The organism is Pseudoalteromonas sp. OANN1, from assembly GCF_024124685.1.
In the GTDB taxonomy this organism is placed as follows: Bacteria; Pseudomonadota; Gammaproteobacteria; order Enterobacterales; family Alteromonadaceae; genus Pseudoalteromonas; species Pseudoalteromonas piscicida.
On record NZ_JAMXSE010000016.1, the window covers coordinates 57672 to 115342 of the forward strand.

54 protein-coding genes and 2 pseudogenes (1 of these 56 only partly in view) are annotated in these 57671 nt (G+C 43.6%); 14 read left to right on the forward strand and 42 right to left on the reverse strand.

What is annotated here, in order from left to right; all coding sequences use genetic code 11:
* Nucleotides 1-11 precede the first annotated feature (11 nt).
* Nucleotides 12-821, reverse strand: a complete 810-nt coding sequence (locus NH462_RS14060; RefSeq protein ID WP_017217716.1) for a sulfite exporter TauE/SafE family protein — start codon at nt 819-821, stop codon at nt 12-14.
* A 465-nt stretch (nt 822-1286) separates the two neighbouring features.
* On the opposite strand from NH462_RS14060, the gene NH462_RS14065 reads away from it, so the two are divergent.
* From NH462_RS14065 to NH462_RS14075, 3 genes are all read left to right on the forward strand, one after another.
* On the forward strand, nt 1287-2264 hold the full coding sequence (locus tag NH462_RS14065) for a DUF1852 domain-containing protein (RefSeq protein WP_253106160.1): 978 nt from the start codon (nt 1287-1289) through the stop codon (nt 2262-2264).
* A gap of 28 nt (nt 2265-2292) precedes the next feature.
* Entirely contained in the window at nt 2293-3333 is a 1041-nt protein-coding gene (locus NH462_RS14070) for a methionine synthase (RefSeq protein WP_099029912.1), read from the forward strand.
* Between the two features lie 323 nt (nt 3334-3656).
* Nucleotides 3657-5690 carry a S9 family peptidase gene (locus NH462_RS14075; RefSeq protein ID WP_253106162.1) on the forward strand — a complete coding sequence of 678 codons (2034 nt, stop codon included), beginning with the start codon at nt 3657-3659 and terminating at the stop codon, nt 5688-5690.
* A gap of 145 nt (nt 5691-5835) precedes the next feature.
* On the opposite strand, the gene NH462_RS14080 is transcribed toward NH462_RS14075, so the two are convergent.
* Both NH462_RS14080 and NH462_RS14085 read right to left on the reverse strand, forming a co-directional pair.
* Nucleotides 5836-7872 carry a serine hydrolase domain-containing protein gene (locus NH462_RS14080; RefSeq protein ID WP_253106164.1) on the reverse strand — a complete coding sequence of 679 codons (2037 nt, stop codon included), beginning with the start codon at nt 7870-7872 and terminating at the stop codon, nt 5836-5838.
* Between the two features lie 112 nt (nt 7873-7984).
* Complete coding sequence (locus tag NH462_RS14085) at nt 7985-8530, reverse strand: DUF4410 domain-containing protein (protein ID WP_017217720.1); 546 nt, start codon at nt 8528-8530, stop codon at nt 7985-7987.
* A 310-nt stretch (nt 8531-8840) separates the two neighbouring features.
* On the opposite strand from NH462_RS14085, the gene NH462_RS14090 reads away from it, so the two are divergent.
* Together NH462_RS14090 and NH462_RS14095 are read left to right on the forward strand one after the other, a co-directional pair.
* Complete coding sequence (locus NH462_RS14090; protein ID WP_010370126.1) at nt 8841-9668, forward strand: AraC family transcriptional regulator; 828 nt, start codon at nt 8841-8843, stop codon at nt 9666-9668.
* Between the two features lie 37 nt (nt 9669-9705).
* Nucleotides 9706-10314: a LysE family transporter gene (locus NH462_RS14095; protein ID WP_010370128.1), complete on the forward strand. Its 609-nt coding sequence runs from the start codon at nt 9706-9708 to the stop codon at nt 10312-10314.
* A gap of 112 nt (nt 10315-10426) precedes the next feature.
* Here the strand turns inward: NH462_RS14095 and NH462_RS14100 are convergent, their stop codons facing one another.
* The 15 genes from NH462_RS14100 to NH462_RS14170 all read right to left on the reverse strand — a co-directional run bounded on the left by NH462_RS14100 (nt 10427) and on the right by NH462_RS14170 (nt 23973).
* On the reverse strand, nt 10427-11941 hold the full coding sequence (locus tag NH462_RS14100; RefSeq protein ID WP_253106166.1) for an MSCRAMM family adhesin SdrC: 1515 nt from the start codon (nt 11939-11941) through the stop codon (nt 10427-10429).
* A 155-nt stretch (nt 11942-12096) separates the two neighbouring features.
* Nucleotides 12097-13371 carry a HAMP domain-containing sensor histidine kinase gene (locus tag NH462_RS14105; RefSeq protein WP_253106169.1) on the reverse strand — a complete coding sequence of 425 codons (1275 nt, stop codon included), beginning with the start codon at nt 13369-13371 and terminating at the stop codon, nt 12097-12099.
* 13 nt (nt 13372-13384) lie between these two features.
* Nucleotides 13385-14767 carry a sigma-54 dependent transcriptional regulator gene (locus NH462_RS14110; protein ID WP_253106171.1) on the reverse strand — a complete coding sequence of 461 codons (1383 nt, stop codon included), beginning with the start codon at nt 14765-14767 and terminating at the stop codon, nt 13385-13387.
* Between the two features lie 4 nt (nt 14768-14771).
* Nucleotides 14772-17168 (reverse strand): ABC transporter permease, encoded by a 2397-nt coding sequence (locus NH462_RS14115; RefSeq protein ID WP_253106174.1) that lies wholly within the window; start codon nt 17166-17168, stop codon nt 14772-14774.
* Between the two features lies 1 nt (nt 17169).
* Entirely contained in the window at nt 17170-17886 is a 717-nt protein-coding gene (locus tag NH462_RS14120; RefSeq protein ID WP_010370144.1) for an ABC transporter ATP-binding protein, read from the reverse strand.
* Nucleotides 17887-17898: 12 nt separating this feature from the next.
* Nucleotides 17899-19149, reverse strand: coding sequence for an HlyD family efflux transporter periplasmic adaptor subunit (locus tag NH462_RS14125; RefSeq protein ID WP_253106176.1), 1251 nt, complete (start codon nt 19147-19149; stop codon nt 17899-17901).
* Nucleotides 19150-19278: 129 nt separating this feature from the next.
* Nucleotides 19279-19740: a hypothetical protein gene (locus NH462_RS14130; protein WP_253106178.1), complete on the reverse strand. Its 462-nt coding sequence runs from the start codon at nt 19738-19740 to the stop codon at nt 19279-19281.
* Between the two features lie 25 nt (nt 19741-19765).
* On the reverse strand, nt 19766-20350 hold the full coding sequence (locus NH462_RS14135) for a glutathione S-transferase N-terminal domain-containing protein (RefSeq protein WP_010370154.1): 585 nt from the start codon (nt 20348-20350) through the stop codon (nt 19766-19768).
* Nucleotides 20351-20554 carry a DUF1289 domain-containing protein gene (locus tag NH462_RS14140; protein WP_088532884.1) on the reverse strand — a complete coding sequence of 68 codons (204 nt, stop codon included), beginning with the start codon at nt 20552-20554 and terminating at the stop codon, nt 20351-20353.
* Nucleotides 20555-20574: 20 nt separating this feature from the next.
* The gene (locus tag NH462_RS14145) at nt 20575-20859 is read right to left on the reverse strand and encodes a hypothetical protein (protein WP_010370157.1); all 285 of its coding nucleotides are present in this window, start codon (nt 20857-20859) and stop codon (nt 20575-20577) included.
* Between the two features lie 71 nt (nt 20860-20930).
* Nucleotides 20931-21098, reverse strand: a complete 168-nt coding sequence (locus NH462_RS14150) for an I78 family peptidase inhibitor (protein ID WP_010370159.1) — start codon at nt 21096-21098, stop codon at nt 20931-20933.
* Nucleotides 21099-21122: 24 nt separating this feature from the next.
* Complete coding sequence (locus NH462_RS14155) at nt 21123-21569, reverse strand: isoprenylcysteine carboxylmethyltransferase family protein (RefSeq protein WP_253106180.1); 447 nt, start codon at nt 21567-21569, stop codon at nt 21123-21125.
* Nucleotides 21570-21639: 70 nt separating this feature from the next.
* The gene (locus NH462_RS14160; protein WP_253106182.1) at nt 21640-22239 is read right to left on the reverse strand and encodes a Crp/Fnr family transcriptional regulator; all 600 of its coding nucleotides are present in this window, start codon (nt 22237-22239) and stop codon (nt 21640-21642) included.
* Nucleotides 22239-22682, reverse strand: a complete 444-nt coding sequence (locus NH462_RS14165; RefSeq protein WP_253106184.1) for a GNAT family N-acetyltransferase — start codon at nt 22680-22682, stop codon at nt 22239-22241. The genes NH462_RS14160 and NH462_RS14165 overlap by 1 nt, the downstream gene beginning before the upstream one ends.
* Nucleotide 22683: 1 nt before the next feature.
* Nucleotides 22684-23973, reverse strand: a complete 1290-nt coding sequence (locus NH462_RS14170; protein WP_253106186.1) for a phytanoyl-CoA dioxygenase — start codon at nt 23971-23973, stop codon at nt 22684-22686.
* 359 nt (nt 23974-24332) lie between these two features.
* Between NH462_RS14170 and NH462_RS14175 the strand changes: the two genes are divergently transcribed.
* The 3 genes from NH462_RS14175 (at nt 24333) to NH462_RS14185 (ending at nt 30977) form a co-directional block, all read left to right on the forward strand.
* On the forward strand, nt 24333-27839 hold the full coding sequence (locus NH462_RS14175) for a S8 family serine peptidase (protein WP_253106188.1): 3507 nt from the start codon (nt 24333-24335) through the stop codon (nt 27837-27839).
* Nucleotides 27840-28184: 345 nt separating this feature from the next.
* Nucleotides 28185-29198, forward strand: coding sequence for an alcohol dehydrogenase AdhP (gene adhP / locus NH462_RS14180; protein WP_069020955.1), 1014 nt, complete (start codon nt 28185-28187; stop codon nt 29196-29198).
* A 177-nt stretch (nt 29199-29375) separates the two neighbouring features.
* The gene (locus NH462_RS14185; protein WP_253106190.1) at nt 29376-30977 is read left to right on the forward strand and encodes a HAMP domain-containing sensor histidine kinase; all 1602 of its coding nucleotides are present in this window, start codon (nt 29376-29378) and stop codon (nt 30975-30977) included.
* 261 nt (nt 30978-31238) lie between these two features.
* On the opposite strand, the pseudogene NH462_RS14190 reads toward NH462_RS14185, so the two are convergent.
* The 9 genes and pseudogenes from NH462_RS14190 to NH462_RS14230 all read right to left on the reverse strand — a co-directional run.
* Nucleotides 31239-31418 (reverse strand): annotated as a pseudogene (locus NH462_RS14190) (hypothetical protein); the annotation flags it as partial.
* 194 nt (nt 31419-31612) lie between these two features.
* A pseudogene (locus NH462_RS14195) lies at nt 31613-31723 on the reverse strand (2OG-Fe(II) oxygenase); the annotation flags it as partial.
* A 24-nt stretch (nt 31724-31747) separates the two neighbouring features.
* The gene (locus NH462_RS14200; protein ID WP_253106192.1) at nt 31748-32353 is read right to left on the reverse strand and encodes a GNAT family protein; all 606 of its coding nucleotides are present in this window, start codon (nt 32351-32353) and stop codon (nt 31748-31750) included.
* Between the two features lie 84 nt (nt 32354-32437).
* Nucleotides 32438-33037, reverse strand: a complete 600-nt coding sequence (locus tag NH462_RS14205; protein WP_253106193.1) for a LysE family translocator — start codon at nt 33035-33037, stop codon at nt 32438-32440.
* 148 nt (nt 33038-33185) lie between these two features.
* Nucleotides 33186-34361: a 2-methylaconitate cis-trans isomerase PrpF gene (gene prpF / locus NH462_RS14210; RefSeq protein ID WP_253106194.1), complete on the reverse strand. Its 1176-nt coding sequence runs from the start codon at nt 34359-34361 to the stop codon at nt 33186-33188.
* A 2-nt stretch (nt 34362-34363) separates the two neighbouring features.
* Complete coding sequence (gene acnD / locus NH462_RS14215) at nt 34364-36958, reverse strand: Fe/S-dependent 2-methylisocitrate dehydratase AcnD (protein ID WP_069020951.1); 2595 nt, start codon at nt 36956-36958, stop codon at nt 34364-34366.
* A 74-nt stretch (nt 36959-37032) separates the two neighbouring features.
* On the reverse strand, nt 37033-38154 hold the full coding sequence (gene prpC, locus NH462_RS14220; RefSeq protein WP_253106195.1) for a 2-methylcitrate synthase: 1122 nt from the start codon (nt 38152-38154) through the stop codon (nt 37033-37035).
* Nucleotides 38155-38232: 78 nt separating this feature from the next.
* The gene (gene prpB, locus NH462_RS14225) at nt 38233-39111 is read right to left on the reverse strand and encodes a methylisocitrate lyase (RefSeq protein WP_253106196.1); all 879 of its coding nucleotides are present in this window, start codon (nt 39109-39111) and stop codon (nt 38233-38235) included.
* Between the two features lie 14 nt (nt 39112-39125).
* Nucleotides 39126-39800, reverse strand: coding sequence for a GntR family transcriptional regulator (locus tag NH462_RS14230; RefSeq protein WP_175401278.1), 675 nt, complete (start codon nt 39798-39800; stop codon nt 39126-39128).
* A 246-nt stretch (nt 39801-40046) separates the two neighbouring features.
* On the opposite strand from NH462_RS14230, the gene NH462_RS14235 reads away from it, so the two are divergent.
* The 3 genes from NH462_RS14235 (at nt 40047) to NH462_RS14245 (ending at nt 42057) form a co-directional block, all read left to right on the forward strand.
* The gene (locus NH462_RS14235; protein ID WP_253106197.1) at nt 40047-40787 is read left to right on the forward strand and encodes a transporter substrate-binding domain-containing protein; all 741 of its coding nucleotides are present in this window, start codon (nt 40047-40049) and stop codon (nt 40785-40787) included.
* 19 nt (nt 40788-40806) lie between these two features.
* Nucleotides 40807-41532 carry a transporter substrate-binding domain-containing protein gene (locus tag NH462_RS14240; RefSeq protein WP_253106198.1) on the forward strand — a complete coding sequence of 242 codons (726 nt, stop codon included), beginning with the start codon at nt 40807-40809 and terminating at the stop codon, nt 41530-41532.
* Nucleotides 41533-41709: 177 nt separating this feature from the next.
* A complete protein-coding gene (locus NH462_RS14245; RefSeq protein ID WP_099029885.1) occupies nt 41710-42057 on the forward strand; it encodes a RidA family protein in 348 nt (115 codons plus the stop codon).
* Nucleotides 42058-42422: 365 nt separating this feature from the next.
* On the opposite strand, the gene NH462_RS14250 is transcribed toward NH462_RS14245, so the two are convergent.
* Nucleotides 42423-42764, reverse strand: coding sequence for a zinc ribbon domain-containing protein YjdM (locus NH462_RS14250; RefSeq protein ID WP_010370215.1), 342 nt, complete (start codon nt 42762-42764; stop codon nt 42423-42425).
* Between the two features lie 166 nt (nt 42765-42930).
* Here NH462_RS14250 and NH462_RS14255 point away from each other — a divergent pair, with 166 nt between their 5' ends.
* Nucleotides 42931-43377, forward strand: coding sequence for a hypothetical protein (locus tag NH462_RS14255; protein WP_119232558.1), 447 nt, complete (start codon nt 42931-42933; stop codon nt 43375-43377).
* Between the two features lie 63 nt (nt 43378-43440).
* Here the strand turns inward: NH462_RS14255 and NH462_RS14260 are convergent, their stop codons facing one another.
* The 14 genes from NH462_RS14260 to NH462_RS14325 form a co-directional block, all read right to left on the reverse strand.
* The gene (locus NH462_RS14260) at nt 43441-44010 is read right to left on the reverse strand and encodes a DUF4879 domain-containing protein (protein ID WP_253106199.1); all 570 of its coding nucleotides are present in this window, start codon (nt 44008-44010) and stop codon (nt 43441-43443) included.
* Between the two features lie 482 nt (nt 44011-44492).
* Nucleotides 44493-44702, reverse strand: a complete 210-nt coding sequence (locus NH462_RS14265; protein WP_010370225.1) for a cold shock domain-containing protein — start codon at nt 44700-44702, stop codon at nt 44493-44495.
* Between the two features lie 351 nt (nt 44703-45053).
* Entirely contained in the window at nt 45054-45884 is an 831-nt protein-coding gene (locus NH462_RS14270; protein WP_253106201.1) for an alpha/beta hydrolase, read from the reverse strand.
* A 112-nt stretch (nt 45885-45996) separates the two neighbouring features.
* A complete protein-coding gene (locus NH462_RS14275) occupies nt 45997-46704 on the reverse strand; it encodes a hypothetical protein (RefSeq protein WP_010370231.1) in 708 nt (235 codons plus the stop codon).
* Nucleotides 46694-47425, reverse strand: a complete 732-nt coding sequence (locus tag NH462_RS14280; RefSeq protein ID WP_010370233.1) for a hypothetical protein — start codon at nt 47423-47425, stop codon at nt 46694-46696. The genes NH462_RS14275 and NH462_RS14280 overlap by 11 nt, the downstream gene beginning before the upstream one ends.
* Nucleotides 47415-47774, reverse strand: a complete 360-nt coding sequence (locus NH462_RS14285) for a cupredoxin domain-containing protein (protein ID WP_253106203.1) — start codon at nt 47772-47774, stop codon at nt 47415-47417. The genes NH462_RS14280 and NH462_RS14285 overlap by 11 nt, the downstream gene beginning before the upstream one ends.
* Complete coding sequence (locus tag NH462_RS14290; RefSeq protein WP_253106205.1) at nt 47761-49047, reverse strand: ATP-binding protein; 1287 nt, start codon at nt 49045-49047, stop codon at nt 47761-47763. Before NH462_RS14290 ends, NH462_RS14285 begins: the two co-directional genes overlap by 14 nt.
* A gap of 44 nt (nt 49048-49091) precedes the next feature.
* On the reverse strand, nt 49092-49754 hold the full coding sequence (locus NH462_RS14295) for a response regulator (protein WP_253106207.1): 663 nt from the start codon (nt 49752-49754) through the stop codon (nt 49092-49094).
* A complete protein-coding gene (locus NH462_RS14300) occupies nt 49751-50407 on the reverse strand; it encodes a hypothetical protein (protein WP_253106209.1) in 657 nt (218 codons plus the stop codon). Before NH462_RS14300 ends, NH462_RS14295 begins: the two co-directional genes overlap by 4 nt.
* On the reverse strand, nt 50404-51195 hold the full coding sequence (locus NH462_RS14305; RefSeq protein WP_253106212.1) for an SDR family oxidoreductase: 792 nt from the start codon (nt 51193-51195) through the stop codon (nt 50404-50406). Before NH462_RS14305 ends, NH462_RS14300 begins: the two co-directional genes overlap by 4 nt.
* On the reverse strand, nt 51195-51878 hold the full coding sequence (locus NH462_RS14310; protein WP_102058320.1) for an iron-containing redox enzyme family protein: 684 nt from the start codon (nt 51876-51878) through the stop codon (nt 51195-51197). Before NH462_RS14310 ends, NH462_RS14305 begins: the two co-directional genes overlap by 1 nt.
* A 13-nt stretch (nt 51879-51891) precedes the next feature.
* Nucleotides 51892-53367 carry an AMP-binding protein gene (locus NH462_RS14315; protein ID WP_253106216.1) on the reverse strand — a complete coding sequence of 492 codons (1476 nt, stop codon included), beginning with the start codon at nt 53365-53367 and terminating at the stop codon, nt 51892-51894.
* Entirely contained in the window at nt 53360-53998 is a 639-nt protein-coding gene (locus tag NH462_RS14320; RefSeq protein WP_253106220.1) for a thermostable hemolysin, read from the reverse strand. Before NH462_RS14320 ends, NH462_RS14315 begins: the two co-directional genes overlap by 8 nt.
* A 110-nt stretch (nt 53999-54108) precedes the next feature.
* Entirely contained in the window at nt 54109-55527 is a 1419-nt protein-coding gene (locus NH462_RS14325) for an MFS transporter (RefSeq protein ID WP_253106223.1), read from the reverse strand.
* Nucleotides 55528-56633: 1106 nt separating this feature from the next.
* On the opposite strand from NH462_RS14325, the gene NH462_RS14330 reads away from it, so the two are divergent.
* Both NH462_RS14330 and NH462_RS14335 read left to right on the forward strand, forming a co-directional pair.
* On the forward strand, nt 56634-57506 hold the full coding sequence (locus NH462_RS14330; protein ID WP_253106226.1) for a trypsin-like serine protease: 873 nt from the start codon (nt 56634-56636) through the stop codon (nt 57504-57506).
* 120 nt (nt 57507-57626) lie between these two features.
* Nucleotides 57627-57671 carry the 5' portion of a response regulator transcription factor gene (locus NH462_RS14335; protein WP_253106229.1) on the forward strand. Its footprint extends 768 nt past the window's final position, so the window shows 45 of its 813 coding nt (coding positions 1-45); it begins with the start codon at nt 57627-57629; its stop codon lies beyond the right edge, outside the window.

Genomic DNA, 57671 nt, shown 5'->3' on the forward strand with positions numbered 1-57671 from the left:
GCGCCAGCTTTTTAATTCACCGCCATATTCACAGCCATCACTAACAGCAGCACCGCAAATACCTTTTTAATCGTGGCAACAGGCAAGTGATGCGTGGCTTTCGCCCCCATTGGAGCCGTAAACCAAGACGTGCACACAATCCCTAACAGGGCTGGTAAATAAACAAATCCGGCGAAACCATCCGAGAGTGCAAAGTGCGCACTGCCCGAGCTAATGTAGCCAACAGAGCCAAAAAGCGCGATAACAATGCCACATGCAGAAGCGCATCCTATGGCCTTTTTCATATCAACAGAGAAAAACGTCAACAGAGGTACCAGAAGCGCTCCACCGCCAATACCTATCATTGCGGATAAACCACCGGTGATCGTCGTTAATACCGTAAGTATGCCTTTATTTGGCAGCTGCCTTTGGGTTGTACTCTCATTTTTGCTGCTATAAAACATTTTTATTGCTATCAATACCACGCTTACTGCAAATACAATGCGCACTGCGTTTTCGGGTAATAGCGCTGCAAAAAAACCACTAATAAGCGCGCCTAGTGCAACGCCCGTCATTATCCACGGCGCTAAATCCCAAGGTACATTGCCATTCTTGTGATGCGCGATTGCCGATGAGGTAGAAGTAAATAAAATGGATGCCAGCGATGTCGCTACAGCGGCTATGACCACTTGCTCCGGTGGTAACACGTTAAAGTACAGTAAAATACTGCTAAGCACCGGAACAATAACCAGCCCACCGCCAATACCTAACAACCCGGCTAAAAAGCCGACAACACTACCGAGTAGTGCACAATACACAAACAACAATATCAACTCACTCATTCCACTTATCTCTTCTTTTCATTGAGGCGCAATCACTTAAGTGAGCAATATGGGCGTTGCTTTTAGCCTTTCTGCCACCTAAGCGCTGGCGAGTATAACAACATAACGCTTTGCCATTGGTGCTTTTGGCTTAGATAAGCCTTGAATATTCCTCACGTTTTACTTGAAACAAATGCAACTTAGACATTTAGCAGTCTAGACTTTCAGATTTCCAGTGAATTTTACTCTACAATTGCTCATATTTTCTGCATATGCGACTCAATAAGCGGCATCTATTTTTGTAACTCATGAATCAGACTCATGTTTTATGTGAAATAAAACCGTTTTTCTTCATCTTATGATCCACGTATAAATCTCACATCACTTAATGTTCGGCACTGTCACTGCGTCCCCGTGGATACCTGTTTACCGCAGTGAAACGTAATTACCGAGCGCGTTAGCATTAGAATTGGATACCTGAAGAACATGAATAACGAGTTTACTTTCACTATTAAGAGCATTCGTCTTGACGAAAATTACCATCCGTCAAACAGCACGCGGATCACCACTAACTTTGCTAACTTAGCAAGAGGCGAAAGCCGCCAGCAAAACTTACGCAATGCCCTAAAGATGATTGATAATCGCTTTAACGCGTTAGCTAACTGGGATAACCCAAAAGGCGATCGTTATTCTGTTGAGCTTGAGATAGTCTCAGTTGATATGGATATTGCAGGTAGTGGACAAACTTTCCCGTCAATTGAGGTGTTAAAAACCAATATCGTTGACCACAAAACCAATGAACGCATTGAGGGAATTGTTGGTAACAACTTCTCATCTTACGTACGTGACTACGACTTTAGTGTGCTATTGCTTGAGCATAATAAAGATCAACCTAAATTCAGCATCCCAGCTAACTTTGGCGACTTACACGGTAAGCTATTTAAATACTTTGTCGATTCAGAAGCTTACAAGAGTCACTTTAGTAAGCCACCGGTGATTTGCCTAAGTGTATCGGATAACAAAACCTATCACCGCACTGAAAATCAGCACCCGGTACTTGGCTTTGAATATCAGCCAAATGAGTCATCATTAACTGAGCAATATTTTAAAAAGATGGGCTTACAGGTGCGCTACTTTATGCCACCAAATAGCGTTGCACCTTTGGCTTTTTACTTCTTTGGTGACTTACTGAATGACTACACCAATCTGGAGTTGATCAGCACCATCAGCACCATGGAAACATTCCAAAAGATCTACCGCCCTGAGATTTACAACGCCAATGCGGTTGCAGGCAAGTGCTATCAGCCAAACTTGAAAAACCTAGATCACTCATTAACACAGATTGTTTATGACCGCGAAGAGCGCAGCCAGTTGGCGATTGCACAAGGTCGATTTGCCGAAGAGCATTTTATCAAGCCTTACCAAAACGTGCTTGAACAGTGGTCTGCAAATTACGCTTTATAATCAACGGGAATATGGAACAGCATTTATTATGAAAACACTATTACCAACGTCTACTGCTGGCAGTTTACCTAAGCCCGCTTGGCTTGCTCAACCAGAAACCCTGTGGTCACCTTGGAAACTAGAGGGCGATGAGCTTATTGATGGCAAAAACGATGCGCTACGTATTGCTTTGCAAGAACAACAACTTGCAGGGATTGATATCGTGAGTGACGGCGAGCAAACCCGTCAACACTTTGTAACCACTTTTATTGAACACCTAAGCGGTGTGGACTTTGAGAAGCGTCAAACGGTAAAAATTCGCGACCGCTATGATGCCAGTGTTCCAACCGTGGTTGGCCCAGTATCTCGCCAAAAGCCGGTTTTTGTTGAAGATGCCAAGTTTCTACGCAGCCAAACAGGCAAACCTATCAAATGGGCATTGCCAGGTCCTATGACGATGATAGATACGCTGTATGATGACCACTACAAAAGCCGTGAAAAGCTAGCGTGGGAATTTGCTAAGATCCTTAATCAAGAAGCCAAAGAGCTGGAAGCCGCTGGAGTCGATATCATTCAGTTCGACGAACCTGCTTTTAATGTATTTTTTGACGAGGTCAACGACTGGGGCATTGCGGCGCTTGAACGTGCCATTGAAGGACTCAAATGCGAAACCGCAGTGCATATCTGTTACGGCTACGGCATTAAAGCCAACACCGATTGGAAAAAGACCTTAGGATCAGAATGGCGTCAATATGAAGAAGCGTTTCCTAAGCTACAAAAATCCAATATCGATATCATCTCTTTAGAGTGCCATAACTCTCACGTGCCAATCGACTTGTTAGCGTTGATCCGTGGTAAAAAAGTGATGGTTGGTGCGATTGATGTTGCAACCAACACCATCGAAACGCCAGAAGAAGTTGCCAACACACTACGCAAAGCGCTTGAGTTTGTTGACGCCGACAAACTCTACCCGTGTACTAACTGCGGTATGGCGCCACTTTCTCGTGAGGTGGCAAGAGGTAAGCTCGCTGCATTGAGCGCAGGGGCTGAACTCGTGCGCCAAGAGCTATTAGCCAAAAAATCAGCTTAATCAAGCTAGATTAATAATAACGCTAGCAGCTAAATAAAACTTAAATTATGTGCCGCCTTCAAGGAATGATAGCGGCGCAGCTTGAGCGACTTTCCATCATTGGTGAACACTCATTTTTTCAGATAACTTGCGCGCAGATAACTTACGGACACTCACTTCAAACATCCGCAACTTTCACCTGATTTCACACAACAAACAGCCAGTCACTCCCATTTTATTTGACACATCGAGTTTTTATTTCGTTCCATCGCGTATTAGGTGACATTGAATTGCACCTGAATAACTATGTAGCCCTAAATAAAAATTATATAGAGGGTGGCATTATGCCTTTTGGATTGAAACGGACGCTCATTTGCACTTTACTGGCTTGCGCTGCATTGCCAACAGTCGCACAGACTGAGGTGGGATTACAGGCTAAAGACATTTTTGAGCTGGAATATGCAAACGACCCGCAAATATCACCAGATGGTACTCAAGTGGTATATGTGCGTAACAGCAATGATGTAATGAAGGATGCTAAGCGACAAAACCTGTGGCTGGTCGATACTAAGTCAGGCGCACAATCGCCACTCTTTTCTGATGAAAACAATTACAGTCAGCCTCGTTGGTCGCCAGATGGTAGCAAAATCGCCTTTGTGAGCAATGTATCTGGTAGCACACAAATTCATGTACATTATCTTGCTCAAAACCGTACGGCACTACTTACACAGTTACAATCTGGGATCAGTGGCTTAACTTGGTCACCAGATGGCAAATGGCTGGCTTTTAGCCAAAAGGTTGCTGAAAAGCCTGCGGTCATTGCCAAAATGCCAGAAAAACCAAAAGGCGCGAAGTGGTCCGATTCTGCCATTGTTATCGACAAAGCCTACTACCAAGCAGATGGCCGAGGCCTTATCAAACCTGGCTATCGCCAGATCTTCGTGTTACCGAGTGAAGGCGGCACGCCACGCCAATTAACCTCTGGTAATTATCACCATAGTGGGAAGCTCGCTTGGCGAACAGATGCAAAGGCGATTGTGTTTTCAGCAAACCGTATTGCAGACTGGGAATACAAGCGCCTAGAGGGCGACTTATTCGAAGTTGATTTTAACCGTAATATCACCCAGCTTACGTCGGCTCCTGGTCGTGAGTACGCGCCTAGTTTTTCCGAAAATGGGAAAAAGCTGGCTTATCTTAGTGCATCGAACGCGCTTAACCCTTACCGTAATAGCAAACTGAATATTATGGATTGGCAGGACAAAACCTCCCACATGATTGCCAAAGACTTCGACCGCTCAATCCAAGACCCAACTTGGATTGGTAGTGATAGACTGGCGATGACTTACGATGACCACGGAAAGCGAAAGCTCGCGAGCATCACCACAAAAGGCAAAATTACCGACATCACAGATACGCTCTCAGGCACAACCCTTGGTCGCCCTTATCTAAGCGGTGAATTTAGTGCTAATTTTGATGGGGAAATTGCCTTTACTCAAGGTTCGAGTGAGCGCCCTGCTGACATCGCTATCACAACAAGAAAAGGCAAAGTAACGCAATTAACCCACCTTAACGAAGACCTACTTGCACATAAAACCCTTGGTAAAGTGCATGAGATCACGTATAGCTCGTCGTTCGACGGGGAGAAAATTCAGGGCTGGTATATTACGCCACCGAACTTTGACCCGAACAAACAATACCCATTACTACTAGAAATTCACGGTGGCCCACACTTAGCCTACGGCCCCCATTTCTCAGCAGAATTACAGCGTTATGCCGCTGAAGGTTACGTTGTATTTTACGACAATCACAGAGGCAGCAGCTCTTACGGCGAGCGCTTTGCGATGTTACTCAAGTACAAATACAGCTCGAAAGAAGACTTTGCCGATCATAACTCAGGGGTAGACGCTATGCTTGAGAAAGGCTTTATCGACAAAGATAATCTGTTTATTGCTGGCGGCTCTGCAGGCGGTATCGCAACAGCCTACGCGATTGGCTTAACTAACCGCTTTAACGCTGCTGTTGTCGTAAAGCCTGTGATCAACTGGCTGAGTAAAGTGCTTACCGCTGACAGTGGCCTTGGTCAAATTCCAACGCAATTCCCAGGTATGCCATGGGAGCATATGGAACACTATTGGCAGCGCTCACCGCTTTCGCTCGTTGGCAACGTAACCACACCAACCATGCTAATGACGGGTGAAGAAGACTTGCGCACGCCAATGGCCGAAACTGAACAGTTCTACCAAGCGCTTAAGCTACGTAAAATTGACTCTGTACTGGTCAAAATTCCAGGTGCGCCACATGGAATTGCAGGCCGTCCTTCTCGGATGATCAGCAAAATCGAGCACACGCTCGCTTGGTTTGAAAAGTACAAGAAGTAAGGAAAAAAGCCGCGTAAAGCGGCTTTTTTCATAAATCGACTCATTTTCAATCTGAAGCTGAAGTTTAGCTTAAAAAGCTAACTCAATGTTTTTAAAATTAGCGAGAGCGGGTCCGTAATTTCGACTAACTGATAACTTTATAAATCTAGTCAAAATAGTTAAATCCAACCGCATTCCAAATCCAAAATGCATAAATAAAACTTAAGCAACTCAGTGTAAAAATCACATAGTGTATTTTATAAAACCAATACAAATCACTCATGCGCAACATGATTGGAAGACTTAGCACTTTCAAAAAGGTCGTGAGAACGATTGCTATCACCAAAGACAGTAGCAGCTTTACCTCTACGGTGGGAAAGCTTGCGTGAAATTGATATTCATCAAACACAATACCGGCATTCATTAAAATAAAGCCCAGCACCGCTGCAAGTATCATACTTGAGCTAAAACATGCCAACTTTTCAAGTTGGTCAAGCCTTTTGCTTTTGCGAGCTCGAACAAAACTGAACAGCAAAGTGGATAGCGATAACAACGAAGATATCGCCAACGCCAAGTTGAAGAAAAGTGGGCTTTGTAAGAAGCTTACTCGTTCATAATCGCCAGACCACATACTCGCCGAAAAACGATTTACCGTCCCTGTCCCATCGCGATAAAAGTAAAAAATAGGCGCGTCTCGAGCTCCGGCTTGAAAGACGTCCGCTTCAAGGTGCTTCAGTTTTATTTTATTCCCTGCAACCATCATAACTAACCTATTTTGGTCATCAATGGCTATCTCAGCCGCCGCATCTAATGCGGCCAGTTTTTCCAGTTGAGTATACGAACGACGAGTACTCAGAAATGTTCCCGTATAATCTTCAAGGTTTGGTTGGCTAACTTGCTGTTTTAAAACCTGCGTGTAGATGTTTGCTTGGGAAGATGTGCTGAGCTGCGACGGCTTTACAAGATTTATCGGCTTGTTTCGATAAAATTTATTCAATATCGCAGTCGGTAAAGCCTCAACAAAGTGTGCCCCGATTCCCATAACGTTAGTTGAAACAAAAATACCTAATTGAACTTCAGGAAAGATCACCATGTTGGCGGCAAACGTCTGTGTGGCACCAGAGTGATAACGCTGCTCATAACCCTTAAGCTTGCCATCAAACATGCCATGAGCAATCCCTGTCGCCAGCGGTCTATCGTCGTATAGTCGATGTATCATTGTTTTTTGGGTGGTTGGCTGCACGAACAGGTTGTTGTCACCCATCAGAGCTGACATATAAAGCGCCATATCATGTGCAGTTGCAGAAATGGCCCCCGCACCACCTACATGCCCAATAAATTCAAAAGGTTTGGCGATATTATTGCCTTGTCTATCCCTAAAATACCCCGTTGCAAGCTGTTGTTGTAGCTCAGGTTTCATCGCAGTTAAGGCTGCACTGGTTTTTACTGGCTCTCGTAATGTCGTGTTTTGCATACCCAGTACAGAAAAAATATGTTGCTCCATATAAGTCGCTAAATCCATACCCGACTGCAACTCGACCAGATAACCAAGCAAAGCAAAACCATAGTTGGAATAGGATACATTAACACCCGGTGGCCAAATTCTCTTGGGCATATGTGTTGCGAGATATCGCTCTGTACTGAGCATTTCTGAGGCACTTTCAACGAACAAGTTACCGGCATCCGCTTCTTCAAAACCCGCTCGATGACTTAATAGGGCACGGATTGTAATAGGCGCTTTAAAGGTGTCAGGTATTTTAAATCCGCTCAGATACTCATTGATATCAGTATCTATAGATAGTTTACCCTGCTCCACCAGCTGCATCACTGCAAGTGCAGTCATTGTTTTGGTGATAGAACCGATGCGAAATAATGTTTTATTCGGTTTAACCATAGCTTGGCTGTATACATCAGCAAATCCATAGCCTTTGAGTAATACAACCTCACCGTCTTTGACTATAGTAACCGCGACTCCTGGCAGGTTATATTGCACCATGGCTTTTTTGACCCAGTCATCAACGTAAGTCCGTAGCCCTTTTAAATCTGGATTTTCCAAGGGCGCTTGTACATCGCTAACTGCGCTATCACGCAACAGCTGTGGGCTGTAATTACCCCACGCTTTCGCGTTAAAAAATACGCCAATCGCGACAGTTAACATCAAGGCTCTTAAAACAAGTGCAATATCAACAAACTTCGTTTTCATATTGGCTTCACGTCCCTTTGTTTGTAATGCGCATCAGTGGGCTCAAATGGGTATACAGGAGCTCCATCGTCAAAAACTAGGTTTCTTTGACTATTTGGAACTTCAATATCAACTAAGAGTTAGCGGTATTATCAGTTTTACCTTCGCGCTCCACCGTGCCAATCATATTCACCACTTTCTTAGATACTGCTTCAAGCTGCCTAGAAGTAGTTGCACCAAAAATGCCTTCGATAAACTCAGATCGAGTATCTAGTATCGACTCACCAACCACCTCGTTAGTGTCAGTGTTTATTAGCTTTACATTGAGCTTCAGCTCGGCATCACCCGCCATTACACCTACCATAAAGCGGCCAAGCCCCGACACATAACGAAAGTGCTCGATGGTGATCTCGACTGATAAAGGTGCTTGAGCTGCACTTCCAGACTCAACAATACTGCCATTAAAGTCTTTGGCTATTAACGCTTTTAGCTCATTAATGCTGTTAGAAAGCGACTTACTTTTAGAAACTGAGTGCGATGAAGTAATATCCAAAAATACACTTTGTGGCGTGTTCCCTACAGCTCTATTCGCTGTTTTACTTGTCTCTTGAATGTGGGCGGCGCAGCCACTGAAAATAAGCACTGAGATTATTACGGCAAATATTTTAAAATGTTTCATCAGGGGTAAATTTCCGACCTTCAATATATATTCGGTTAACGACATGCTAACCTTCGTTGGCAGCTATGGTATCAAATATTTTCCCGCAATGGGTAAGCAGTTGAGTCACCTATGTTCTTTGGCTTTGCATCGATTATGATTTATTTGATAGGTTTAATGACAAAAGCTCGGGTTAACTAAGTTTCCTTGTGAAGAGTGTTAAGCAAACTCTGTAATAGATATATCAGCAATTTCGTTCAAGTTTTTTATTGATCGCTTGAATATATTGACTTAGTAGTTTTGCAAAAGTGCTCAAACAGAAGGAGGGAGTGTGAGTAAAAATAATCACTTTATATATACCCATAGTGCTCAGCAGGATGATGTATCCATGCTGTGCGCAACCATGAGTGATTTCTCCTACAACAAACATGCTCATGAAGAATACTCAATAGGTCTCACTTTAAAAGGCAGACAAGACTTTTTCTGTCGCCGTGCTTTTTATAAAAGTCAGCCTGGCTGCATAATGCTTTTCAATCCCGAAGATATTCATGACGGCCACTCTGGGGGCGAACACAGCTTAGAGTATGTGATGCTTTACGTACACCCAAGAGAATTGCAACCACTGTTTCGCTCTCTTGGTTATAAACAAGAAACAGTGCTAAGACTTAACGACACCTTGTTCAATGATCCACTGTTGCGCTATCAAGTTCTTACCATATCTCAGCAACTTTTGGGACGGTCCTACTCCAAAATTGAGCACGAAGCCGCTTTGTTTCAGTTGGCTCAATCATTGGTTCGTTTGCATGGCTGTTTAGAGTTACCACTTCGTAAAACAAGGGCTGAAACCTTAGTACTCAGGGCTAAAGACTATATATTGGCTAATCTTGCCAACGATATTTCGGTTGATGACATCGCTGATGTCGCCAATATGTCTAAATATCACTTTATTCGAGCTTTTCGAGAACACTTTTGCATTACTCCACACCAGTATGTTTTGAATTGTCGAATCAACTATGCTCGCAAACAGCTACTTGTAGGCTCTAGCGCCACCACCGCAGCGATAGAGTCCGGCTTTGCTGATGCCAGTCACTTAAATCGTAACTTTAAACGCGTATTTGGCATGACACCAAAACAATTTCAGTTGCAGTTGGGCCGTTAAGTTAGCTCATTAACTGCTTATATCGGAGTAGTAAATCATGTCAGAAATTTTCGCCTATGCTATCGGGGTAATGTATACCCCTGGGCCTATCAACTTGCTAGGTCTACATAGTGGTCTAAACAAACAGACGCGTGTTCATCTCGGTTTTTTCGCCGGCGTTGGAATGGCAATGTTCATCTTATTCGTTATCTTAGGGATTGTCGGGCTCAAGTTTATTAATCCACAGCTACTGCCTTTTATCAGCTTGGCTGGGTGCCTTTATATTCTATATATTGCTTGGAAAGTGGCGCATGCTAATGTCAAGCTATCTGATAAGCAAAGTGCGGCCAAATCGTTGAGCTTTCGAGACGGACTTTTCATGCAGCTACTCAACCCCAAAGCGCTAATCGCTACGTTGCCGGTTTCTACCATTCAGTTTCCAAGCGTTGGCATTACCGGCAGCGCCGTTGTCATATGGTCAATACTCCTTGCTGTACTTGCATTCGGAGCTCCCACTAGCTATTCGATAGTGGGTTCAATGATGGGTAAACAGATTTCCGATCCCAAGTATTTTAAAGCTTTTAACTTAGTAATGGCTGCGCTATTAGTCTATGTGTCTTTAAGCATTGGTTATGACCATGTCATAGTGCCTTGGATAGTGAAATAACAAATGAGTAGGCAGTGATGGTAACGGCTGACACCCACGACAAACTTTAACCGTCTTTTCTCTATCTTTGAGGTAGGTGTCTGAATCTTCTTTGGTCTACTATTGTTATTTTTTAGCGCGCTTGCACCCGATATCGAACCTTATTGCTCGTTCCAACATTATTCGTTAATTGTAATATGCCTTTTGTTATACCGGTTGGTATCGTAAATGTAAGGCTTGATGGTGTATGAGTTGAAGGAACAAGTGTTTTATTTCCCATTACGATGCGGGTTTTACCATCGAACCCCATTCCCTTAAGCTCATATTGCTCACCTTCTTGAACTTTGATTGAGGCATATCCAAATATTAACGGTGAACCCGCTTTGTATGGGCTTAACCGCACTTCATTAGAACGCTTATTTCGAGTGTAAATAAATGCCTTATATTTGCGAAGTGGCAGATTGAGTTCAAAGATTAGCGCTGAGTTGGTGTGTGATGTTGGCGCGATATTATAAATTTCTTCACCGTTATAGATAACCACTTTTGGGTTCTCCAGCCCGGCAAAGTCATCACCAGTAAATACAACACTATCGCCGATACGATAAATTCGAGGTAATGAATAGCCATCGTAATAACCAGCTTGAGAGGATATTTGTACACTCGGTGAATCACTTAATCTAAAGCCTCGCACTCGCTCATACGGCTCGGCGTCATAAATATCTAAAACTTTGTCGCCATCATTATCTAGGTCGATAAAATCCTCAACACCGTCTTTGTCAGAGTCTTCAGGCCATCCTTTCGCGCTGAGTTTTTCGTCGGCATCCGCTATGCCGTCATTATCAGAATCAAGATCCAAAAAGTTTAATTTATCATCTTGATCTGCATTTCCTGAGCCTTCGCGCTCATCACTAATGCCGTCGCCATCACTGTCTAAGTCCAATAAATTAATTACCCCATTGTTGTCCTCATCGAGTGTAGTACCTTGCTTTACATAATACTCATAGAAGTCATGAATAGAGTCTCTATCGGTATCTATACGAGTTGGTTCAACACCAATTGCATATTCGGCATGATCATCAATTCCATCGGTGTCATTATCTTTAAATACGTAAATTTCATAGGAATAGTCCGGCGCGCCACCCGACAAATCATCAATGACGCTCAAATTGAATTTTCCATCATGGGGTATTTTAGTCAGGATATGCGCCATGTTGAGTGCGCTATGGGTATGGATCTGCGATGAGTTGATCACAACACCTCCTTGCTCGGAAAAGTACACTTTGGGCTTAAAATTATCTGAGCTATAGATAATGCGAGCTGAGATATAGTCGCCCTTGTTTGCACTAAACTGGTACAAATCACCATTATCACCCGCATTCGAAATCACCCCCTTTACTTTAAACGGAAGTTGATGCGCAACTTTTACTGCATTGCTGGGGTTATCATTAGGTTCAATCTCGGCAATTTCGGGATAACGAGCGCGTTGACCATCAAATGGAAACTCATCATGCTCATCTAACACACCATCACCATCTTCATCTTTGTTTTGCCAAGTTCCCTTAGCAGGATCGAGCGAGCCATTATGTGGAGTTGCAAACACAATTGTACTAGCAAGTGCCAGTGCCAATAAAATGCATCGTGATATCATAAACAATCCTTATTAATGTTGTTTTTTAATTAATTTTTCACCCTGTAACCCGCTTCATAGTTGCGCTCTTTCACTAATTATTATGAATACATTACATTGGGTGTCTTCGTTACTTTTGCTCGGGGTCTCTTTGTTATTTTTGCTGCTTTCAGTACTCAACTCCCACCCCGCTCTACGCTAAAACTGACTTTTGCGCCACTGTCTGGGTTATTGCCTAGTTTGAGTTGTCCACCGTGGTTTTCAATAATGATACGAGAGAGCATCAGGCCTATGCCGTTGCCATCAGCTTTGGTGGTGTAAAATGCTTCAGCGGCTTCGCTTAGGTTGGAAAAACCGGGGCCTGTGTCTGTGACCGAAAACACTAATTTGTCAGCATCTGGGATGATGTTGAGTGTAACTTCTGGCGAAGGCGTGCACGCTTCTTGGGCATTATTAATAAGATGACAAAGTACCTGTTTGATTTGACTCGTATCAAAAAAGCCGAGCAGGTCGGCTGTGCTTTCTACCTTTAGTTGAGGGTAGATACTTTGTAGTTGAGCGCAAAACTCACTGAGCACGACAATTTGCTTGTGCGCAGGAGGCAGTTTGGCAAGAGAGGCATAGTTGCCCATAAAAGATTTAAGGTAATTGGCGCGCTCGTTGATAAGTGACAGGCCACTATTGAACCTTTCTATATCTAACTCACCATTTAAACGCTTGGTAAGGCTGCGCGCTACCGTGCCGATCGGCGCTAAAGTGTTATTGATCTCGTGACTTAAAATACGAACAAACCGCTGTAAGGCGTCTTTTTCTTGTTGATATAAAATGCTATCGAGCTGTTTTAAAACCAGTAAAGTGTGAGGTTTATTGGCAATGTAGCAGCTGTCGTGTTCAAGCAAAAAAGCATGCTCGGTACCGTCAAGCATCACCGAAACCTTTCCTTGCTTTTGCTGAGCTTGTAGTGATTGAAACCAGCGCCAGGCATCATCTTTATAGCAATCAAAAAAGGTGCGCTCAGCGTAGCTGTTGGCAAATGCAACGCTTTCGCTGTCAAACACGATAAGTGCACAATCAAGCTTTTCAATGATTTGCTTTAGCAAGTTGCTTTGCTCAGCCAGCGCACGCTGATCGGCTTGCATGGTTTGCGCAAGCGCGTTTAAGTGTTCCACCGTTGAACGTAATTGTGTGTCTTTGCCGTGTACCGCTCGTACCGCTCGTACCGCTCGTACCGCATAATCGCCTTGGCGAAGTGATATCAACAAGGTATCAATGAGATTAATGGTGTTTTGTCTAGTCGAACCATATTTATAAGCAAGCAATGCAAAACATAGTGCAAATATTAAGTCTATCAACATAATAAGTGTTGCTGGGTAGTCATGCACAAGGAGTAAAACATTAGTAATTACAAGTAGTAATGCACTTAACAGCCAGTGTCCAAATCGATAAAACAAGTTTGCTTATCTCCTACTCATATTTATCCATTTTGCGATACCACGCACTGCGCGATAGTCCCAAGCTCTTCGCCGCTTTTGATACGTTACCACCATGAAATTCCAGTCTTTTAAAGAGTGCTTGCTCAATAATTTCATCCAGTGTTAAATCATGATTTTCTGGCGCGCTCACTGTAGCAGTATTCATCGATTGCAACGCTGAGTGCGGTGTAGCGTTGAGCGCCAAATCACTGGCAAATACCTGAGCATTTGAACAAGTAAATACCGCGCGCTCCATCATATGCTTAAGCTCTCTCACATTACCTGGATAATCGTATACACTCAGTGCTTTAGCAGCACAAGGCATAATGCTCGGTGGTGGTTTTTTATAATCATGACTAAAGCGCATTAAAAAGCGCTCTGCTAATGGCAAGATATCCTCTGGACACGCTCTTAATGGCGGTATTTCTACTTCTATAGTATTTAATCGAAAATATAAGTCTTGGCGAAACTGATTATTGGCAATCGCTTCATTGAGTTGACAGTTAGTAGCAGAAATAATCCTCGCAGTATTGTCCAAGACTTTGTGACTGCCAACCGCTGCGTACTTTCGCTCTTCTAGCACTTGAAGCAATTTTGCTTGAGACTGCAAAGATAAATTGGCAATTTCATCTAAAAACAACGAGCCATTACTGGCGAGTGTAAATGCACCCACGCGATCTGCTTTCGCATCAGTAAATGCCCCCTTTTTATGGCCAAATAACTCAGAGTTAAATAGCTCGTCGCTCACCGCCCCCATATTAATCGAGATAAAACTGCCATCAGCACGACTTGAATGCTCGTGTATATACTGCGCGTAATAGCTCTTTCCTGTGCCATTTTCACCGGTTAGCAAGATGTTCATATCGCTTTGTGCCAACTGGGTGAGCTGTGTCAGTACACGCTGCTTTTTCTCACTTTGCGTAACGAAATTGACCGTTTGTTGGGGCTTTTTAAGGCGTTCGTTTTCAGCAGATAGCCGCGCTAAATGTTGTCTGTCAGCTCGCTTTTCGATTTGTACTTTGATGCTATGAGCAAGGCGCTCATCATCCCATGGCTTTTCAATGAAATCGGCCGCTCCTTGCTTTAGTGCAGCGACGGCAAGGTCTAGCGTCGCCCAACCAGTCATCACCACAATGGGTAAGAGCGGATCGATTTGAATGAGCTTAGCAATCGCCATCAGCCCTTCTTTACCACTGGTAGTGTCTTGCGTAAAGTTCATATCCAATAGCACTAAGTCCACTTCCTGTGTACTGACATAATCAAATGCCGCCTCTGGTGTCACCACACCGTGGCAAGCGTAGCCTTCATCCTCAAGTAAAAACTTCAGACTCGCTTGAATATCAAGCGAGTCGTCTACTATTAGCACCTTTTTCAAATTATTATTCCATTCTTAAGCTAACCGCAGGTTGGACTTTTATGCTGCGTTTCACCGGGATATAAAGCGCAAGGCATACCGCAGCAAATACCAGTAGTAAAGTGATACTACCCGCACCAAACATAACACTAAATGGCACAATACCGCGGAAAAAGTCTACAGCAAGATAACACAAGATATAGAAAATTAATGCAGAAATAGTCAGCCCTGTAACAGTATGGGTCAGATTTTTCTTGATAAATAACAACATGATCTGGCGATCTTTGGAGCCAAGCGCACGGCGAATGCCTATTTCATAGCTAGATTTGTTGATATTACTCAGGCCCATGGCATAAATACCAATTAAAGAAAGCGTCAAGGCAAATCCACCCACAATCAAAAACACATAAATGATACTGGTGAACGCCCCCATCATAGAGCGATGGTTGTCGTAGTGATCAAAAATATAGCTGGTTTCGAGCTTGCTTGAGAGCCTACCTAGCACGCGATAGAAGGCTTCGTAACTTTGGCTTGGCGGCAACTCAGTAATGAACTTAACCGCCATTGCGTTTTCCTTTGGCGCATATTGACGAAAACTAAAATAGACTTCGTGACGACGATCGCTGGCGACAACGCTCATCTCATCCACTGCAATACCAACTATTTTAGCGCTAGGCCATTTTGCATCACGTAACATCAGTGAGCGCCCTAATACATCCTCACTGGCAAACAGAGCGTGTGCGAGAGACTGGCTAATGATCACTACGGGCGCAGCTTCTGTGTTGTCTTGTACCGTGAAGTTCCGACCGCTTTGCAGTTCGCGCTCAAAAAGATGAGATACCGCTTCAATATTTATGATTTTATCGGTATAAACTTCGCCCTCGCTTGTTAGCACATCAAGCTCCATCTCCCGTTGATACACGCGCCCTTCTTTAAAGGCAGGATCCAATGTCATTCCCACGACCAATGCGCTTGCCATTTCGACCGCTTTATCACTCGAAAACTCGCTTTCAGTTTGAAATTGCAGCTCAGTTGAGTACACCCCTTTGAGGGTCTCGCCGTCAATATTTCCCGCCATAGAATACATCACATAGCCTATGGTGCTCGACGCCATCAGCATAAAGCTCACTAAGGTCACCTGCAAAGACAGTAGGCGTTTTGACATCAATCCCGCTTGTTTTCCGGTTGCGCCTCGTGTGCCGTCTCGCAATACATCATTGATGTTAAAGTTAGCGGTTTTCACCGCAGGTAACAGCACAGCAATAGCAAATACCAAGCTTATCAGCAATAGTGACACCAAAATGGTGATTGTATTTAGCTGCCAATACCACCAGTACGGCATTTTGCCACCAAACATCATATTCATAAAAAAGTTCAGCGCTCGCAAACCGAGATCCGTTAGCAATAGCGCCACGACCCAACTGCTAACGCAGTAAACCAAGCCCTCACAAGCATGCTGCTGAACCACCCTTAATTTTTTCGCGCCAATCGCGGCACGAATAGCCGACTCTTTTTGTCTCTCGATGATTTTGGCAAAAAGTAAGTTACCAATGTTAATTGAAGAAATAAGCAAAATAAGTACGATACCAGCCATAAACAGGGTAAATATAAATACCGCTTCACCGTCGGTGTTATATTCCACCAAGGTCATAGATTCAACACGAACCGTTTTATCTACCTCAAGTGCTGACTGACTAACTCGTTGCTGTGCATAATCAGTGAAAAATAAACTTAAACGCTGCTCAAGCCTTGCCTCTACTATCTCATTTGGCATCTTATAAATAATATCTATGGTATCAGCAGGTGCTGTGTTATTGCCTTTAAGTGGCAGCCAAAGTTTAGAAAATATCGGGAAGTTATTGTGTTTGGGCATCACACCGATTATCTCGTAAGGCTTTTGATCAATGACCATTGTGCGCCCTATGACGTCTTTGCTACCTTGGAATAGATGCAACCAGAGATAGTCTGAAATCACGACCACATTTTGGGCTGCTCCCACAAAGTCCTCAGCAGTATAAAATCGCCCAAGTGCAGGTTTAATGTCCAGAAACTGAAAAAAGCGTTCATCAACATAGGAGCCTCGATAATGATTGCCTCGTTCAGCGTCACTTACCCAAACACTCGCTGGCGCAATATAAAGCCACTCTTCAAGTTGTTTAACTTCATCAAGTTCTCTTAGCTGTGGCAACATGCTGTATTCAAACCGATTTTGCATGCTGATAGGGTTACGAACCTTAAAGATCCTGATTTCTGGGCTGCCACTACCCACTTGGCTATGTGAAAATGCCACCGTATAAATATAGTTAAAACCAATCAAAGATATGGTCAAACTGCCAACCATGATAAACATCATCAATAACGTAAACCGCATTGATTTGGCGATGTTTCTCAGTGCGTAACGAAAGTCTAGAAGTAATCCCATACTAAGCTCCTACGACTTTACTTGCGTGCTCAAGCTGCTTTTTGTCTCTTAAAATTGTGCCATCTAGCATAGAGATAACACGGCTAGCGTAAGTCGTAGATTCGATATCATGCGTTACCATACAAATCGTTTTGCCAGCAGCATGAAGCTCGCTTAACAGCCCAAGCACTTGCTGCGCATTATGTGAGTCCAAGTTACCGGTCGGCTCATCGGCGAGGATGAGGTCTGGGGAGTTAATCAAGGCTCTTGCAACTGCAGCGCGCTGCTGCTGACCGCCTGAAAGCTGAGAAGGAAAATGATTGATGCGATTTTCTAATCCCACCATCGCCAGCGCGTCTTTGGCTTTTTGCTCCATTTCTTTTTGGCTAATGCCGCCGATATAAGTCAGCGGTAACATGACATTTTCAAGCACGTTTAAATCACTGATAAGGTTAAAGGCCTGAAAAATAAAACCAATATGATTAGCACGAATGTGAGCACGCTCGTCCGAGCTTAAATTAAATGCTTGGTTACCACTGATAAAGTACTCACCGTTACTTGGTTCATCAATCAAGCCCAAAATTGACAATAACGTTGATTTGCCGCACCCTGACGGTCCCGTGATAGCCACAAACTCGCCGGGCTCTACTACGAGATTAATGCCGTCTAGCGCTTGAGTTGCAATTTCGTCCGTCTGAAACCGCTTTTCGATATTATTAAGTTGAATGACTGAGTTCATAATGATGTCCTGTTAACGCACTAGCACTTGGCTATCTTGAGTATACTTTTCCATATCGGAAATAATGATAGTTTGATTTTTATTAAGTCCTTCAAGCACTTCGATGTAGTTTACCGAACGCTGACCAAACTTAACCGTTTTTTTCGTGGCGAGGTGTTCATCAACAACAAACACGCTCGCTTGATTATTTGCAACAGCATTGGCTGGCATTGCGACGAATATCGCCTCGGGCTTATGGCTCGTTACAATAACCCCTTCAATGTTGAGTTTATCTCTGGCTTCTCTTGGCAAAGTACCTTCAATGCTCAGCTCCACTTCAACTTGGCTGTTGGTAACTTTTGGGGAAACGCGTTTTACGATGGCGTTAAAACGCGAGGTGTAAGTATCGATTATAGCCGACTGCCCCACTTGTACATGCGGCGCATCTAGTTCCGCGATGTTTATCTTAGCAACCAGCAAACGCGGATCTGCCACCTCTGCAACCGAGCTGGTATTAGACAATTGCATGCCTACTTCAATCAGCACATCCTGAATTTGTCCAGTAATTGGCGAACGCACATCAAGCGCTGCAATATTCTCTTCAAGTAGCTTTATTTCGGAACGTAGACTTGCTTGCTCAGCCAGCTGCGCTTTGGCTTTAGCCTGTTGCACTTCTTGCTGAGTGGCAACCCTCGCTTGCTGTAACTCCACTTGCTTTTGACTACGCTGCATTGCAAACTCGCTGCGTTGATGATCAAGCATAGAGATAGTGCTATTGCCCTTTCCTATTAAGGTTTTTTGCGCCTGCCACTGAATTTTGTCGGCTTTATAAGCCAGCAAAGCATCATGATGTGCGGTGTGGGCCTCTTGCACTTTGGCCTTTAATTCTGCAAGTTCAGCCTCATGTTGCGCTGAAATTTTGGTAAGTTGGCTATGTTTTTGAATGAGCGCTTCGCGCAGTGATGGGTTTTCAAGCCGGGCAAGTAGCGTACCTTGAGTGACCATTTCACCCGGTTTAACCAACACTTCAACGACTTTCCCGCCACTACTACTGGTAACCAAATGGCGTTTTTCCAATGCAAGACTGCCAAGTCCCTTAACACTGAGTTCAAACTCGCCCTGTTGGACTTTAGCAACGATTAACTCTTCTTGGAAAACCACGTTTGATGCACTTTGGGTATATGCTTTGGCAAAAAGTACCAAACCGACCACAAATAGCACAATAACAAGCAATGCGAGCTTCTTAAGCGGCATGCGCTTTGTTTTCGCCAGTTTTATATCCATACCCTGTACTCCACTTTGAGAATACAGATGATGAATCAAATTTCAGGCCAAATGTTTTTCATTTAAAAATCAATACAATACAATAGAATTGAGTTCGTACTCGATAAAATATGTGTCGAAATCGAGACACTAAAAACTTAATAACTGTGTCGGAAGCGAAACATTTGTATTTGCTGATAATCGTAGAGCGAAATTCCATATTTTTTTTAATGGAAACATCACCGTAGTATTCAAGCCTGAACTCTGTACGTGCAACGCTGTTTGGTCGTCGCTCAATGTCAGCTCACGCACGCCGAGCCAGTTGCAAAAGGTTTCACCAGAGACAGGACCGCCAAAGGTAATACCTTGGTTATCAAACCGGACAAACTGTTGCTCCGCCACACCAATAATAATGCTATAAACCAATGCAATAACTGGCCCCATCCCCACGGCAGCCATCAGTTTTCCAGCACCATTAATGTTTGCTTGGAGTAAGTCTGGCAGGTAGACAAAACCAAGTGCAGTGGCTGGTAATAACACACTATTAAGCAGTATTACTTTGCGTAACTTGGCACTTCGACTTTTGCTTAGTTCTTTAAATTCAAGATTCATACGGTACTTCGCATACACTATAAAACTACGAATGCACTAAGTGCAATACGTTACGAGCTTCAAGCCATGCAACTAATCCATTCTGATATTCCGTTGCAGGTTGCGCCAATTGAATACCGTAGCTAAATAAACGATAAGCAAGCACAGCATAAAATGCATCGACCATAGTTGGCTTTGCAAACATAAATGGGGAGTGAGCCGCAGCAAAAAGAGTTTCTACCCTTTTTAGCTCGCACTTTGCCGCATCCGACAAATTTATTGACGTATTTGGCGTGAAAGAAAAAGGTAATTCACAGCGTAGCGCAGTGAAGCCAGCGTGCATCTCAGCGACAAGACTACGTGCCTGTGCACACTCATAAGGGTCTTGTGGTAGCAAACCGCCTTCACTAAGGTCGTTGAAGAACTCTGCAATCGCGAGTGAGTCAGCAATGACATGACCTTCCACGAGCAAAGCTGGTACTTGTTTAGTCGGCGATACATTGGCCAACTTTGCTTTGTCAACACAAGAGGTCAAATCGATAAGTTCAATGTCTAACTCAATATCTAAGATAGACGCACATAATAGCGCTCTTAATGACCAAGTTGATTCGGTCCCAATCACCAATTTCATTTAATTTCCTTGATATTTCTGAGCATGTTGCTGTTTGCGCCTCGTACAGTACGCCAAAACTTTGAGCTTTTCATCTTCGCTGTAACTTGTCCAACTGGTGATTTCATTCAACGTTCTAAAGCAACCTAAGCACACATCTTTATCATCCAAACAACACTTTCTGATGCAAGGGGATTGGACTAAATTACAACTTGAGTGTGACATCGCAGCTCCTTTAAATAGATTTACTCAAAATAACTTGCCGGAAAACAAGACTCTCTCTTTTTGCCTTTAAAATGATGGCAGACCTCTCCCGTCTCAGTATTAATCAAAAAAGAGTGGTCAATATCCTTAAAGTAAAACCAAATAAATTCCATACCTTCTTCTAAGAAGTACTGTTCAAAAGTGGGCTCATCAAAATGCGCCGCTAGCGCATCAATATCTGTAATTTCATCGTAGCTAACGGCGTAAACAGCTAGGCTCGTGAACGTAGCTACAACAAAAAATACTTTAACGAGGTCAATGTGCATCTTAATACCTTTAATGATTTGATTAGACGAAATACACCATTTTCATCAATCAATATAAAAACTGGGTGGGGCTATCCCCACCACATACGCACGACCTGTTGCGCGTCGTTTAACTCAATATTGAGTCGCTGAGGTTGGTGATCTTGGGTAAGCATATCTCCAGATTGGTAAACTCTAACCACCTTACCAACGATTGTTTGTAGGGATTTTGAATAATCAATATCTTGCACCATTTTCATTTTATCCTCATTTATGCTTGGAATTTAAAGCCAACGACGCACTCTCCTTTGATAGCGTAAATAGGCATCTCCAAAAGTTTGTTCCATCATCTTTTCTTCAAACCGAATGTACCATCTGTCTGTAATAAGTAAAAAAGCAATCACAAATAAAAATGACACGAGTGCACCACCGATTAATACAGCATAGCCCAGTAATGCAATGACAAAGCCTAGGTACATGGGATTACGGGTATATTGAAATACCCCAGCCTCCACTAACTTATCAGGCTTATTGAAAGTCATAATATTGGTTTCTTCCTTCGCGAATATTGTGCTGCCCGACTTGGCCAGTACAAGCCCCAAAGCAATCGGTACTAACCCTAAAAGATTGAAAGGGTAATAAATTAAATGTGGTGCAGCAGCCAACCAACACACCACAGGCATCAATATGACAAATAAAAATAGTAAAATAGGAGGCAGTAGCTTTTTCATGATGTTATTCCTTACCATTAAGACAAAATGTAAAGATAAGGTAAATCGAATTTTGTTGCTGCGCCTTAACCTATGTTAAGCCAAGCTCTTTTCTAATTCTCGACAGCGATACATCCGTGATCCCGAGATACATCGCGATATGGCGCAATGCAACCGAGCGACTTAATGCTTGATTTTCTATGGTAAAGCGTAAGTATCTTTCCTTTGCACTTAACTGAAGTAACGCCGCTTCGCGTTTCTCTTTTTTAAGCACCAACTGTTCATACATTTTGCGTACAAACCGCCCCCAGTTGAAGTTTTGCTCAGATGCAGTGACTAAGTCAGCATAGCGAATTTCGGCAATCACACTGTCTGTTAGCGCTTGAGTTGAAAATGGACTTGGCTGATCTTCCAGATAACAAGATAAACAAGAGAATGCTCCGCCCTTTTGTAGCAGAGATTTATTCCGTTCACTACCCTTTTCATCTAGGTAGAAATAGCGTCCATAACCATCTAATAAGAAGTAAACACTAGAGATTTTCTCGCCTTGCGCGAATAGTATCGTATCGGCTGTGATATGACCGATTTTTATATGCGGAGCCATAAGTAGCCAGTCATCGTGTGAGAAGTCAACTAACCGCCCATATACAGCTAACCATTTTTGATAATTTTCGTTACTTGATTTAGCCATTAGTGTAAGTGCTTTTCGAATAGTAACAGGATTCTATTATCGTAAGGCATCGTATCGAACTGCTGATATCCAAGCTTTTGGTATATGTATTGCGCTCGAGTATTATCTGCAAAAACATCTAGCCAAATGCGCGTTATACACAACTCCTCTAACACGTATTTTTCCATCTGTTTTATCGCTTCTTGCCCTATTCCCAATCCCTTTTTAGCAACCACAATACGGCGAAATTCAACATTTTTCAGTTCTGGTTCAACGGCTAAAATAATAAAGCCAACTATTTCACTATCTGAGTGGATTGTTAAATAGTGTATGTTGGATTCAGAAAATAACTGCTGATGAGCAAGCAGCGAATTGCTCAAGATAAATTCTTTATTATCATCCGCATTCTCCATTTTGCTCAAAGCTGGAAGTTGTGTAAAAACACCTCGAACTAATGTGACCATCTCATTCGCTTTTATACTTAAGTAGAAGTTTTGAATTAAGTTCACTAATAAAAGGGCTATCCTGTAATCTCGATTCTTGTTCCATTAGCCACTCCTCAAAAGCCTCTAAAGTAACCGATTGATAGAGCTTCGCTAGCCAATCTTGAAGCGAAACATTAAAAACATCACATAAAGCTTGCTGACATAACCAAAGGTTTTCAGGCATAGCCATATTCTTACCATACTTGATGAGCTGAGAATGCTGAAAAACACTTTTTATTCCAACTAGGCCAAGCTTTCCCTGTTCATCTATGGGTGCAAGGCAATTATCTTGCACGAAACTCGGCGGTGATGGGAAGTCAAACACGAACTCGGGAGATTCATAATTGACGTATGCATATTTGACAATAGCGCCAGCTGATAAATTAGTTGCTTCACATGGGATGGTAAATGGAATATTGAGACTGCATTCATTTTCACCGAGTCCGTAGCGATCATAAACGACGATATCCGTTTGCAACTTAAAGCCATCTCCTGGCTGGTGGCTATCTGGGATAACCAGCTTCCCACTTAATAGCGTATCGTCACCACCACTGAGTTTCTGTACCGAAGATTTCTGTAGGTTAAAAAATTCTCCAATGTGTATTTGCTCCCCTTTTCTATTTAATGTTGCCGATAATGCGATAGACTCAGGGATCAAAATACCGTCTTCTTTGAGGTAGGGAAATAGATGCTTGAAGATCCAAACTTGTGGCTCTCTTTTTAGTAGTGCCGTCATCGTCTCGGAAATCACGATATCAAAGCTACATTTTTCTTCACCCTGCCATTTTAATGCATCACAACAAACCAGCTGTTCGATACAGTGCTCGACATCAAAAGTATCAATTAACTTTTTCACCGCTACGACATTTTCTGGGTGTATATCTATTAGGGTAGCTTTTATAGGAAGACTGGGGTGTAGTGCTAACAATGGAAGCAATAGCGTGGCGTAGGGACCGGTGCCTGCGTATAAAATACGCACTTCGGATAAGCCTTCACTCAATTTATCTTCAATCGCTGCCTTTACGCCCTGCATAAAAACCAAACTACGCAGCTGTTCTTGAGAACATTTAGCGGCCTGAACAGGGGAAATGGCTACACCATACTCAGTGTGAACACTACTCCAATCATTCATATCAAACTGAGTATCAACGCCACTCAATTTACCAAAACATTGCACGAACTCGTCAAACAATACAGTTAATTCAGGAGACTGCTTATTTGCGGAAAAAATTCCTGCTAAACATCCGAGGTTAAAGCTATTAAGATCCATTTGCTTTCCTGTGATATATAAGACTTATTGGGCTAAGGACTTCTTTTTAATGAACTATTATTTAAGAATAGCGTGGAGATATTAGCAATAAAAATATTCAATTAACTTGCTGTATTGCTAATACACTTTGACCCCACCATCTCAGCAGCGTTCGAGCCAATGAGAAAAGACGTATTCCCATTTTATGATCCTACATCATGAAATTGTTAATGAGAAAAGAATTAAAAAAGTAAAAAAATCCCACTTTTCGTAACAAAAAGTTGAAATGCCACCCAAAAAGGAACTATATTTGTTCAAATCCTGAAATGGGATGTAAATAAAACAATTAAAAACCATAACAAGTATGATGGGGAAATCCGATGTCAACTCTAAATAAGTCAGCACTCACAATCGCTGTAGTGACTGCTTTGTCGTCTTCTACAGTTGCTGCTGCGACGTACAATCAATATAACTTTGAAAATAAACCATCTCTAAAAAGTCAATATCCAGAATTAAAGAATAAACAGACAAGGAAATCTACACAGAACGTTGTAACATGGTTAGTTAAATTAACAACTCCCTCAGTGGCTGAACAAAGTCTTGCTGGCATTAATTCTAAAAATGCAACATCAAGTATTCAGCAAACTCAACAAAGTGTAGAGGCTACAATTGCTAACACTAGTCCAACACTTCAAGTTGTGGCGAAGACATCTAAGCTAACCAACGCAATTATCGTCAATGGCGAAGAAGCAGAGGTTAACAAACTGCTGAACAATCCATTAGTACACTCGGTACTACCTGTATTTGATTATAAATTGAATGTGGCTGACAGTGCCGATTACATAAAAGCAACGCCTTTAGTTTCAACAGGTGAAGTTACAGGTGCAGGAATTCGTGTTGCAGTACTTGACACGGGTATTGATTACACTCACCAAGCATTTGGCGGCGCTGGTACGGCCGAGGCGTATGAAGCTGCAGCAAATAACCCTTCAGACACTCCAGCTTGGCCACAAGGCAAAGTGCTAGGCGGTTATGATTTTATCAATAACGATCCAGATCCAATTGACGTAGGTACTAATCACGGTACTCACGTATCTCATTCAGTAACCGGTATCGCACCGAATGTTGAGCTATTTGTGTATTCAGTCTGTGATAATGATAGCTGTCCTGGTTTAGCCCAGCTTTTAGCATTAGAGTCTGCCATGGATCCAAATGGAGACGGTGATATTTCTGACAGAGTGGATGTTGTTAACATGTCACTAGGCGGAGACTTTGGTGATAACCGTGCAGGGGCGGTACAAGAGCTTATTGATAAAGCCGTGATGCTAGGTACTAACGTTGTTATCTCTGCTGGTAATGATGGCCCTACACCGTTTATTGTTGGTGGCCCTAGTACAACCGATAATGCACTTTCAGTCGGTGCGATGGAGCACTCTGTCATAAAAGGTCAGCACATTTTAGCAACCTTGATGGGGGAAACGGCTGAAGCAGGTGCGGCAGGTTTTAACCCTGAGGGCTTTGAAGAATTTGAGTTTAGTAGTGACACAACCCCGCTAGCATTTGTTGAGACTGAAAAGAATGACCGAGGAGATGCCACATCTATTGCTTGCGATCCTTTTGCAGACGACGTCGACTTTACAGGTAAAGCGGTCCTTGTTGACCGAGGCGGCTGTAACTTCACTCAAAAAGTGCTAAACGCCCAAGCGAAAGGCGCTAAGTTGGTGATGATCGCCAATAATGTTGAAGGTGGTGGTCCAACTGAACCAGGTGGCAGTGCTCCAGGTATTGAGATCCCGACAATTGGTTTGAGCTATAGCCAAGGTAAAGCACTTAAACAACAGTTACTAGCAGGAAACAATGTTGCCTATAATGTGAGTGCCACAATCATTCTAAAAGAAGGCATGATCGCGTCATTCACCTCTCGCGGACCTTCTATCAGCGGAAGATTAAAACCTGAAATCACAGCGCCAGGTGTTAGCATTATGACTGCACATCCAGGCCTTGGTGATGGACTTACTCCAGCAAGTGGAACTTCATTCTCTGGCCCTATTACAGCTGGTGCCATGAGTATGCTTAAAGAAGCACTACCAAATCGCAATGGTTTTGAGCTAAAAGCAACATTAATGAATGCGGCTAACTTAGATGTTACCATGGAACCTCGCTCGCAAAACCCAAATGCAGCGCTTGCACCAATCAGCTTTATTGGTTCAGGTCTTGTAGATGTTGAAAAAGCGGCAAACCTTCCGGTTGCAGCATGGGCTGAAGATACGATGCAAGCGGCGCTATCATTTGGCTTGGTTTCACTATCTGAAACTTCATCTATCACCAAAAAGGTAGTCGTTAAAAACTTCTCGAACCAAGAACAAACCTATACATTGGCATATGAGCAACGATTTGCTGACGACGCTGCGCGTGGCGCACTTAGTATGGCCTTTCCTGAGTCGATCACCGTTCCTGCAGGGCAAACCATTTCGTTTGACGTTACAGCAACTATAGATCCAACTAAACTCCCTGAATGGACATTAACTTCTGCCAACATGGCATTCTTGGATGCAACACACGACCTTACAACATTAGAGCTTGATGGTGCATTGAACTTTATGTCTGGCGACGAAAAAGCACTGCACTTGGTTTATCATGTGCTACCAAAAGCTGCTGCTAACGCGAAAGTTATGCCTGTTGTTGATGACCAAGGTGCTAGACACGTATTAACCAATACTGGCGCTGCGACTTTAAAGCCATTTTTTGCTTCAACGGTTGCAAAAGATGAAGCAGGTGATAGCGAACGTTTAGATATAATCGGTGCTGCTGTAGAAACAACTTCAGTCTCAACTGACGTGTGTGATACCGGTTACATGCTATTGACGACCATGGTTACTAATCAACCTATTATCCACACTTATCAAGGTGGCTTTATGGCTGATTTCGATTTGCCAGCTGAAGGTGGGACATCGCCAGATGGCACTTATGATGTAACTGTTCAAAACGGCAAGCAAGAATGGTTTGGCAATTTCCTATCTGGTAGCGCTATCTCATTTACTCATGGTTATGGTTCAGGAAGCGGTTTTATTACTAATATTCAATTTGCATCTGGTAATAATTTCGTCACCATGAGTAGTTGTGCCGATGCATTTGGACTTACAGCCGAGCAGGTCGCAACCGGAGTGGAAGCCAAGATTCGCTTCCGCACTGAAGAAGAGACTTGGATGCCGATCCCATCAAATTCTCTAGACGAAATGTTCGCTGATAGTTTCATGATAAAAGCACCAGCAATGGAAGTAGCTACAACTGAAGCAGAAGGCTTAGCTATGCTCGTTGATGATGCTGGTAATGAAGTAACAGAGCTTGCACCTGGTGAGTCAGCAAACCTAACTTTCTCCGACAATGATTTCATGATTCTATCAAGTAACGGCGCGGTACCAGTTATTGTTTCTCCGTCAGAAGAATCAGCGAAAGCGCCAATCATCACTGCTGATCAGTCATTCTCAGTCGAGGAAAATACAGCGGTCGATACCGTTATTGGCCAACTAGAGGTTGAATATGCATCTGACTTTGCGAACCCAGTTTCTGAGTTTATTGTTATTGCTTCAACTTCTTCAGCTATCACGGTTAATTCATCAGGACAGGTCATTGTCGCCAACAGCGAGCAACTAGACTTCGACTCAGGACTAGAAAGCGTTGAGCTTGAAGTCGTGGCGACTGATACCGGTGGCAATGTATCTGAGCCTGCGAAAATTATGGTCGAGGTAACAAACTTAATGGATGAAGAGTCAGAACAACCGACTCCAGATCCAACGCCGACGCCGACACCATCAAAATCTTCAAGTGGTTCATTATTTTGGTTACTACTAGCAGCACCACTTGCGTTGCTACGTAGAAGAAAATAACTCCCTACTTTTTGTAATTAAGTAATGAAATGGCGAGCATTGTGCTCGCCATTTTTATTTAACCTGAGGTTTGGATAAGGAATGTTCCAACTCATTGTTGCTAAAGCATAACTTAGTTTTTTCCTTGTCTAGCCAGCAAGTTTTAGGGAAAACAAGGCGAATTTACGCACCAATAGCTGGCTATTGGAAGTGAATTCAACGCGGTTAGCGCTAAAACTGGCTGCTAGAAAGGCATTAATTATCCGCAGCTCAGGTTATTTACTCTCATCTTATTCATTGTTTCGGATCAAATTGTTTCTAGTTATAGCTGCTAAGCTACTATCGACTCAATCAAGGAGCAAAAAGATGAAAGCAGCGTTAGTGCACCAATTTAAACAGCCGTTAGAAATTCAAGAAATTGAAAAACCGCAACTTACTCAAGGATCGGTCATCGTTGAAATAGCCGCCTGTGGTGTTTGCCACACCGACTTACACGCCTGTCATGGCGACTGGCCTGTTAAGCCTAAATTACCACTAGTGCCCGGTCACGAAGGTGTGGGTACCGTTATCGCAAAAGCTGACGATGTTAAACATTTAGCCGTTGGTGATAGAGTCGGTGTACCTTGGCTTCATAGCGCCTGCGGTCATTGTGAACACTGCCTAAAAGGCAACGAAAACTTATGCCCAGAGCAGTTAAATAGTGGCTATTCCGTCGACGGCGGTTACGCACAGTACTGTAAAGCTGACGCCAACTACGTGGTAAAAATCCCCGAAGGCTTGTCATTTGTCGATGCCGCACCTCTATTCTGCGCGGGCGTCACCACCTATAAAGCACTAAAAGTATCGAAAGCTAAACCCGGTGAATGGATTGCCATTATTGGTGTAGGAGGCCTTGGTCACTTAGCAGTGCAATACGCCAAAGCAATGGGGCTGAATGTAGTTGCGGTCGATACTGGTGAGTCAAAGTTAGCACTGGCAAAAGATCTTGGCGCCGATTTATGTATCGACTTTAAGCACAATGATCCCGCAGAGTTAATGCAAAATAAGCTAGGTGGAGTCCAAGCCGTAGTTTGTACCGCGGTCTCAAAGCCAGCCTTTACGACATCATTTAACAGCGTAAAGCGCGGCGGTACTTGTGTGCTCGTTGGCTTACCACCTGAAGAAATGCCTATTCCTATATTTGATACCGTTCTTAAAGGTATCAGTGTTGTTGGCAGTATTGTTGGTACTCGTCAAGACCTCACTGAATGCTTGCAGTTTGCTGCTGAGGGCAAGGTAAAAGCCATTATTGAAACCAAGCCACTCGAGCAAATCAACGATATATTTAACGATATGCTCAATAGCGACATTAACGGCAGGATCGTACTTACTTTCGACTAGACCCATCGAGCAGCCAAATACTTGTTATCCATTTGGCTGCTTTCTCACTTCGGCAAAGTGACAAAAGCCTAGAACGATCAACCAGAGCGCAGAATGACAACGGCCAGAGAACAAATTGTTATTCCGAGCTTAGGTTAACTATACTTTGTGTATTCGAGTCTTAACAACGTTGAATACATGGCTGTCAGTCAAAGCAACATACTTCACCCAAGTCAGTCGTTTAGCTTTAAGTACTTCTACCATATATCAGCGCTCTCCATGCTGCTTTTTTTTCTTTCTGTGGTGTTCACGTTTTTAGCATTCGTCAATAAAGAAGCGCAAGAGCAAGAAATAGAAAGAAACTTTAATCTTGTTCGGTTATCCCAAGAGTTAAGACTCAGTTCAGATCAACTCACCATGATGGCGCGGGCTTATGCCGCCACGGGCAACCCTAAGTTTAAGCAATTTTTTGATGAGATCTTAACGATCCGTAACGGCACTTCCCCCCGCCCTAAGCATTTGCACCGCGTCTATTGGGACATGTTACTGGTCAAAGAGGGTCAGGCGCCATTTGAAAAAGAAGCACCAAAAGCACTGCTGACATTATTATTAGAAAACGGGGTTTCTACGGATGAATTAACTATGTTGCGAAATGCAGAGGATAAAAGTGAAGCACTCGTGTCACTTGAGCGTGAAGCCTTCGAACTCGTGGCAGCAGGGAAAAATCAACAGGCCCTCAAGATTTTGTACAGCGAGGCTTACCTCCAAAGTAAAGTACAAATAATGACGCACATCAATACCTTTTTAGAGCGCAGAGAGCAGGATTTCAGTTCACTCCTTGCAAGCAGCAATAAAAAGGTAAAGTCCTATTATGGCGCCGCGTTTGTTTGCTTTATCTTGCTATTACTTAGCCTCATCGCGTTGTACAACTCTCGTTCGGCCATCCGTAAAAGTATTATTGATTATCTAAATACGGAGGTAAAAAGCCAAACTGAAGAGTTAATAGAAAAAAACAAAGCACTTAATCACGCGATCAGTGAACTCAGTGAGACTCAAAAACGCCTGATAAACGCCGAAAAGTCAGCAACGCTGGTGCGATTGATCCCAGGACTTGCCCACGAGATTAACACGCCGATTGGCGTCGCCATGACCGCTTCCAGTAACCAACTATTGCTTGTCGAAGGAGTAAGACAAAGGGTAAATAAAAATGAAATCGCCAAGTCTGCTTTATTGCATTCGATAGAAAATATTGAAAGCTGTGCCAAACTCGTCGTCAATAGTACCGAGCGGATCACCGGTATTATCGACAAGCTCAAAATCATCACCAATACTGGATTTGAAGGAGAAGTAAAGCCTGTTTACTTACAGCCACTTATCACGCGATGTGTGAGTGAGCTTGCCAATCAACACCCACATATTGATATTACCTTAGATATTCCCGAAGCACTTGCTATCACCGCCCCAGAGAGATTGTTACAGCAGATTTTCCAACCTGTAATAGAAAATGCGTTTTACCACGCCTTTGCTGATAACTCAGTGCAAAGCCCCTGTGTGATTATATCGGCTCAAGCTTCAAAACTTGGATATACGATTAAAGTCACGGACAACGGCGGCGGTATTCCACATGAAATCAAAGATAAAGTATTTGATCCTTTTGTTGTCGGTAATCGCACCCAAAAAGGCTTGGGCTTAGGGCTAAGTGTAGCGCTCGCTATCGTCACTCAGTATTTTAATGGTGCAATTGAGTGTGAAACAGAATCTAATTCCGGAACATGCGTCATTATCAAGTTGCCGAGCTAGTCGCGCTAACGGACCCAGCCGATACTTAACAGCAATCGAGTACCAGCTTCCACTTTAGAAACGGAATGCTCTGATTTATCAAAACCTGAACACGAGATAACAACTTGTTCTCTAGCAGCTGTTATCCCTTACTACTGCGTTAAATTTGCTTGCAATAGGCCAGCTATTGACGCACAAATTTGCCTTGTATTAAGAAATAACTTCTGGCTAGAGTGATATTACGCTTTTGAACTTAGGTATTTTAATGAATTAACTAACTTCTTATCCCGAGTTCAGGTTCAAAAATTTAATGCGACTGCTGCTATAAAGCGGATCTTTACACTTAAATTCACCGCCTAACTTCGCCCGTTTTAACACAATATTTAGCCTGAAATGTTTCCCTGAAACGACTTTATCGGTATGTGGTGGTACTTCGCATCCAGTTGGAAACATTAGTAAATAACCTGAGGTTTGGATAAGATATGTTCTAACTGGTTGTTTTTAAACTAAAATCAAATTATTTCCTTATCTAGCCAGAGAGTTTTGGGGATAACAAGGCGAATTTACGTACTAATAGCTGGCTATTGGAAGTGAATTCAACGCAGTTAGCGCGAAAACTGGCTGCTAGAAAGGCATAGATTATCCGAAGCTCAGGTTAAATACATATCAAACTTAACTGGCCACATCGCGGTTGCTAGTAACATTTTTTGATAACCCGACTGTTGTCTGCCAAGTTGCCAGCGAAAATATTTTGGTTTACTTTCCATAAATGCACATTTTAAACTTCATTATTATTGCGGCAATGCTTTGTAAATAGAATACAGAGGAACAACGCACTGCCACTCTTCCTGAGAAATAGAGTACACAGCTTGGTTGAAGCACTCGTTCCGATAAACACCTGCACGACGTAATATGCCATCAAAACACGCACCAAGTTGCTCAACCAACCGGCGTACTAAATCATTACGCTCGTCGACTCTAAATTCAACCAAAGCGAAACCTAGCGTATTCAAATACTCTGTCACGAATAAACAAAACACCTTGTCGAACAGAGTATCGTGGATAAACCAACTCTCTTCTACCAGCACTTTTTTGGCCGCTGAGTCATCGACTGTAATTAAGATCATGCCAAGCATTTCGCGCGTTTGAGTTTGCCGCACACAAATACAGTGCTTTGATTTATCTTCAGTAGCTTGTAAAAAAGGTACTAGCACTCTTTGTTGTCGTAACTTTAATAACTCTTCGGCATCGTACTCATCACCATATCTAAGCGAAAACAGACGCTCCAACCGTTTATATTCCCCTATTCTTAACGTTCTCAAAGCAAATGCCGAGTCCGAAAACTCAACACGGATGTCACTTATGGGGACGTTGTTTTCACCAGGTGGAACGATCATTGGCTTTTTTGAGTGGCGGATGCATAACTTAGATTATTACATCTATTCAAGTCTAAAAGCTATGCCTGTGACTTCCCATCAACCTCAAACGACAAATAGCCCGTAAAGAACAAGCACAATCAAAGTCAACGCAAAGCCAACTCGGATCCGCTTGAGTACTGCCTCACCATTCAGTGTTTTAAAAACCACACCACCTAATGCCAGCCACATTGTGTCGACCACTATCGCCACCACGTAGCACACGCTAGCGGCAAGTAGCGTAGCAACTAGGTTTGAGCTTGCCGGCACCGAAGCCGTCGCAAAAATAGCGATACAAGCCGCGTAGGCTTTGGGGTTGAGGAGGTTAAGAATAAACCCATCTTTAAAGCTCGGTAGCTGCGCACCTGCACTGCCAAGCGCCGCGTTGTTTGCTGCAATTTTGTAGGCAACATAAATTAAGTAGGCGGCTGCAAGCCATTTGAGCATGAGTGTCACTTGGGGATGACTAACCAGTAACCCTGCAATTCCAGTGGCTGCAAAGATCACCGCAACAAGCAATCCTGCCAAAATACCTGCTAAGAATGGGAAGCCTTTTTTAACACCTTGACTCGCCCCCGTTGCAGCCAGCGCAAGTGGCGCTGGACCGGGAGAGCCAAGCAACACCGCGGTTGTGATTGCCACAGAAAGTAAAGCTTCAAACATCATATCGTCCTTATGAATTTCAAGTCTGCATGGTGGAAATCAAAGAAAAAGCCGAATGACAGGCACACCTTAACGACCAAGCAACAACTCGAGAGTTTTCTTATGTAGAGAATAAGGCTCTTGGGAACAGAGCCTTTAATTTAGTATGGAGCTACGCCTCTGGGACGCGAACTCGGCCTTCCATTAGCACGCGAGCGCTGCGGCTCATGACGGCTTTTTTAGCTTGCCAACGACCAGACTCTTGCAGTGCTTCAGCGCCAACCTTTAAGGTGCCTGACGGATGTCCAAAGGTCACGGAGTTAAGATCACCACCACCAGCGGCTTCGTTAACTAGGGTGCCAGGAATTGCCGCCGCGGTTGCTATCGCCACAGCGGCAGTTCCCATCATCGCATGGTGCAACTTACCCATAGATAAGGCGCGAACGTTTAAATCGATGGTATTGGCTTCCACCACTTTACCGCTCGACGCAGCATAAGATTTAGCAGGTGCAACAAAAGCGATTTTTGGGGTATGTTGGCGAACTTTCGCTTCGTCAATATGACCTATTAAACCCATTTTAGCTGCGCCATAAGCACGGATCTTTTCAAATCGCTCAAGTACCGCTGGATCTCCATTAATTGCTTCTTGTAACTCTGTACCTTCATAGCCTAAATCGGAAGCACGGAAGAAAAGCGTTGGGATCCCGGCACTTATCATCGTCACTTCAAAGGTGCCTTCATCAGGCACAGTTATTGTATCGACGAGGTTGCCCGACGGAAACATATCAACATCTGGGTCGCTTGGATCCATAAACTCAACCACCACTTCTGCTGCTGGGAAAGTTACGCCATCCAGTTCAAAGTCGCCCGTCTCTTGCACTTCTCCATTGCTGATTGGAACATGCGCCACTATGGTTTTGCTAATATTCGCCTGCCAGATTTTAACGACAGCAACACCGTTCTCTGGCACTTTATTCGCGTCGACTAAGCCGTTGCTGATTGCAAATGCCCCCACCGCAGCCGTTAAATTGCCACAGTTTCCGCTCCAATCAATAAATGGTTTGTCGATAGCAACCTGACCAAAAAGATAATTCACGTCATGGTCGGCTTTGTCGCTTTTACTTAAAATCACGGTTTTGCTGGTACTGGAAGTTGCACCGCCCATGCCATCGGTATGTTTACCATAGGGATCTGGGCTGCCAATCACACGTAGCAGCAAGTTATCTCGCGCTTCGCCCGGTTGCTGCGCGTACTCGGGTAAATCTGTTAAATTAAAGAACACCCCTTTAGAGGTGCCGCCACGCATATAAGTGGCGGGAATTTTAATTTGCGGCTTAAATTGACTCATGGTTATACGCCTTCCGCTTCGAGGAAGTCTTGAGCGAAGCGTTGTAACACGCCGCCAGCAGAGTAAATAGATACTTCTTCAAAGGTATCTAATCGACAAGTCACAGGCACCTCTACGCGCTCACCACTTTGACGATTAATCACAAGAGTTAAAGTAGCGCCAGGTGCCGGTTCACCCTCAACGTCATAGGTTTCTGTACCGTCAAGCTCAAGCGTTTTACGGGTAGTGCCCGCTTTAAACTCAAGTGGTAGTACACCCATACCGATTAAGTTGGTACGGTGAATACGCTCAAAGCCTTCCGCTGCGATAACCTCAACCCCGGCTAAGCGCACACCTTTTGCAGCCCAGTCACGAGACGAACCTTGGCCATAATCTGCGCCAGCAACGATGATCAGCGGTTGTTTACGCTCCATATAGGTTTCGATGGCTTCCCACATTCTGGTGACTTTGCCCTCGGGCTCAACACGCGCCAGTGAACCTTGTACTACTTCACCGTTTTCTACCACCATTTCGTTTAACAGTTTGGGGTTGGCGAATGTCGCACGCTGCGCCGTTAAGTGATCACCTCGGTGTGTCGCGTATGAGTTGAAATCCTCCTCTGGTAAGCCCATTTTGGCCAAATATTCACCCGCCGCACTGCTTGCCAAAATCGCATTCGATGGCGATAAATGGTCAGTGGTGATGTTGTCACCTAAAATCGCTAATGGACGCATGCCTTTCATGGTACGCTCGCTCGCGAGTGCCCCTTCCCAATAAGGAGGGCGACGAATATAGGTACTCGTTGGACGCCACTGATAAAGTGGGTCGTTGTCTTCACCATAGTCTACAGTGAGGTCAAACATTGGCTCATAAACGGCGCGGAATTGCTCTGGTTTTACACTTTCTTTGATCACCGCATCGATTTCTTCATCGCTCGGCCAGATATCTTTAAGCGTGACAGGATTGCCTTCTTGGTCACGACCTAAGACACCATTTTCAATATCAAAACGCACGGTGCCTGCAATTGCATAGGCCACAACCAACGGCGGTGAAGCTAAGAAGGCTTGTTTTGCATAAGGGTGAATTCGACCGTCAAAGTTACGGTTACCCGATAACACTGCCGTTGAGTATAAATCACGGTCAATCACTTCTTGTTGAATTTTCGGATCGAGTGCGCCACTCATGCCATTACAAGTCGTACAAGCAAAGGCAACGACACCGAAACCGAGCTGCTCAAGCTCAGGTAGGAGCTTTGCCTCTTCCATATAAGAACGTACCGCTTTTGACCCCGGTGCAAAAGACGTTTTCACCCAAGGTTTACGAGCAAGACCTAATTTATTGGCATTACGTGCCAACAAGCCTGCGGCAACTACGTTACGTGGGTTACTGGTATTAGTACAGCTAGTGATAGCAGCGATGATCACCGCACCATCAGGCATCAAGCCATCTTTTGGCGCTTCAATCTCTTTAACGATACCTTGATTAGCCAGGTCGTTAGTTGCAACGCGGCGATGCGGATTTGAAGGACCTGCAATATTACGCGTCACCGTCGACAAATCGAACTTAAGTACACGCTCGTACTGCACGTTTTCTAGGGAATCAGCCCAAAGCCCAGTTAGCTTAGCGTATTTTTCCACCAGCTTAATTTGCTCGTCATCACGGCCTGTGAGCTTCAAATAATCAATGGTTTGCTCATCGATGTAGAACATGGCCGCGGTTGCGCCATACTCTGGTGTCATGTTTGAAATTGTCGCACGGTCACCTAAATTAAGGTCTTGCGTACCTTCACCAAAGAATTCTAAGTAGCTAGAAACTACGCGCTCTTTACGTAAAAACTCAGTGATCGCCAGTACGATATCTGTTGCGGTGATCCCCGGTTGGCGTTTACCAATGATTTCAACACCAACAATATCAGGCAATCGCATGTAAGACGCACGACCAAGCATCACGCTTTCCGCTTCAAGGCCACCCACACCAACGGCGATAACACCGAGTGCATCAACGTGTGGCGTGTGGCTGTCGGTGCCAACAAGCGTATCAGGGAAGGCAACACCGTCGCGCGCTTGAATAACTGGCGACATTTTTTCCAAATTGATTTGGTGCAAAATACCGTTGCCTGGCGGGATCACATCAACGTTTTTAAATGCCGTTTTGGTCCAGTTGATAAAGTGAAAACGGTCGTCATTTCGACGGTCTTCAATCGCGCGGTTTTTCTCAAATGCATCTTCTTCATAACCGGCGTGCTCTACAGCTAAGCTGTGATCGACAATCAGCTGAGTCGGTACGACTGGATTGACTTTAGCCGGATCGCCGCCTTTTTCAGCGATAGCATCACGCAGACCCGCAAGGTCGACTAAAGCAGTTTGGCCCAAAATATCGTGGCACACTACGCGAGCAGGAAACCACGGGAAGTCCAAATCGCGACGACGCTCGATGATCTGTTCAAGATAATCATTGAGTTTTTCAGGCTCAGCGCGGCGTACTAAGTTTTCAGCAAGCACACGCGAGGTATAAGGTAAAGTCTCGTAGCTACCTGGTTTGATGGCTTCTACCGCTTCTTTTGTATCGTAATAGCAAAGCTCAGAATCAGGTAAACGTTTACGGAATTGAGTATTCATAACAACTTCCAACAATCGGTGACGGAAAACAGGCGGCCATGGCGACCGCCAGAATAGATTCGAACAGTGTTCGATTAACGCTCAGAAATGGCAGGAACTGGGCGTAGCTCCTCGCCAGTGTATTCCGCCGATGGGCGAATGATACGGTTATCTGCGCGCTGCTCCATAACGTGTGCTGCCCACCCTGTTAAGCGTGACATAACAAAGATTGGCGTGAACAATTTAGTTGGGATCTTCATGAAGTTATAAGCTGAAGCATGGAAGAAATCGGCATTGCAGAATAGCTTTTTCTCGCGCCACATGACTTCTTCACAGCGCACAGATACAGGGTAAAGTACGGTATCCCCCACATCTGCCGCTAGTTTTTCAGACCAACGTTTGATGATTTCGTTACGAGGATCACATTCTGAATAGATAGCGTGACCAAAGCCCATGATCTTCTCTTTACGCTCAAGCATACCCATCATTTCTTGCTCTGCGTGATCCGCAGATTCAAAGCGCTCAATCATTTCCATTGCCGCTTCGTTTGCGCCACCGTGAAGTGGACCACGTAGAGAACCAATCGCACCAGTAATACATGAGTGCATGTCAGAAAGCGTTGAGGCACAAACACGAGCTGTAAAGGTTGATGCGTTAAACTCATGCTCTGCATAAAGGATAAGTGATACGTGCATCACACGCTCATGTAGCTCACTTGGTTTTTCGCCATGCAATAAGCGTAAGAAATGTGCACCGATTGAATCGTCATCTGTCTCCACATCGACACGAACGCCATCATGGCTAAAGCGATACCAGTAACAAATAATGCTTGGGAAACTTGCAAGCATGCGATCGGTTACTTTACCTTGCTCATCAAAGCTTGCTTCACCTTCAAGGTTACCAAGCATTGAACAACCCGTACGTAATACGTCCATTGGGTGTGCATCAGCAGGAATACGTTCTAATACTTCTTTTAATGCCTGCGGTAAACCGCGCATTGCTTTAAGCTCGCTTTTATAAGCGTCTAGTTCAGCTTGATTTGGTAAGTTACCTTTAAGGATAAGGTGAGCCACCTCTTCAAACTGACAATTTTCAGCTAGATCCTTTACATCGTAGCCACGATAAGTCAAACCTGAGCCCGACTTACCTACCGTTGATAGTGCTGTTTTTCCTGCTACTTGACCACGAAGGCCCGCGCCACTTAGTACTTTAGCCATATTATTGTCTCCTGAATTTTTTACCTGCTGGGTATTGATATTTTGTGCTGCTGAGCAACCCTCAACAGCTTTAATTTTTTACTTATTTTTACCTTCGGCGAATAATGCATCGAGCTTTTGCTCATAATCGTGATAACCAAGGTAATCATACAAATCCATTCGGGTTTGCATGGTATCGAGTACCGCTTTCTGATCCCCATTTTCTAAAATAGACTGATACACCAGCTCCGCCGCTTTGTTCATCGCTCTGAACGCACTCAATGGGTAAAGCACCATATCTACGCCCCACTCACCCAGCTCAGCTTTGTTCCAAAGTTCTGTCTTACCAAACTCAGTGATATTCGCAAGGATGGGCACATCAAGTGCTTCGCTGAATGCGCGATAGTGCTCTTCAGTTTGTACCGCTTCTGCAAAAATGCCATCAGCGCCTGCTGCAACATAGGCTTTCGCGCGCTCAATTGCCGCTTCTAGCCCTTCTTGTGCAAACGAATCTGTTCTTGCCATAATGAAAAAGTCAGGATCGGTGCGCGCATCAACTGCTGCTTTAATACGATCAACCATTTCTTCTGTCGACACGATTTCTTTATTTGGACGGTGACCACAACGCTTTTGCGCTACTTGATCTTCCATATGTACCGCAGCGGCACCTGCTTTTTCCATATCTCGGATGGTTTTTACGATATTGAAAGCGCCGCCCCATCCAGTATCAATGTCGACCATTAAAGGTAGATCACAAGCCGAGGTAATGCGACTTACATCTGCAATTACATCATTTAGAGATGTCATTCCTAAGTCAGGTAAACCATAAGATGCATTAGCAACGCCACCACCAGAAAGATAGATAGCTTGATGACCGATTTTCTTTGCCATCATCGCGCTATATGCGTTGATAGTGCCGACGATTTGAAGCGGTTTATTGGCTTTTAATGCTTCACGAAATTTTTTTCCTGCGCTCATGATGATGCTCTCTCTTAAAAGTGTGATTGATTGCTTGCTAACTTGGTTGCGATATTATTTTTAGAATATTGAATATGTCGACGCATCAGTATTTCTGCCAGTTCAGGATCGCGGTTACTGATCGCACGAACGATATGTTTATGCTCGTCAAATGCCGTGGTGACGCGGGGACCGGCCATCCCTAACTGCACACGATACATACGCACCAAGTGGTACAGCCCATTGACTAGCATAGAGATAAGACTCGCATTTTTACTGCCAAGAATAATGCGGTAATGAAAATCGAGATCGCCCGCTTCTTGATAATAAGAATGTTGGTTTTTGACTTCATCGAATTGACTCGACAACAAACCTTCTAGGTCTTGAATTTCAATATCAGTCATGTGCTGTGCTGCAAGCCTTGCTGCCATACCTTCTAGTGCTTCACGGATCTGATAAAGCTCCATCAATCCTTCCGGTGTGAGGGTAACAACGCGCGCCCCTACGTTAGCTTTACGCTCAACTAGGTGACATGACTCCAAGCGGTTAATTGCCTCGCGAACAACCGCTCTGCTGACTTCATACTTTGTCGACAATTCCATTTCGCTGAGCTTAGAACCTGCCGCTATTTCACCTTCTACAATTTCCTTTCGCATACGAAAGAATGCTTTATCAGAAGAAGTAACCGCTTGCTCGTCAAAAAAGCTCATCATTAGTTAGCCAGTCTTAGTAATTTAAGTTGTAGACAATATAGTGCTGGTTGACGCGCACGTCAACCAGCCCCGCTGTAAATTGTCGACAATTTTCAATATAAGCAGTATTCACCATATTTATAGTTTGTGACAAATAATCAGTCTCATGTATTTATCTCGATACGGTATCAGGAAAGGAGTAATTGCATCGCTTAAAAATCATGCATATTATGAAGATACCTTTACTTTAGCCTGAAGATTACGATGCGGTGTTTTCAAATAGTAATGCTTTCTCTGCTGCTAATAACCGGATTAGCGCAGGCGAAAACCTATACCGTACTGGTCTATTACGGTGCCAATCCTCCTTACTATTTTGAAGAGCAAGGAAAACCCAAAGGTATTTTTGTCGACATTTTTCAAGAGTTGGCAAAACTGACTTCATACCAATTTGAGTTTATGCCGCTCTCTGTCGCCAGAGGACAGCGCTATTTCGATCAAGGTAAAATAGATATTGAACCTGGGATCAATAAAGCGTGGCGGGCCGAAGCAGACGTCCCAGGGATTTACAGCATCGACTATGCCTTCTCAACCGAAGTGCTGCTTGGGTATCAATCTCGCTGTGTGGGCAAGCATAGGCCCGAGCAGTTTTATGGCGCATTAGTCGGCAAAGTAAGAGGGTATCGTTACGATAATTTTGAAGCGCACTTGGGTGAAGACAAGATAGTTGTTTATGAAAATGTATCGGAGAAAGAACTGCTAGCACAGCTTGAACATGAGCGTTTAGACTACATCATGATTGGTTCGGTGACAGCAGATTACTATATTTCACAACAACCAAAGTATCGCAAATTTCAATCTTGCTATGAAATAAGCCGATTACCCGTACATATGCGCTTGCAGCCTCATTTAACTGAGTTACAAACGGAAATAAATATCGCCTTGCGACGAATGGTTAATGACGGAAAAATAAAATCCATCTATGCTAAATATAGATTAACGCATTAACGTGTGGAGTTGTTTGCTAATGACGAATGCTGTTGTTGGACGTCTACTACTGTTTATTTTGCTGATTAGCCCATTACCGTTATGGGCGAAATTACAGGTTGTTACGGAACTTTCTCCACCCAATCAAACCATAGAAAACCACCAAGTTGCAGGCTCAAGTACCGTTCTGGTCAAAGCGATTTTAAAAGCGGCTGAACTCGAGGGACAGTTTTCTATTTACCCTTGGGCCAGAGCTTTTAAATTAGCGCAGCATGACAAACATACCTTAATTTATAGCATCGCAAAGACCCCCGCGAGAGAAGACAGCTTTCATTGGATTGGTCCTGTTGCTGTGTTTCATTTAGGGTTTGTTACCAATCGCTATCGTGAGGACATAAAAATTCAATCACTTGAGGATGCTAAACAATACAAAATAGCAGTTCAGCGTGGTGATATCGCCGAAGGCACACTTAAAGCACTAGGGTTTAACTTTGTTCAAACCAGCGACATCGAAAAGTCATATGAATTACTCGTTGCAAATCGCGTTGATTTAGTGATTGATGATCCGCGTTATATCAAAACCATGGCCACGGAACTTAACCTTCCAGCCGACCACTTTGCCTTTTTATACGATGTGAAGGCACTCTCGGTAAAAGGTTACCTTGCAACGAACAACCAGTTACCATCCGATATTGTCGAACGATTACGAATTGCATTTGCGAAAGTAAGTAAAACAGAAGCGTACCGTAAGGTATTGGAGCTCTAGCTAAACCCAATTGCTTTAATTCAAAATTCTCCCATGTATCTTGGTTTGTATGGGTAGTACTTAACCGCCGCTGCTTTTCATAAAAACCAATACCAAGCAAGTAGCTCATCTCAATAAAAAGAGATAACATTTCAGCCTAACCCTGCCGATTACAGTAACGATTAGAAAGGAAAAACAGTGATTGAACGAATTGATACCAAACAACGAATGAGCCGCATTGTAAAACACAATGGTACTATTTATTTATGTGGCCAAGTCTGTAAAGACGCCGAGCAAGGAATTAAAGAACAAACTGAAACCATGCTTGAGAAAGTTGATGAGCTACTTATTCAAGCAGGCAGCGACCGCAAACACATTCTTTCTGCGACAATTTATATTAAAGACATGAAGTATTTTGCAGAAATGAACGAGGTTTGGGATGCATGGGTGCCTGAAGGCTATGCACCAGCTCGCGCTTGCGTAGAAGCGAGCATGGCTCGTGATGCATTACTTGTTGAGATTTCGGTGGTTGCTGCAGAGATCTAGTCTAAAAAACATAAGCCTGATTTAGATAAGGCTTGCCTTTACTCTGTCAGATTTGATTTTTAGATATTGATCAAATTTGACAGCCGTATTTAACGCGGCAGTGTCAGGTGGTAATGATACCACCTAAAGTAGTGTCCAGATTTATTGAACCACAACACTATGCCCATTTATTACATCGTTTGCACACCGTAAAACTATGCTCGCTATGTTCTAAAGTCAAAATAGTGATGGATGTCACCGTTGTTCCGTCATTACCTATGGCTTCTCTGCTTTGCGTGTCTGTGACTCCAGTGACCTTATGAGCGCTAACTTTCGCGGAGGTCAATGGCGCTTTAAAACTCCATAACCTCTGAACACTTATCCACTTAAGTATTCGCTTTCTTCACAAACTTCGCCGTAACCATCATTTCGCCAACGCCATCTACCTTGCAGTCAAGCTCATGATCTTTTTTATCGAGCACGCGCCTTACCAAGGCCTTAGTACCAATCTTAATGACTTGTGAGCTGCCTTTGATTTTTAAATCTTTAATCACAGTGACTTTATCGCCATCCACTAATAGTGTGCCATTGGCATCTTTTACTTGAATGTCGTCCTCGGTCGCAGTCGCGTTTGGGTCCCATTCGTAAGCACATTCAGGGCATATTAGTTGACTTTGATCTTGATAAACATATTCAGAATTGCACTTGGGGCAAGCAGGTAAAGACATATACTATCCATTCACTATTTCAGTTTGTAGCATATAGTAATATCAACGTTCTGAATTTAATAGGGACGATGTCAACTCTTTCGATCCGAGACTTTAGGATGAGATTTTGGCACTAAAATTGCTGGCTAATAATCGTATTTAACCAAATGCATGGAAGGAATTCTCAATGATTATTAATCAATCTAGTAATGTCAGTGCCGTATACTCTCAACTTGCACAACAGCAGTCCACGTCTCGACAAGATGAGAAACAGGAAGTCGTAGCCACAGATACTGTAGCAATCAGTGAGGCTGGCAAACAAGCGCACCAGAACTGGCAAAATATTGCCTCTAAATATGATGTAAATAATATTTCGGCTCAAGAAGCTCGCGCTATGTCTAAAGAGTTGTTTGAAGGGGGGCTTATCAGTACTGGTCAAATGATGGCGATCGGTGCACCAACTTCTATGGTGGAAAATCCATCTCAAAAATACAATCTACTTAATGACATGAAGCATACTTTTAGTTTATCAAACTCGCTTTCAGCTCAAACCAAAGAGGCTAGAGCCAACTATTTAAATTCGATATCGATTTTGGAAAGGCTCAACAGTGAAAGAAAGGGACTAAATGGCTAAAATATTCTAGATAGGTGCATTTAGTATTATTCAAATGCACCTTAGTGTTTAGTTCAAATCAAACTAATTAATATAAAGCGAGTCGCTTGACGTACCAAATGGCGAAGCTGTTGAATTTGAAGAAACTTTAACTTGACCAGACTCTTGACCTGAGAAGTCCCAACCATACAACCAACCCGTGACAGTTTCCCCAACCGAACAACGGTGTAAATCGTTGCCACACCGAGCTTCACTCAATCCAGTTGATTTAGAGATCCCATTCATCACCGCATTATTCGGATTGCCATAACCAAACTGCCAAGCGTAGATAAATAGATGGCTGCCACCGTGGTTAGTTCCTGTAGAAAGTTGACTTTGTGAAATAGTCTGATCGCCGCCTAATTGCGAACGTACGATACCCAGCTCAAAATACGTGATCCCTTGAGCCGGTGCCATTGGCATGATCTCAGCACTACTCATTGAAAACTCATCTCTCGCGACAGGTGCATGCATAGCTAGTGGGGATTGTTCAAAGTCTAGCGAATAGTAAGTAGTTGGGTTTTTCATCACACCTTGCTCGATATCTCCAGCAACAGCAGAAAATGCGGAAGTGAGCGCCAACATTAGTAGCATTGAATAGCTTTTTTTCTTCATCTTAATTGTCCTTTTAAACACTGTTTAAGTTATCGATGCCAGTTATGTCAATTCGTTTTAACTTATACACATTAGCAAGCTATGGATAACACTTTCAAAATTAAAACAAGCTCTTAGGTTAATATTGAAATGCATATGGCTTAGCAAAAATTAAAGCGTTATCTACTCAAAGGTAGATAACTTCATTACGAGGATTGATATAAACCGCCGCTGGCAGCTACAAACATTAACACAAAAACAACACTAAACAGCAAAATAAACCAATTAATTTACACCCTGCATTTATAACAGGATCTGGATCAAGTAATAAAAATGTCAAGCACTCAAGACATCAGTAATGCCAATGCGTTGTAAAGTAGAAAGTAGATGAGTAATAGTCAAAAACTGAAGCGATTATATTTATTGACTGAGTGGAAAATTTTTTGATATTCAGGCACAAAAAAAGCAAGCCTTAGCTTGCTTTTTCTTCATCAATTAAGCGATTAAAGCTTAACGATTTTCTCAGCTTGAGGACCTTTCTGGCCGTCAGTAACTGTGAACTCTACTCTGTCGCCTTCAGCTAGGGTGCGGAAACCGTCACCTGTAATTGCGCTGAAGTGTGCGAACACGTCAGGGCCATTTTCTTGAGCGATGAAACCAAAACCTTTAGACTCGTTAAACCACTTAACGGTACCTGTAAGAGTGTTAGACATAATACTAATCCTGATATAAAAACAAAAACCAATGCTGCGCATTGATGAGCTATGCCCATGTGGGCGCATAGACCTAAATTTGTAGAGTGGATAAAACTTCAGGACGGTACTACTACAAGCAAACACTTATACAACAACGTAATGGAGATTTTAAAACACTGACTCAAATTCTGTCTATGAACATCATATAGGGATTCCGCCCTAAGTCAATGTATTTTTAATCATCAATATGACTTGCTAATGACAAATATCAATATTTTTTTCACGGCTTTTTCAACACCCTATTTTTTAAACACATTATTCCCCTAACCCTGTGTAAATAATAGAGATTGCAATAAAATATTCATAAAGCTAGAGAGGCTTTTTTGACTCTAATTCCCGAATTAATTGCACCACTTGCTCGACGACCACTTGCGGGGCATTCATAGGTACGGTGTGGTCGCTTCCCTTGGCAATAATTAGCTCAGAATCACAATGTGATGCCAACGCTTCTTGTCCTTCTCGCCATGCTTTAACATCGCGTTGAGTTGGATCAAATGGTCTTTGGGCAACGATAACACGACACGGAATATGCTCAGGTGCTTGGTGCGCCCGAATACTCGCAACAGTTTCGCTTAGCGCTTGAGTTTCCCGGCGCAGAGCTTCACCGAAGGTATTTTCTGGCAGAGTACTCAAGGGTTTAAGTAGCTTATCCTGCGCTAAGGCATGGGTTTTATCGATGAAGTAAACCGTCACAGGGTCAACATACAACAGGGCTGCAACTTGCTCAGGATAATAGGTGATGTAGTTTTGCATTACATAGTATGCGTACGAATGACCGACATAAATAAATGGCGGCCGAATATCAAGCGTTCTCAACACTTCACGAAGATTACGATTATCCGTATCAACACTATAGGCTCTGCGGCTAAGCTCGCTTTTGCCATAACCTTCACGGTTATAGGCCACCAATGCATTGGGTACTTGCTGCGCGAGACCCATCATTACTGGTGTCCAATAAATTGCAGGCGCTGCAGAACCACTTTCAAAAACAACGGCAGGTTCATTGCCCGCAACATGATAAACCTGCAAAGATACTTTGTTCGCAACCACGATGTGCTCTTGAATATCGCGTTCAAGCGCAATCTGTGCATAAGCACTATTAACGAACAACAACCCCAATAAAGTTAGCGTGCGATACATATCGTTTCCTTGATATCTATAGTTCGACTCTAAAGTTAGCAGCTAGATGCAGCATAAGCTAATGACATTTTTGCTGCATCTCCCCTTTATTTAAACAAAGTAAAAGCGACACTTAAAACTCAAATTCCAATGCGAGTCTAAAGCTATGATCTTTGCCAGATTGGCTGATCTCCGAAATAAAACCCGCTTCCCATTTCAGCTGCTTTTGACCTTCAAATCGATGCAGTCCGATAAACCCTGGGCCAACACCAAAAAAGTCTTCTCCGACATAGACTTCAATTGCTGGCTGAAAAGCACTATACAAGCGGTAGCGCAGTTGTGCTCTAAACTCAGATTCCCATTCATCCTCAATGTCCTTACCCCACTCCCTCACCAAAAATGCATTCATGGTAAGGCTCGTGCGGCCAAATTCCTTCTCAAATAAAAACCCTGCGGTAGCTTCATAGGCATCGAATTTATGGCGTTTTTCAAGCTCGAACAACATGCCTATATCCGCCCAGTAGCGCCCTTGCTCTACAAATTGCCAACGCGACTCTAACTCGTAAGCAGCCAAGTCAAAGTTGCCCTCATCGTCGCGCTCACCTATCGCGTAACCTTCGATAGTCATTGTTTCAGTGAGACTCCAACCAAGCCCTAAACGCTGTGCCAGCACGTTCCCTTGCTCGGTTTGCCGAGATAGTAGTCGCCACTCCAACTCACGCTCAAGCGGCATTACATAAGGATGATAAACTTTGTCCACCACCATACCATCCGCTTTTGCACTAAATGCCACCACCCCAAAAAAACTCACCAGCAGCGCGAGTAAAACATTATTTCGCATGCGCTGTTCTCCAATATGTACATCCCAAGAACGTAATCAACGCGCCTCCAAACCCTGCAAGCGTTGCAGCATTTGGTGTTGCCTCATACCCCACTAATACTCTTAGCACTCGACCAACAACACTGTGTTCGTCCACAATTTGTCGCAAGTCTATTTCAAGTCTGGCGGCACTAATTAAGTCCACTTGAAGCGCCAAGTCCAATGCAATCGACACCTTACTCGCACCGTGTAAAGCCAATAACAACAGCAACAACCAAGGTAAGTGCTTACTCTTCAACCAATCAAGGAAAAAGAAGAGTAGAATAGAAAAGCTCAAACAGATCCCCACACCAAGCGAGGTGCCAATAGCGAGGGTTTGACCATCCGCTGGCTTCGAATAAGAGAACGCAAAGCTTGCCAAATGGTGCAAGTACAATACCACTGCTAGTCCAAAGGCCAAGGCAGCAAGGGCCGTATGTCCGGTGCGTTTTGTTGCAATTATTAAGCAAAATAAACTGAGTAACAGACCTATTTGCAATAACTCGAACCCGCGATAATCAAAACTCGAGGCTATTTCTCCACCCAAAAACCATATGCCAAAACAGCCGACTAGCCCCGCACTCAGCGCGATGAGTGTCGTTTTAAGTGGTAAAGCAGCATTGGTACATTGTGCTAATAGTACCCAAAGTACAGTTACTGGTAATAATTGGTTCACGCTCACCACCACTGCATTAAGAAGCATTGCTTGGCTCCTTCACGATAACGATACCTTGTGCTGTATTTGGTGAAAACTCACCAAAAAAGCTATATTCACCTGGTGCTAGCGGGCCGATATAAATCACACTTTTACGGTTCGGAAAAAGCACTTTTTCACGATTAAGATCAAAACTGTCAAACTCTTCAACCTGAGGGTCTTGATTTTCGATGATGAGCTTTACTTTACGATTTGCAGGCACCTCAACTTGTGCTGGAGTAAATAAATGATTTTTAAGAATAATGGTATAACTTTCTTCCGCCCACAAGGCGAAACTACAGGTCGCCAAAGGCAAACCAAGCGCGAAAGACAGCGAAGAGACCTTAGTCCTTAGCATCCAGCCCCCTCGGTAAATTTACACAAACTCTAAGCCCACCTAAATGACTGCGAGCAAAAGAGATATCTGCGTGATAAATTGCAATTATATGATTGACTATCGCCATTCCTAAACCTGCCCCTTTTTCCCCTGAAGGGTGTTTATCTCCACCAACGCGATAAAATCTGTCAAAAATTCGCTCTATTTCCGCATCGGACATACCACAACCCGAATCATCAATTTGCCATACAACCCGCTGCGCATGCTGCTGAATTTTTACTTCTATGTCACCTTCAATTGGCGTGTATTTAATCGCATTACCAATTAGATTAGAAAATAATGTGGTTAATGTGAACTCACAGCCCTCTATGGTCGCTTCTGATGCTTCTAAGCTGATATTTTGTGATTTTTGTTCGATTCTCGGGTAACAGTTAGCAATCAAGTCTTGAGTTAATGCCACTAGGTCTTGCTGCGCAAATTGCTTATGCCACAGTTCCGGCTCTGTACGCGCTAACGTCAGCATTTGTTCAACCACATGGTTTAGCTGCTCAAGCCCTTTTGACATAGCAGTGGCACTGGGATGCTTAGTATCGTGCGTTAAATTATGCAGATGGATTTTTAAGCTTGCGATCGGCGTTTTTAACTCATGCGCGGCATCGGAAGCAAAATAACGCTCTTTAAGATATGCGACTTCAACTTTTTGAAAGAGGTCATTTAACGTCGCGATAACGATTGCCACTTCCGCTTTGTCGCTTTGCACTGTCAGCTGAGTAAAGTCTTTGGGGTTACGCCGTCTAAGCTCTTTAGAAAGATCTCGTAAAGGCTTTAACGCCGTATAAATAATCCATGCAATAAACACCGCAAGAAACGGCATGATCACCACCAGCGGCGTCATTGCAGATACAATCATGCCTTCAGCAAGGGCAAAACGCTTTTGTACCGGCTCTGCTACCAGTATTTGCCTTTCACCGAACGCTTCGCTGAAGGTTCTGAGTCTAGTCGCCCCCACATTTTGAGTGCTAAACCCAGCATCATAATTAAGCTTGTTCTTGTACTTAGCAAGTAGCTCACTGCCCGCAACAACTTGATTGTGCTCAAGGACTAAAAAGTAAAATGCGTTGTTACTCGCACCACTGGGCAGGGTAGTCGCAGTAACTTGAGTATTTACGAGTGTTGCGATGGACTCTAAATGGCTGTCTAATTGTGCTTGTGCCATCGCCATGCTGGAATGATAACCCCGTAGCAGCGCCATGGATGCAGTCAGCACCAAAGCTGACACTAAAATTAGGGTCAACTTTCTCGTTATGGAAGCACCTCCAAGCGAGCTTCTCGTGCCCACTAAGCCCCCTTGCCAACCACATAGCCAATGCCACGCAGCGTTTTGATAAATCCATCGGGCATTTTCTTACGGAGGTGATGAATATGTACCTCAATAGCATTAGAGCCTAAGGCTTCTCCCCAATCATAGAGCTTAGATTCTAACTGAGTTTTAGACAGCACACGGCCGCTGTTTTCCATCAACGCCTTGAGTAACATATATTCTTTACGAGGTAATTCTTGAGCGCTACCACTTACAAGCACCTCGTGACTGGCGAGATCTAACACGACATCGTTGCAGCTCAAGGTGCTGCTCACTTGTTTGGTGAAGCGTCGACCAATCACCCGCAAACGTGCAAACAGTTCTTTTGGCTCAAACGGCTTAGCCAAATAGTCATCAGCCCCTAAATCCAGCCCTGCAATTTTATCATCAAGACTATTTCTTACCGTTAGAATGAGCACAGCGGTTTGCGATTTGGTTTTTTTCAGCGCCTTGAGTACCGCCAAACCGTCTCCGTCAGGTAGACCTAGGTCAAGCACCACCAGCTCAAATTCCCCAGATTCAACAAAACTGATTGCTTGTCTTTGCGTCGGCGCATGCTCGATGGCATACCCTTCTTTTTTGAGTGATGCGATGAGCCCCTGTGCCAGTAGCTCATCGTCTTCTACGAGTAATAGCCTCATTTATTCCTTCTTTTTAGCTTTTTTTCGACTTTCGCCAGTAGCTGTGCCACTTCCTCTTGACGGTATTCATCTGCTTTTTCTCTACCTAGACGGCTTGGCGCATTCTGCGCTTTTTTCAAGTGTGCAAGTGCGGCACTATAATCACGTTCGTCATATAAAAACTGTGCATAGAAATAGTTTACATCAATTCCTGCCGGATTGATCGCTAATGATTCTTGGAACAACTTTTTCGCCTTTTTATCGCTGCCAAACCCAATTGGCCAGCCTGGGACCTGAGCATAGAGCGTGCCCAAGCTCGTTAATGCAGAACCAGACAGTGCGTTTTTATCAAGTTCAATGGCTTTTTCGAATGAGGCTTTCGCTTCTTTGGCAAGACCAAGCGCCCCCAAGCCACCTTTCGCTCCCGCAAAGCTCGACTGCACAATACCACGCCAGATGTAAGCTTCTGCACGATCTGGATATTGTTCAACAAATGCCACGCACTGCTTAACCAACTCTTCAAATGCTTTTTCTTGGGCATCGCCCTCGGTTTCATAATTTACCATTGCCCATTTAGTTTGGACTTGGCTAAGATCATCGTCAAATGCTGCCCAAGCACCTTGACTGAATACCAGTAATGTTGCTGAAGCTAACAAGGTTTTTAGTGCGTTCATCGTAATGACTCCTTAGTGGAAAAAATGGTTTGGATGGTTTTCACTTTTTTGATTAATGCGTTATCAACAAGCTCTGGTAACAAGCCATTGAGTCTCGCAAAAAATCTTTCAGGAAAACCTATGCCAGCACGTTTGGTGTTGCTATGGAGCAATTTCATAAAGGCTTGTGCGACGACCTCTGGCGAGTCCATCTGATTACCTAGTGCATGGTTTACAGCTGTCGCGCGATCGTCATTCATTTCCGTTGTGGTTGCGCGTGGCGCAAGATATTTAACCGCTACTTGGTTATCGAGTTCCCGCGTCAGTGCCTCTGTAAAACCACGCAGACCGAACTTGCTAGCGCAATAACTGCTTTGATATGGAAAGCCGATAGCACCAAACGCTGAACCTACATTAACTATGGTGCCATGGCTTGAGATCAGTTGTGGTAAACAGGCTTGACTAACTAGCATGGGCGCTAATAAATTCGTCTCCATCTGCTTTTTCAAGTCAGTAGGTAAAATTTCAGCAAACCCAGCCATGGTATTAATGCCGGCGTTGTTGACGAGTAAGTCAACCCCACCCATAGTCGCCGCTTTTCTCGCGATTTGTGTCGCAGCATCCTCAGCGGTGATATCTAAAGCAAGATAATCGTGTTCTCCGGATAACCCTGCTATCACCTGCTTTAATTTTTCGCTGTCTCGACCAATCAGCAAACAACGCCAATTATGCATGGCCAACTGTTTACTAATGGCCCGGCCGATCCCCCGAGATCCCCCGGTGATAACGGCAAGTTTTGTTGCTTTCATCAACCTACCTCCGCAAATTCAACACCTGCAGGCACCGCTTCAATATTGCGGAATATGTCGCCGTACAAGCGATAAAACTGTTTAGCGCTGTGAATAATGATCGCTTGCTCTTTTTCACAGCTGATCTTGTTCATCAGCCCTGCAAAAAAGTCAATATGCTCAACATCTAACGCGCCATGAGATGTTAAATAGGAAAATGCGCTACGAGGCAGACCAAGTTTCTTCGCAATTTGACGAGCTGCATCATCGGCAAGTGCGATGGAAGTGCCCTCAAGCACATTAACCATGCCAAAAAAGCTCAATGGATGTTTACGAGCGATACTGTCGTACGCATAAGACACCATCATTTCAGTTGCGAAGCTTGGCATGCTATGACGTATTACTTCTTTATCCACACCACAGGCGGCAATATCATTAAGGATCCACTCTTGGTGCCCCATTTCTTCTTCGATGTAATGCCCTATCGCTTCTCGCAACCATTCTTTACTGTCATCTAGTCTTGCGCCACACGCCATAAGGAGTGGTACTGTGTGCTTTACGTGATGAAACGCCTGCTGTAAAAATGAAACGTATTGGCCTTTGGTGATCTGACCATGAAAAACATCATGAATAATGGGTGCGCTTAGAAGATATTGGCGCGCTTGTTCCGTTTCTGATTGTAGGGTTTGGTAAAAGTTACTCATTGTCGTTTTCCTTTTAAACCGAAGCCACAGGCTCTGCCACTTCGTATTGATTCTGGGAGTAAAGCGCTGAAATTTGCTGCGCGAAATTAGCTAAAATCACGTCGCGTTTAGGTCTCCCGTTCGCGGTAAGCATGCCGTTACCTATCGAAAAGGCTTCATCTACGTGCACATAACATTTTATTTGGGCGTAATCAGGGAGTTGCTGGTTGGCAAGCTCAATGGCGTTATCAATCACAGCTGCTGTTAGTTGTGCCGGAGTGTATATAAGCGCCGTTAAAAATGGCTTGCCATCACCCACCACAACGCATTGCAGTAAAGGTACATAGGCAAGCAAAACGGACTCCGGCCACTCAGGAGAAATATTGCGTCCAAAGCTATTGATCAGAACATTTTTTAGCCGGCCTTCGATGACAAAATGCTGCTCACGCTTCGACACTCTATCGCCGGTTTTTAACCACGTATCTTGGGCTATCGCTTCGCCGCCTAAGTAACCTAAAAAGTTATTCCCTTTGATCTCTAACTCATCTGCCACAATACGTGCCTGAATATGAGGCAGTAACTTACCAACGCTACCATCTTGCTCACCAGTATTCAGTGCAACAACAGACCCCGACTCGGAAAGCCCATACCCTTGAAACACAGGTAAGCCCAGCCGTTTAGCTTGCTGTAGCAGTTCAGTGTCAACTTTAGCGCCACCGACCGCAATAAAGCGTAAACTTGCGGGGGGTTGCCACCCTTGCTGTGCAGCGCTTATCAGGCAACGCAGCAGCTCAGGCACTAAAATTAAGCTATTTGGTTGTACTTCACTTATCTTTTGCAGCAACTTTTGTGGATATAGCAACTGGCTGCCCGAAAAGCCTAGCGACGCAAGTTCGGTTACCTCAACCATGCCACCACTCAGTAGCGGCGCATACACACCCGCGATGTTTTCTAGCAACACAGGTAGCGGTAATAAACACAAGTGCTTAGGGCGATTAAGTGCGATGGTTTCGCATAAACTGCTCGCCACGACAAGTTGGTTTTCAACCGACAGACATACGCCTTTTGGTGCGCCTGTTGAACCTGAGGTATAAGTGATCTTTTGCGTTTTAGGAAAATAGGTTCCCGTACTTTCGCACCTAGTTTGATATACATAGATTGCTTGACCATAGACATCCAACACCGAAAATTCAGCGCTATTTTCAAGCTTGGTATCGCTGATCAACCAGTTTGCTTTTGACTGCTCAAGGGTGTGTTCAACTTGCGCTGTGGTAAAGAAATGAGGTACTGGAATAGACACTTTATTCGCTTGTAATAGTGCAAAATCTACCAATAACCAAGCGATAGAGTTGTCTAACGAAACCGCAACACTCTCACCACTCATCACAATAAAGCGCTCAGCCAATGCTTGCGTGTAAGACTTTACCTCAGCAAAAGTGAGACAAGTTTGCCCTTGTTGTAAAATCACATCACTGTCTTGATGTGGCAGTTTTTTTAAGAAATCACACATATAAAAATGCCTCTTTTAAGCTCGCGATTTCCACCTCGAGTCCTTGTAGTAAGTGTTGATACATTTCGGTGTTTGTGATCACCTGCTGGGCTTGATGTAAATCGACCGAACAAACCATCGGAGCACATTGATAATAGCTGCCATAATCTTTGGCTGAAGCGATAGTGCCGTGTGCTAAAGAAATCTTGTTAACCTCGACTTGGCATAACTTCATCAATGCACGCACTTGTTTGGTTGCCGTAAACACCAAGTAGCGGATGTCACTCTCAAGCAGTGCTTGAGTCAGTACAATAAAGTGGCTTAACGTTGCCATTCGGCCTGTTGAGAACAAATTGCCAAGTTCTGCGATATGAATACGCTCTGAAACCGTTGAGAGGCACTGCTCTACCGAACGATTAAGATACTGCTCGACAAATAATGCGTCTTTGGCTGCAAATCTAAGACCTAAAAAGCAATCGCTTTGACGGTAGTTTAAATGGCTTAAAAGGGGATAATACTCATGAATGTCAGCGCCAAAAGCATGGGCAAAACCACTGTGGATAGCGTGCTCCAATTCAGCGCGCAAGCCGCAAGTCTTGTTTGCCCATCTAAGACGACTTTGTGAGTTTGTTGCTTGTAGTGCTTCACCCATCGTTTTCACACCTTTCCTGTTCTGATGTAAAAACTTTAAAAAGCGAAAATTAAGAAAACCTTAAGTTTGAAAAAAGGACGAAAAAATTTTTCGTGATACGTATTCTACTTTTAAAACGCTTGCTTTCGGCTAATCACAAATACGGCAACGAGCGAAACCAAAATAAACAGTGCGGCGAGTAAAAAAGTCATTGAAAATGCCATATTCAGCTGTGCAGAGCTTGCCAAAGCCGCACTCTTTACCTGCAACAACACGCTAAATACACCACCAAGTAATGAGGCTCCGGTCATTAGCCCTAAGTTTTTACATAAATTAATGAGCCCAGATCCCATACCCTTTTCTTTTTCGGCTACTGTCGTCATCACAAAGGTATGGTGAGCCGCTAGAAACAACTGCCTTCCGGGAGTTAACACAAATAACGCCACAATATAGCCATAAAGTCCAAATAATGAAGGTAAGATTGCAAAGCTAATTGTCCCAATGAGGATCATCAGCAAGCCCAAAAACATGGCAAACGCGATACCAAAATGATCAACCACCTCGCCTGACGGATAACCAGCAACAGCAGCAATACAAGGCCCGATAGACACAATAAGTCCAACCGTGACTGGGCTTAGCCCTAACGCATAAGTAAGATAAAAAGGCCCGACAACTAATGTCGACATCGCGATGGCGTCAACTATAAAGCTCACGATTAACGAGGTATTGCGTAGCTTGTGTTTAAGAAAAGCCAAACTCACAAGTGGAAATTGAGCACGCTTTTGGCTTTGTACAAAACAGTAGATAAAAGTCACTGAAAATAAGAAAAATACGCTATGCAAGACAAGACTAAACGAACTACTCGATGGCATAGCCAACACATAAAATAGGCATGACGCCGACAGCCACACGCTTCCAATAACATCAAAACGCTGCGGCTCAGGTGGATTTGCAACATCATCAGGCAGAAATCTTGCAATTAAAAAGTTAGCTGCACCACCGAGCAATATCATCAACCAAAAAGTGAACTGCCATGATAACCACTCTAGCATTGCGCCACTTAGCAATGGCCCCAGTGCCGTGCCAATCGCAGCGGTAGTACCGAGTAGCCCCATTGCAAGTCCAACTTTACGCTTTGGCATCGCAACGCTTGCCAGCGCAAATACTTGGGATAATAACAGCGCAGCGCCAATGCCTTGGAACAGCCTAGCAGCAATCAGCATCCAAAGATTTACGCTCAGCCCTGCGACAATGGAGCCCACGCAAAAGACGCTAACCCCAATGCGCAGTGCCCTTTTTCGGCCAAGGCTATCTCCAATAGCGCCAGCACCAAGAATAAACGCGGTAAGCGAAAGCAAATATGCCACAACGACCCAATTCACCAATGCCTGCCCCACGCCAAACTCCTCAGCAAGTGTTGGCAACAAGACATTGATACTACTCATGCCAAGCGTAGGCAAAATGAGTACCACAGCCAAGCTGAACAACACCCGCTTTTGTCCGGCCCCCAGAGCAATTTTATCCTCTGTATTTACCGTATCTTCTAACATGCGTTACCACTCCTACCATTGCGCCATGCTAATAAGTGGTGACTGTACTACTTCAAGTGAACTTGAAGTCAAGTGTGGTTAGATTTGAAGCTTGATTGGATTAACAGCAAAGCCTTAGATAGTTTTAGCGAATCGAAAGCCAGTAACTTAACGTGCTGAGCAGCGGTGATTGGCTCTACGGCGCCGCACTTTGATTATTAGATCCCTAATACCTTGTCGCTATGTTATTTATCACATTTTGAAACTGTAATTGTTGTCCAAAAACCTCTATTTTATGAATTACTTGCGCTTCAAGAACAAACACTATCCCGTGTGCTTCCTCTTTGTTGTAACTACTAAATATCGTAATTTCTTGAATAGATTTTTGTTGGACATTTTGTATTTGATAGGTGCTTGCGACCTCTTTTGAAAGTACCCGGAGCCAAGCAGGCAACTTCATTCTTGAATCGACCTCAAACAAACTCCGTACAAATTGATGTTCATGCCCAGATAAATCAACAGCAGGTATAAACCTTTTCGGGTCTAACGTTTCGTGAAGTAGTTTGCTGTTTTTAAACGTCAACACTAACGTTTCAGACACATGCGAAATAGTGATAGGTGAGTCGACCTCTAACTTTGACGACCTTCGATAAGATAAGCTCTTGAGCGCTAACCTGCATGCCCCAAAGCAATAGAAAAGTTGCAAATATCATCCTTATCATGCGTTGTTCCTTTCAATTTATTTTATGTGAGTACCGCAAAGCGATTTAGCCTTCAGAGATCTCCTTGCAAGCAACTCGCTTTTGATTGCATAAACGGCAAATAGCCTAGCCTAGAGCACGTAAATTAATTTTACCTTAATGCTGTTACCTCACAAACTTGATTGCACCAGTCACATTTCTTATCAATCATATTTCCCAGCTAATTTGCAATATTTTTGGCGTCATAGCATGACAATAACCATTTATTTTTATTTCTTTTAATCTGGTGATCGTACAGATATTTTTGAAGGAGAGCACCGCATAAAAAAATAGGTACATTTATTAATGCATTGAAAAGAAAGTTTCAGTATGATGATTTATTGGCCACTTTGGAAATAATAACAACATAATAAATAAGGAATAATGATGAAATACCTTGCCATTTTTTTGCTCATGTTTGCCTCTTTTCAGAACCATGCGGTTGTCAAAAGACATGATGTTGACCCTGACTTGTATAAGGTTAACAGCATCCCGCAGTTTTATGTTGATATGCCATTCCAAGGCGGTTCGGTGTTAATCGATAAGCATTGGTTGTTGGCACCAGCTCACGTCATTTATACGTTTATGTATGACTACCAAGACAAACCTATCATGGTACATGGCGTTGAAAATCAAATTGCACAAATCATTATTCATCCGGATTACAAAAAGGTAGAAGGTGATTGGAGTGAAGGCGACCCGACACCGCTTATGGAGCAGCTAAATAACGCCAAAGACATTGCATTAATTCGCTTAAGTAAGCCTGTGACACACATTCAACCCATCGCTATATATGAGGGAAATGAAGAGTTAGGCATGGAAATAACTGGGTTTGGTCGCGGCGCTATCGGAACGGGGATAACCGGTGAAGAGCATGACTCTGAGGGACCAAGCCTAACGACCTATGCATGGTATCAAGTCACCAAATTTTTCTCAGATTGGGCTTTCACTCAAGATGACTATCAAATGCATGTTTACAACAACGTGATCACAGAAGCAAAAGCCCACTGGCTCAGATTTACCTTCGAACAAGGAGCCGATGCGTTGCCATTAGAAGGCACTATAGGCTCTGGAGATAGTGGCGGCGCAGCAATCATTTATCAAGGCTCAACACCGGTATTGGTTGGATTAGCAGCGTGGCGAGAAATTGAAGGCGATTTGGAAAATTATACTTTAGGTAAATACGGTTCAACCGCAGTATTAACACGTGTATCTTATTACCAAGATTGGATATATAAGCATATCAATAAAGGCCAGTAACAAGTAAAGCACGTCTAAAAAACAGACCATAAAACGGTTGCTAAATTTACCAGCGTCTAATCTAGGTTAGTTTTTATCTGCTGTAAATTTCAACCGTCCATAGCTAGATGCGGAGGTTTTATGGATTACAAAAAATTGTTACCTTGTGAAAATTTATCCTCTTTT

Coding starts and splice junctions, on each gene's coding strand:
- NH462_RS14205 (WP_253106193.1), bottom strand. CDS start 33,037: ATGATGTTTGAAGCTTTACTTTCTGTGGCAATCACAACCGCGGTGTTG.
- prpB (WP_253106196.1), bottom strand. CDS start 39,111: ATGAGCGCAGGAAAAAAATTTCGTGAAGCATTAAAAGCCAATAAACCG.
- NH462_RS14145 (WP_010370157.1), bottom strand. CDS start 20,859: ATGCACATTGACCTCGTTAAAGTATTTTTTGTTGTAGCTACGTTCACG.
- NH462_RS14325 (WP_253106223.1), bottom strand. CDS start 55,527: ATGTTAGAAGATACGGTAAATACAGAGGATAAAATTGCTCTGGGGGCC.
- NH462_RS14235 (WP_253106197.1), top strand. CDS start 40,047: ATGCGGTGTTTTCAAATAGTAATGCTTTCTCTGCTGCTAATAACCGGA.
- NH462_RS14125 (WP_253106176.1), bottom strand. CDS start 19,149: ATGGATATAAAACTGGCGAAAACAAAGCGCATGCCGCTTAAGAAGCTC.
- NH462_RS14085 (WP_017217720.1), bottom strand. CDS start 8,530: ATGAAACATTTTAAAATATTTGCCGTAATAATCTCAGTGCTTATTTTC.
- NH462_RS14300 (WP_253106209.1), bottom strand. CDS start 50,407: ATGAACGCACTAAAAACCTTGTTAGCTTCAGCAACATTACTGGTATTC.
- NH462_RS14285 (WP_253106203.1), bottom strand. CDS start 47,774: ATGCTAAGGACTAAGGTCTCTTCGCTGTCTTTCGCGCTTGGTTTGCCT.
- NH462_RS14160 (WP_253106182.1), bottom strand. CDS start 22,239: ATGGCTAAATCAAGTAACGAAAATTATCAAAAATGGTTAGCTGTATAT.
- NH462_RS14260 (WP_253106199.1), bottom strand. CDS start 44,010: ATGAAGAAAAAAAGCTATTCAATGCTACTAATGTTGGCGCTCACTTCC.
- NH462_RS14310 (WP_102058320.1), bottom strand. CDS start 51,878: ATGAGTAACTTTTACCAAACCCTACAATCAGAAACGGAACAAGCGCGC.
- NH462_RS14080 (WP_253106164.1), bottom strand. CDS start 7,872: ATGAAAACGAAGTTTGTTGATATTGCACTTGTTTTAAGAGCCTTGATG.
- NH462_RS14115 (WP_253106174.1), bottom strand. CDS start 17,168: ATGGGATTACTTCTAGACTTTCGTTACGCACTGAGAAACATCGCCAAA.
- NH462_RS14175 (WP_253106188.1), top strand. CDS start 24,333: ATGTCAACTCTAAATAAGTCAGCACTCACAATCGCTGTAGTGACTGCT.
- NH462_RS14095 (WP_010370128.1), top strand. CDS start 9,706: ATGTCAGAAATTTTCGCCTATGCTATCGGGGTAATGTATACCCCTGGG.
- NH462_RS14060 (WP_017217716.1), bottom strand. CDS start 821: ATGAGTGAGTTGATATTGTTGTTTGTGTATTGTGCACTACTCGGTAGT.
- NH462_RS14185 (WP_253106190.1), top strand. CDS start 29,376: ATGGCTGTCAGTCAAAGCAACATACTTCACCCAAGTCAGTCGTTTAGC.
- NH462_RS14200 (WP_253106192.1), bottom strand. CDS start 32,353: ATGATCGTTCCACCTGGTGAAAACAACGTCCCCATAAGTGACATCCGT.
- NH462_RS14280 (WP_010370233.1), bottom strand. CDS start 47,425: ATGCTTCTTAATGCAGTGGTGGTGAGCGTGAACCAATTATTACCAGTA.
- prpF (WP_253106194.1), bottom strand. CDS start 34,361: ATGAGTCAATTTAAGCCGCAAATTAAAATTCCCGCCACTTATATGCGT.
- NH462_RS14140 (WP_088532884.1), bottom strand. CDS start 20,554: ATGTCACACTCAAGTTGTAATTTAGTCCAATCCCCTTGCATCAGAAAG.
- adhP (WP_069020955.1), top strand. CDS start 28,185: ATGAAAGCAGCGTTAGTGCACCAATTTAAACAGCCGTTAGAAATTCAA.
- NH462_RS14170 (WP_253106186.1), bottom strand. CDS start 23,973: ATGGATCTTAATAGCTTTAACCTCGGATGTTTAGCAGGAATTTTTTCC.
- NH462_RS14275 (WP_010370231.1), bottom strand. CDS start 46,704: ATGCGAAATAATGTTTTACTCGCGCTGCTGGTGAGTTTTTTTGGGGTG.
- NH462_RS14135 (WP_010370154.1), bottom strand. CDS start 20,350: ATGAAATTGGTGATTGGGACCGAATCAACTTGGTCATTAAGAGCGCTA.
- NH462_RS14315 (WP_253106216.1), bottom strand. CDS start 53,367: ATGTGTGATTTCTTAAAAAAACTGCCACATCAAGACAGTGATGTGATT.
- prpC (WP_253106195.1), bottom strand. CDS start 38,154: ATGGCTAAAGTACTAAGTGGCGCGGGCCTTCGTGGTCAAGTAGCAGGA.
- NH462_RS14070 (WP_099029912.1), top strand. CDS start 2,293: ATGAAAACACTATTACCAACGTCTACTGCTGGCAGTTTACCTAAGCCC.
- NH462_RS14330 (WP_253106226.1), top strand. CDS start 56,634: ATGAAATACCTTGCCATTTTTTTGCTCATGTTTGCCTCTTTTCAGAAC.
- NH462_RS14240 (WP_253106198.1), top strand. CDS start 40,807: ATGACGAATGCTGTTGTTGGACGTCTACTACTGTTTATTTTGCTGATT.
- NH462_RS14065 (WP_253106160.1), top strand. CDS start 1,287: ATGAATAACGAGTTTACTTTCACTATTAAGAGCATTCGTCTTGACGAA.
- NH462_RS14265 (WP_010370225.1), bottom strand. CDS start 44,702: ATGTCTAACACTCTTACAGGTACCGTTAAGTGGTTTAACGAGTCTAAA.
- NH462_RS14100 (WP_253106166.1), bottom strand. CDS start 11,941: ATGATATCACGATGCATTTTATTGGCACTGGCACTTGCTAGTACAATT.
- NH462_RS14320 (WP_253106220.1), bottom strand. CDS start 53,998: ATGGGTGAAGCACTACAAGCAACAAACTCACAAAGTCGTCTTAGATGG.
- NH462_RS14075 (WP_253106162.1), top strand. CDS start 3,657: ATGCCTTTTGGATTGAAACGGACGCTCATTTGCACTTTACTGGCTTGC.
- NH462_RS14155 (WP_253106180.1), bottom strand. CDS start 21,569: ATGAAAAAGCTACTGCCTCCTATTTTACTATTTTTATTTGTCATATTG.
- NH462_RS14165 (WP_253106184.1), bottom strand. CDS start 22,682: ATGGTCACATTAGTTCGAGGTGTTTTTACACAACTTCCAGCTTTGAGC.
- NH462_RS14150 (WP_010370159.1), bottom strand. CDS start 21,098: ATGAAAATGGTGCAAGATATTGATTATTCAAAATCCCTACAAACAATC.
- NH462_RS14120 (WP_010370144.1), bottom strand. CDS start 17,886: ATGAACTCAGTCATTCAACTTAATAATATCGAAAAGCGGTTTCAGACG.
- NH462_RS14230 (WP_175401278.1), bottom strand. CDS start 39,800: ATGAGCTTTTTTGACGAGCAAGCGGTTACTTCTTCTGATAAAGCATTC.
- acnD (WP_069020951.1), bottom strand. CDS start 36,958: ATGAATACTCAATTCCGTAAACGTTTACCTGATTCTGAGCTTTGCTAT.
- NH462_RS14295 (WP_253106207.1), bottom strand. CDS start 49,754: ATGAGGCTATTACTCGTAGAAGACGATGAGCTACTGGCACAGGGGCTC.
- NH462_RS14255 (WP_119232558.1), top strand. CDS start 42,931: ATGATTATTAATCAATCTAGTAATGTCAGTGCCGTATACTCTCAACTT.
- NH462_RS14270 (WP_253106201.1), bottom strand. CDS start 45,884: ATGTATCGCACGCTAACTTTATTGGGGTTGTTGTTCGTTAATAGTGCT.
- NH462_RS14130 (WP_253106178.1), bottom strand. CDS start 19,740: ATGAATCTTGAATTTAAAGAACTAAGCAAAAGTCGAAGTGCCAAGTTA.
- NH462_RS14250 (WP_010370215.1), bottom strand. CDS start 42,764: ATGTCTTTACCTGCTTGCCCCAAGTGCAATTCTGAATATGTTTATCAA.
- NH462_RS14305 (WP_253106212.1), bottom strand. CDS start 51,195: ATGAAAGCAACAAAACTTGCCGTTATCACCGGGGGATCTCGGGGGATC.